A 56,462-nucleotide genomic window follows, 5' to 3' on the forward strand; every position below is an offset into this window, starting at 1 on the left:
CACGGCGTCGGCAATGTCCTTGGCGGCGTCGCTGGCGATGGCGTTGTTGTCATCGACCAGTCCCTGCAGTGCCTTGCGACCGTCGAGCCAGACGTCGTGCGCCTGGCCGCGCAGCGCGGCTTCGGCGGTGGCGGTGTCCCGCCATTTGGTCGGATCGAGATACAACTGCGCCGATTGGTCATATCGGGCCTGAAGTTCCTTGAACGCCGTGAAACGGGCGCGATCGTCCGCGCGGACGATGGACGCTTCATACAACTGTTCCATGCGCTGGAAGCGCTGGGTGGCATCCTGGTGCTGGGCCAGCAGGCGGCCGCGCTGGCCGGCGTCCTCGGTGGTGACGATCTGCCAGGCCAGGACGTAGAACTCGCCCCAGATGCCACGCATGCCGGCGCTGTAGTTCAGGCCGGGCAGGGCATCGTTGCGCATGACATCGCTTTCATGCTCGATGGCGGACAGGCGGTTGTAGGCGACCACGCCCATCAGCGCCATGACAAGGAGAATGAGGCTGAAACTCGCCAGGATGCGCGAGCGTAGGGTCCAGTTGTTCACGGTCGGGTCCGCGTTGGTCTTCTTGAATTGGCCGCTGGCAGGTTTCACGGCGGGGCGCTATCGGCCGGAAGGCGGATGGCGCCCCGGGTGCGGCAGGCGTTTGCGGCGTAGGGTACTGTATGCGCCCGGCGCTGACAACGTCGGCCGGCGCCGGACGGCCGCCCGCCAGCCCGCGCCGTTGCGCGGTTGCGCCGCATTTCTGTACCGCTTGATTTTTCCATGGTTTTCGTCACACTTGCCAAATAGCTTGAGCGGGAACTATGTTCATCACAACTGATAGGGCAGGGATGGTGGCCAGGTCGGAGGTACAGGCGACTGGCGCCTTGCCGCCGGCGGATCTCGATCCGCTGACCGGCGTGGTCGCTCGCCAGGCATACTTGACGCGACTGGAGGCGCGCCTGCGCAGCGAGGCGCCGCCACGCTTTGCTTTGCTGCTGGTGGGTATCGACGACTTCCGCGCCTTCAACGACATGCACGGGCATGCCGAGGGCGATGCCATTCTCCAGGGCGTGGCCCGGCGGCTGGCCGACGCCTCCCCGCGCGACGCCATCATCGGGCGCGTGGGCAGCGACGAGTTCGGCGTGCTCCTGACATCCATCTCGGACCCGACGCTGGTGCGCCATGTGAGCGCCGCCATCCTGTCGATGCTGTCCGCCCCCTATGAAATGAACGGCCGCCGGCACCATGTGCTGGCCAGTATCGGCGCCTGCGTGATGCCGGCTGGGGGCGAGAATTCGTCCGATGTGCTGGCGGCGGCCAGCCTGGCGCTGGCCCGGGCCAAGCACGACGGCGGCCGGACCATCCGCTTCTTCAAGCCGCAGATGCGCACGGACGTGACCACGCGGCTCTCGCTGGTGCAGGCGCTGCGCGAGGCCTATGCCCAGCGCCAGTTCGAGTTGCTCTATCAACCTCAGGTGGACCTGCGCGATGGCCGCGTGGTGGGCGCCGAGGCGCTGATGCGCTGGCGCCATCCTACCCTGGGCCTGCTGACGCCAGCCGCCTTCATCGACGCCCTGGCGGCCAGCAGCGTGGCCGGGGACGTGGGCATGTGGCTGCTGCATACGGCCTGCGCCCAGGCGCGGGCGTGGTCGCTGACCTTCGCCGAGCCGCCGCGCGTGGCCATCAACCTGTTCGCCGCCCAGCTGTCGGAAAGCCGGTTGCTGACCGAGGTGCGCCATGTGCTGCGCGCGCTGGAGCTGCCGGCGAAGCTGCTGGAGATCGAAATCACCGAGACCATCGCCCTGCAGCAGGGCGACGACGTCTCCGACCAGCTCCAGGCCCTGCGGCGCGACGGCGTGACGCTGACCTGCGACGATTTCGGCACCGGCTACGCCTCCCTGAGCTTCCTCAAGACGTTTCCCGTGGACCGGCTCAAGATCGACCAGTCCTTTATCCGCAATGTCACCCAGGACGACGTGGACGCCGCCATCGTCCGCTCGGTCATCAATGTGGGCGAAAGCCTGCGCATTGGCGTGGTGGCGGAGGGGGTGGAGACCGCCGAGCAGCGCGACTTCCTCCTCGCCAACCGCTGCATCGAGGCGCAGGGGTATTTCTATGGCCGCCCGATGCCGCCTGACCGGCTGACCGACTTCCTGCGCAGCCAGCCGCGCTGACCGCCGATGCTGCATTGCAGCAAATCGGTTGCGCTATCCGGCGCCCTGTCAGCATCTGCAAGACTTGTTTCCGCGCATATCCGCCCGACCCCCGGACGGCGCCAGGGAAATATGTGCTTACAAAGTCAGGTCCGCAAGTCGCGTTCCATGCCGTTATCCGATATACGGTGACAGTACGGCGACGCCCCCCAAGCGCGGTGGGCGTCCGGAACAGAGATGACTCGCACGATGCAATACTTTGATCGCCCGGTTTCGGCTTCGGTTTCTGCATGGCCGCGCCGGCTGGCGCCGCTTGCCGGGATTGGCCTGGCCGCCGCGCTGGTGGCATATGGCTTGATGGCGCAGGCCCAGGATTACGCGCCGCCCGGCTACGCGCAGGGCGCCGCCGACGGCTCCGTCCTCGGCAACCCCGACGCGCTGGCGCCGAACGGGCAATATGCCGATCCGTCTTCCCGCATCGCCACCCTGACCGACGCGGCCGGTGGCATCAGCTTCGCACCGGCCGGCTCGGACGAGTGGGCGGCCATCGGCTTGAACCGGCCGGTGACCACCGGCGACCGGCTCTGGGTCGATCCGGGCGGACGGGCCGAAGTCCATGCCGGCACCACCACGGTGCGGCTGGGCGGCGCCACGGCCGCCAGCATCCTCAACCTCGACGACGACACCACGCAGGTCAAGCTCACCCAGGGCTCGCTGCAATTGCGCGTGCGCGCCTTGCCGCAGGGCCAGCAGGTGGAAGTCGATACGCCCAACCTCGCTTTCGTGCCCAATGAACCGGGCGATTATCGGATCGACGTCTCGCCCGATGGCAACACCACACTGGTCAGCATGCGCCACGGCAGCGCGGTCCTATATGGGGATACGCGTTCGATCGAGCTGTCGCGCGGCCAGCGCATGCGCTTTGCCGGCACCGACCTTGCCGATGCCGGCGCGGGCGCGTACCCGCCGCCCGACGGCTTCGACCAATGGACCGCCGCACGCGATGCCCGCGAGGACCAGTCCGTCTCCGCGCGTTACGTGCCGCGCGAGATGACCGGCTACGCCGCACTGGACGACTATGGCGACTGGCAGCAGGATGCCGGCTACGGCGCGGTGTGGTTCCCGCGCGCAGTGCCGTCCGGCTGGGCGCCGTACAGCACCGGGCACTGGGCCTGGGTGGCGCCGTGGGGCTGGACCTGGATCGATGACGCGCCGTGGGGCTTCGCCCCGTCGCACTATGGCCGTTGGGCCCATTTCGGCAACCGCTGGGGCTGGGTACCCGGCCCGGTCAGCGTGCGCCCGTGCTATGCGCCGGCCGTGGTCGGCTTTATTGGCGGCAGCGCGGCCACCATCCGCATTGGCGGCGGCCCCGGCGTTGCCTGGTACCCGCTCGGGCCGCGCGACGTCTACCGCCCAGGCTATCGAGCCAGCCAGAACTATGTTTCGCGAATCAACTACGCCCCGATCCACCACTATGGGCGGGGTGGCGACGGCCGCGACCGCGACCGGGAACGCTGGATCAATCGCAACGTGCCGGGCGCCATCACGGGCATGCCGTCGCGCAATTTCGTTGAAGGACGGCCCGTGCCGCGTGGGTCCCACCAGGATGCATGGCGGACCCTGCCGGTGGGCGAGGGCCGGGGCGCCCCGCCGATGGCACCGGTCAAGCGTAGTTATATAGGCGAGGCGCCGACGCGTGCGCTGCCGCCGATGGCGCGGCAGGGTTTCGAGCGGCAGGCCATCGCCACGCATCTGCCGGGTCGGCCGGCGTTTGACGACCGGCGCCCGGGGCGTCCGCCGTCGCCACAGGCGGGGCAGGCGGGGCAGGGCGACCGGGGTGGTCAGGGTCGGCCTGACGTGCGCCTGACCGAGGCCGCGCTGGCTGCCCGCCACCGTGGCGGCGATCCGAGCCGTGACGGCGCGCCGCGCGGCTTCGTGAACCCGGTGCAGGGGGGCGCCCAGCGTCCAGACGACAATCCGCGCGATAACGGCAGGAACTGGACTACCCGTCCGGACCAGATGCGCGGCGTGCCGCCCGAGGCGCAACGCCAGCAGCAGGCCGTGCAGCGCCAGCAGTTCGAGCAACAGCGGCAGTTGAACGAGCAGCAGCGGCAATCGGCCGATTTCCAGCAGCGTCAGCAGCAGGCGCTCCAGAACCAGCGGCAGGAGCAGCAGCGGCAGTTGCAGGAGCAGCAGCGCCAGGGCCAGGATCTTCAGCGGCGCCAGCAGTATGACCAGCAACGCATGGCGCAGGAGCAGCAGCGCCAGCTTCAGGACCAGCAGCGCGAGGCGAACCAGCGCCGCCAGTTCGACCAGCAGCGGGCGCAGCAGGAGCAGCAGCGCCAGCAGCAGGACCAGCAGCGCGAGGCGATGCAGCGCCACCAGTTCGACCAGCAACGGGCGCAGCAGGAGCAACAGCGCCAGCAGCAGGAGCAGCAGCGGCAGCAGCGGCAGCAGTTCGAGCAGCAGCGGGCGCAGCAGGAGCAGCAACGCCAGCAGATGGAACACCAGCGGGCCGCGCAGGAGCAACAGCGCCAGCAGATGGAGCACCAGCGCCAGGCCGCGCAACAGCAGCGGCAGGCGCAGGAGCAGCAGCGCGCCATGCAGGACCAGCAACGCCAGCAGATGGAGCAGCAGCGTCAGGCCCAGCAGCAGCGGCAGGCCCAGGAGCAGCAGCAACGGGCGCAGCAGCAACAGCAACAGCAGCAGGAACGGCAGCGGCAGTTCCAGCAGCAGCAACAGCAGCAACAGCAGCGCGGCCAGAATGAGCCGGGCGACCGGGGCGGCCACGGCAACCGCGGGGCGATGCAGGCGCGCAACGACGACCGACGCTGATCGACTGCGGCGCGCAGCAAAGACAAAGGGCGTCCGGAGCCACCGGACGCCCTTCGCTTTCTCTCCACATTTCACGCCGGCTGTGCCGCCGGCTGGTACCGCCGTGCTACCCCTTCTCCCTCCGTAGAAGCCTGTTGCTGCGCCGCCTGGCTTACTTCGCCAGTTCCGACAGCCGCACCGGTGCGATCTTGCCGTTCTGGACCCAGCCGACCACGGTGTCCGCCACCGAGCCGCCCTTGGCGTCGATGCCCTCCACCTCGTTCGGGTTCACGTCCTTCGGCAGGGCCTTGACGGCCTCCGGAATCTTGGCGCGGATGGCCGCCGAGTCGGTGGTGGTGCCGGCCAGCTTCATCGCATTGGCCAGCGCCCACGTCATCGTGTAGTTCAGGGACATCTCCGTGGTGGCATCGCGGCCGTCATGGAGCTTCTTGTACTTGGCGTTGTAGGCCTGCGCGGCCGGGCGGTTGTCGTTGACCAGCGGCATCACGCCGATCGAGCCTTCAAGCATGGCGAGCCCGTTGGTGACCTTGGCCATCTCGTCCATCTTGGCCTGGTCCATGACGATGAAACCGCCCTTGAAGCCCAGTTCGCGGGCCTGCTTGACCACCAGCGCGGTCGGCTCCGAGGGGCCGCCCACGAACATCACGTCCGGCTTCTCGGCGATGGCGCGCGACACGCCGGTGTAGAAATCGGTCGCCTTGGTGTACGACATCGGGTTGTTGCCCACGATCTTGCCGCCGGCGCCTTCCCAGGCCGGCACGAAGGCCTGCACCCACGCCTTGGCGTAATCATGGTCCGCCGGCACCAGCGCCACGTTCTTGCCGTAGCGCTTCATCTGCGCCTTGATGAACGGTTCGATATAGCCGGTGTAGGCCGGCGGGATGCGGATGGTCAGCTTGTTGCCGGCGTCGGTGATGCGCGGCACGCTCGAATAGGCCATGACCAGGAACTTCTCCTGCTCGTTGAAGGCCTGCAGCGCGAAGATGCCGCCCGAGTGCGGCACGAAGACGGCCGGGGTCTTGTGCTGCTGCACCAGGCGGCGGGCGTTGATGGCGGCCTCGGCCGGCGCGTACTTGTCGTCCAGCGCCACCACTTCCAGCTTGACCTTCTTGCCGTTGACGGCCAGGCCCTGCGCGTTGATCTCGTCCACGGCCATCTGGATGCCGGACAGCACGTTCTTGCCGTACAGCGCCGCACCGCCGGAGAGCGGGCCGGTGTAGCCGATCTTGACTACTTCCTGCGCGAGCGCGGGCGTGGCGGCGAAGAGCGCGGCCACGGCGCATGCGGCCAGCGGGAAGAAACGACCCATCGTCTTGTGCTGCATTGCTGTCTCCTTTTTGGATTTGGTACTGCGCTTGTCTGGTGTGGGGCGGACTATCCGCCGATATACGCCTTGCGAATGCCTTCGTCCTTGAGCAGCGACTCCCGATCGCCTTCCATCACGATCCGGCCGCTCTCGATCACGTACGCCCGGTGTGCGATGCCGAGGGCGGCGTAGGCGTTCTGCTCCGCCAGCAGCACCGTGGTGCCGGCGCGGTTGATGCGCTGGATCACCTCGAACATCTGCTTGACCACCAGCGGCGCCAGCCCCAGCGACGGCTCGTCCAGCAGCAGCGCGCGCGGGCGGCCCATCAGCGCGCGGCCCAGCGCCACCATCTGCTGCTGCCCGCCGGACAGCGAGCCGGCGGGGTCGTCCTTCTTCTGGCGCAGGATCGGGAACATCTCGAAGACTTCCTCCAGCGTCTCCCGGATGCCCGCGCTGTCGCGGCGGTGCACGTAGGCGCCCAGCGTCAGGTTCTTCTGCACGCTCATCGCCGGAAACAGCTTGCGGCCCTCGGGGCAGTGCACCAGCCCGGCCTGCACGATCTGCGATGGTTTCATGCCGGCCAGCTCGCGGCCATCGAAACGCATGCAGCCGCCGCTGGTGCGATGGATGCCGCTCATCGCCAGGAAGATCGAGCTCTTGCCTGCCCCGTTGGCGCCGAGCAGCACCACCAGTTCGCCGGCCTTGGCGTGCAGCGAGACGTTGTCCAGCGCACGGAAGCTGCCGTAGGACAGCGAAACGCGTTCAAGCTGCAACATGGTCGGCTCCCAGATAGGCTTCGATGACGCGCGGGTCCTGCTGGACCTGCGCCGGCGTGCCTTCGGCAATCTTCTCGCCGTAGTTGAGCACCATGATCTTGTCGGCCAGCCGCATGATCATGTCCATCTTGTGTTCGATCAGGCAGACGGTCTTGCCATGCCGCACCATCTTGCGGATCAGTTCGGCCAGCCCCACCGTTTCCTCGGGGTTCACGCCGCCGGCGGGTTCGTCGAGCAGCAGCAGTTCGGGGTCCGTGGCCAGCGCCAGCGCGAAGGCCACGCGCTTGCGGGCCTCCTGGGTGATGTCTGCCGCCACCTCATGGGCCAGATGGGTCAGGCCGACGAAGTCGAGCGCTGCCTCGGCCTTCTCGCGGCACAGCCGTTCTTCCTCGCGCAGGCGCCGGGAGTTGAACAGCACATCGGCCAGCCCCGACGACGTGCGCAGCCGGTGGCCGACGATCAGGTTGTCGAGCACCGTCGCGCGGTCGAACAGGGCCGTGGCCTGGAAGGTGCGCGCCACCCCGAGCCGGGCGATCTGGTCCGCGCGCAGGCCGGCCACGTCCTGCCCCTTGAACAGGATCTGGCCGGAACTCGGCGCGTGCGTGCCGGCGATCAGGTTGAAGAAGGTGGTCTTGCCGGCGCCATTGGGGCCGATGATCGCGTTGATGTGGCCGGCCTCGAACGACACGGAGACGTCATGCACCGCGGTCAGCCCGCCGAATTTCTTGGTGAGGTTGCGGATCTCAAGCATTTTCGGCTCCGGGGCGGGTGGTCGGGACGGGCGGCTGCACGTTGCCGGGGCGCGTGGCGGCGTGCTGGCCACGGCGTGCGGCGGCGGCGCGGCGGGCCTGCTTCTTCAGGTAGGAGCCGACGATGCCATCCGGGAAGAAGATGATCAGCAGGATCAGCACCGGGCCGAACACGAGCATCCGGTAGTCCTGCAGGAACTGCAGCGTCTGGGTAACCCAGGGCACCAGCACTGCCCCGAGCAGCGGCCCGAGCAGCGTGCCCGTGCCGCCCACCAGCATCGCCATGACCATATCGAAGGTGACGTCGGTACGGGCGATGTCCGGGCCCAGGAAGCGCACCTGCCCCGCGTAGAGCGCCCCGGCGAAGCCGGCATAACCCACCGACAGCACGAACGACAGCACCTTGGTACGCATCAGGTTGATGCCCAGCGCTTCGGCCAGCGCATCGCTGTTGCGCACCGCCAGGAAGCTGCGGCCCAGCAGCGAGCTGACGATCCGATGCATGATGAACATGCCGATCACCAGGAAGGTCAGCACGAGGTAGTACTGTGCCGGCACGCTGTCGAAGGTGATCGGGCCGATGGCCGCCGGCACCGGAATGCCGATCAGGCCGACCGTGCCGTGGGTGAGGCCTTCCCACTTCTCGATCAGCAGGTAGATGATGTAGCCCACGCACATCGTGAAGATCGAGAAGTAATGGCCCTTGAGCCGCAGCGACACCACGCCCACCACGTAGCCAAACGCCATGCAGACCACGCCGGAGAGCGCGAAGGCGAGCCAGAACGGCAACTGGTGATCCACGGTCAGGATGCCCACCGTGTAGGCGCCAATCGCCATGAAACCGCCGTGCGCCAGGTTGAGCTGGCCGGTATAGCCGGTCAGCAGGTTCAGGCCGAGCGTGGCGATGGCGTAGATGAACGCCAGCGTCATCACGGTCAGGAAATAGCTGTTGGGCACGACCAGCGGAAACGCGATGGCGGCCGCCAGCAACAGGGCCCAGCCGGTCTTTCCTTGCATTGCTTTCATGGGTCGCTCCTTATGCGGAATCAGGCCGCCTTGGCCGCGAACAGGCCCTGTGGCCGGATGGACAGGATGATCACCAGCAGCAGGAACGCGATGATGTCCTTGTAGTCGGTGGAGATATAGAAGCCGCCGAAGCTCTCGGCCATGCCGATGATCAGGCCGCCGACGATCGCGCCCGGGATGCTGCCCATGCCGCCGAGGATGATGATTACGAACGCCTTGGTGATGACCAGGTTGCCCATGCTCGGGTAGACGAGGTTGATCGGCGCGTACAGCGTGGCGGCGATGGCTGCGAGTGCGCCCGAGATGGCGAAGACCAGCAGCGTCACGCGCGTGGCGTCGATGCCGACCAGCGCGGCACCCTCGCGGTTCTGGGCCATCGCCATGATCGTGGAGCCCGTGATCGTGCGCGTCAGGAACAGGTGCAGCAGCACCATCAGGCCGAACGCGGCGACGATGATCAGCAGGCGCTGCATCGGCGCCGTGAGGCCGAGGAACTCCACCATCTGGCCGTACGGCGTGGGCATGCGGTGGAAGTCCGCGCCCCACAGCGCCTGTGCGCCGGCTTCCAGGAACAGCAGGATACCGATGGCGGCAATCATGTCGTGGATCTCGGGCGCGTTGCGCAGGGGATGAAACACCAGGCGGTCTGCCAGCATCGACAGCACGGCCACCACGGCCGCGGCGGCCAGCATTGCCAGCCAGTAGTTCAGGCCCAGCGTGGTCATGGCGTAGTACGACACATAGGCGCCGGCCATGTACAGCGCGCCGTGCGCGAAGTTGGGCACGTGCAGGATGCCGTAGACCAGCGTCAGCCCCAGCGCCACCAGGCTGTATACGCCGCCCAGCGTCAGGCCATTGAGAAACTGTTGGAAAAACAATGCCACGGGATTACCTCGTACGGTTCGCGAAACAAGGTGCGCGCCGGCACGGGGCCGGGGCGCGTGGAGGCGCGTTGCCGTTGGGGCGGCAGCGCGGGCCGGATCAGCGTCAAGTCAGCTGGACCGGCGCGGATTCCGGCGGATCAGCGTTGTGGCGGGGTGGCCGTCAAGTTGGCGGGCAAGCGCGGCCAGCTCGGCGCTGGTGCCGCGTGTCGGTTGTCTTGCATGAGTTGTCTCCTTGCGTTGCCGCGCCGGGTGGCGCGCCACTCTCCTGGAACCCGGCAGAGCCGAGGGTCCGGTGACGCCGTGTCCTTGCCGTGAATCCTGTTTCCCGCACCGGGGCGGTGGAGGCGGATCGCGTTCTAGCACGGTCGTTCGTTTTCAGCGAATTTGCATGGCGATTCGGCCAGCGTCAAGCAATCGGACGATGCATTCCGCTGTGCGAAATACGCATCCCGCGCCAGTGCTCGGAGTCTTGGTGTTATCCCTGATTTTTTGGGGCTGCCGGGTGAGTGGAGTGCACTGGCATGGGCATCCGGATTGATGCCTGGCGGGAAACACTGTGCGCGCGGAGTCGGTCTGGCGTGGCGGGGGCGCCGCACCTACCATGGCTTCAGGCATCGACACAGGAGAAAAGTCATGACCCAACGTACGAACTACTTCCAGCAATCCCCCGAGCTGACCAAGAAGCTCATCGAGTTCGGGGCCCTGTTCCAGAAGACCACGATCGAGACGCCCATCCAGGAGCTCGTCGAGATTCGCGCATCGCAGCTCAATGGCTGCGCGTTCTGTGTCGACATGCACATCAAGATGGCGAAGATCCACGGCGAACGGGAACTGCGCCTGCACCACGTGGCGATCTGGCGCGAATCGACGCTCTTCTCGCCGCGCGAACGCGCCGCGCTGGCCTGGACGGAAGCGCTGACCCACCTTCCCGCAGGTGGCGTGCCCGACGACATCTACGAGCGCGTGCGCACCCAGTACAGCGAAAAGGAATTGTCGGACCTGACCTTCCTGGTGGGGGCCATCAATGCCTGGAACCGCCTGAACGTGGCGTTCCAGATGGTGCCCGGTTCATCGGACAAGGCGTTCGGACTCGATAAAGCCAACCTGGAGTGATGCCATGAAGACAGTCGTATCCCTTGCGGCAACCCTGATGCTGTCGTGCCTGATGGTGGCCGGACCGGCAGCCGCCGCGCCCGAGGCGAGCGTCAAGCAGCTGATGACAAAGCCGTTGCCCGAATATCCGGGCAAGGAAGGCGAGATGATCGTCGTGGACTATCCGCCGGGCGCCGTGGATCCCGTGCATCGCCATGATGCGCACGCCTTCGTCTACGTGCTCGAGGGCAGCATCATCATGGGCCTCAAGGGCGGCAAAGAGGTCACGCTCAAGGCGGGTGAAACCTTCTACGAAGGCCCCAACGATATTCACACGGTCGGGCGCAATGCCAGCACTACCCAGCCTGCGAAGTTCGTGGTGTTCCTGATCAAGAGCAAGGGCGCGCCGATTCTGACGCCGGTGAAGTAGCCGGACAGAGGCCGCCGCGCGTCCCCACCAACGTCATCTGACTGGGCAACCTTTGCCTGCCCCGGACCGACCCCCTAGGGGGTCGCGCGTTTGGGGCGGGTGTCGTGCACTGTGGAGGGCGGCGGGTACACATCGTCGCTGGCGGCGATGGGCTCGCGCGGGGGCGGGGGCGTGGACGAGGTATCCCGGGGCGGTGTATCGCAACCGGCCAGGCCAAGCAGGGTAATGAGGAGGCATCCGGCCAACGCGCTGCCCAGGGCGTTGCCAGGACGGGGATCTCGGTGGTAGGCCATGAATGGTCCCGGTGAATGTGCTGTCTTCCAGCATAGACCACCGATGCCGCCTGCGGATGACTTGTCAATGCGAACCGATTCAGCCCGTTCCGGGCTGACATGCCGGTTCAGCGCGCCTTGGCCCAGCGATCGAACACGGCACAGGCGAGCAACAGGGCGCTGGTGACAAAGAACACCGCACGCATGCCCAGATGCACGCTGATCTGCGCGCCGATCAACGGCCCGATCACCTGCCCGGAAAACTGCGCGGATTGCAGGTAGCCGAGCATCTTGCCGGACTGGTGCTCCTTGACGGCCTGGCGCACAAGCTTGCCGATGGCGGGAAGCAGCCCGGCGAGCGCCATCCCCATCACGCCACGCAGCGCGGCCAGCGTCCACCAGTTGGTCACGAACGCCTGCGGAATCAGGACAAGGGCGGTGGCCACGAGGCAACCGATAATGACATTCCAGGCGCCGATGCGGTCGGCCAGCGCACCCAGCCGCGAGGCGGTCAGCACGCTGCCAAACGCCGAACAGGCCATGACGATGCCGGCCACCGTGGCCAATCGGTCGTGCGGTACATCGAGTTGCCGGATATAGACGGTGATGATCGGCTCGATCGACATATTGGCCAGCAGCACCATGGCAGCCGTCACCAGCAGGGCCGGCAGCGCGAAGCGATGCGCGCTGCGGGCGGCGCCGTCGGCGGGCACGGGTTGGCCGGCGGACTTGGGCGGACGGGTGAAATCCTCGCGCACGCCAAAGATCGTCAGCAACGCCGCCACGCCGATCATGGCACCGCCGGCGAAGAATGTGCCGCGAATCCCGATCAGGTTCGGCAGCAGGCCTCCGATGAGCGGGCCGATCAGATTGCCCGTTAGCGCCCCGGTGGAAAGCACGCCGAGTGCCCATCCCGCCCGCTCGGGCGGGGCCTGCGTACCGATCATCACGGTGGCCGCCGACGCATAGCCGCCGATCAGACCCGCGGCGAAACGCAGCGCAACGAGTTCATAGACGTTGTGGGCCAGCCCGATCATCGACATCACGATGGCCATGCCAACCGCCGCACGTACCAGCATCGGCTTGCGTCCGAAGCGGTCGGCCAGCTTGCCCCACAAGGGGGCGGTCACGGCGGTGGCGAAGAACGTGATGCCGAACGCCACGCCAGACCACTGCACCACCTTGTCCTGCGACGTCACGCCGAGTTGCTCCACGTACAACGGCAGGAACGGCAGCAGCATGCTCAGGCTGACCAGCGTGGTGAAAGACCCGAAGACGGCAACCGCGAGATTCCGTTGCCAGTACGGGGCATTGCGGTCGACGTAGCTGTCAGCGGCGTGCCGGATTGCGGGAGCGGGGAGGGAGGGGGCGGATTCATTCATGGCTGTGACCGTCTACGACCGTTTACGACCTTTTAGGGGAGCACGGCCCAATCTAGCTGCCCGGCGCCGAGGAAAGAAGGCACATCACGCATCAACAGTTTTGCGCGTAGGTAAAGAATCCCGCGCTCACGCCCCAGGCGATGTCCGGATATCGAACACCACTTGCGTAGCGCCCGTTGGATTGGCCGCTGCGTCGCGCATAATGAGCCGCCGACTTTGGCGGCAAATCAAAGAAACAGAATTGGAGACAGCAATTGAGTATCAAGACACGCGCCACGCGCGCCGCCCGCATGGCGGCCATCCTCATTGCGGGACTGGCCATCGGCCAGGGGGCGAGCGCAGCAGAATGGCCGACCAAGCCGATCAAGGTCATTGTTCCCTATACGCCGGGCGGGTCGACGGACACCGTCTCTCGCGTAGTGTTCGAGAAGGTCTCGCAAAGCCTTGGCCAGCCCATCATCATCGAGAACAAGCCGGGCGCCAACAGCACGCTCGGCGTGGGCGTTGCGGCGCGCTCCGCGCCTGACGGCTATACCTTCGTGTCCGTGCTGGCCGCCTACAGCGCCAACATGTCGCTCTACTCGAAGCTGAGCTACAAGCCATCGGATCTGGTGCCGGTGGCCCAGATGGCGGAACTGCCGCTGTTCCTGTTTGCCAGCAAGCGGCTGCCGGTGAAGAACGTCGGCGAACTCGTTGCCTATGGGCGCAAGAATCCGGACGCGCTGACCTTCGGCTCGAGCGGCGTTGGCAGCTCGGCGCACCTGACCGGCGAGCGTCTGGCGATGGAGTCGAAGCTCAAGATGACGCACGTTCCGTACAACGGCAGCGCGCCGATCCTGCCGGCGCTGGTGTCCGGCGAGGTGTCCATCGCGTTCGATCCGCTGCTGGTGCCCATGCCGCACGTGAAGTCCGGAAAGATCAATGTGCTGGCTGTGGCCTCGGCCAAGCGCTGGCCCGGCGAGCCGCAGATCCCGACCATGGAGGAGTCCGGCTTCCCCGGGTTTGTCATGAGTTCGTGGACCGGCCTGCTGGCGCCGGCCGGTACGCCGCAGCCGGTGGTGGATCGCATGGCGAAGGCCATCGCCGCCGCCACTACCAGCCCGGAAGTGTCGAAGAAGCTCACCGAACTCGGTTTTGTGCCGGTCAGCGATACGCCGGAGGCGTTTCGCAAGCTGATCGAGCGTGACACGGTGCGGTATGCCGAAATCGTCAAGGCGGGGAAGATCTCGCTGGACTGAGCGGCGTCGCTTTTGTGCACATAGCGGGCAATTGCGCATACGCGGGCGGGCGCGGTAGTAGAATCGCGCCATCCCCACTCAGCGCGCTCGCAGTGTTCCATGTCCGATGAAAAGAAGAGCTTGTCCGAGACCATCCGTACGGCGATCGAGCAAGACATTCTGAGCGGGAAGTTGCCCAGCGGCACGCAGCTGGAGGAACAGCAGTTGCTCGCGCGCTTCAAGGTGTCGCGCACTCCGGTGCGCGAGGCGCTGATCCAGCTGGAATCCGCCGGGCTGGTCGATCTGGTGCCACGCCAGGGCGCCATCGTCGCGTCGATCACGCTGCGCGAATACGTGGCGATGAGCGAGATCCTGGTGCAGCTGGAGTCGCTGGCCGCGCGGCTGGCGGCGCGCCGCATTTCGGCGCCGCAGCGCAAGGCGATCCAGACGGCACTGGAGGCGTGCCGGGCGGCGGCCGAGAAGGCCGATGGCGTGGCGTACCGCAAGGCCAACGACGCCTTCCATCACGTGATCTACGAAGCCAGCTGCAACGACATCCTGTCGCGCCAGATCCTCACCATGCGGGCACGGATGCGCGGCATGCGCGATCTGCGCTTCGAAAAGCCCGCGCGCATTCGTGCATCACTGGCGGAGCACGAGGAGGTGCTGGAAGCGATCCTGCGCGGCAGCGAGGACGCCGCCGCCGCGGCCATGGTGCGCCATATCGCCACGGGCGGCGATGTCTATGCGGACATGATCGCCTCGATGCCCGGCGATGGCGCCGCGCGGGGGCGGGGGCGGCGCTGATCGGCGCCCCCGCGCCGCATCGCCAGATCTTCATCAATCGAGCTTCACGCCGGCCTGCACGATACGTTCCAACGCATTGCGCCCATCGGCCGAGGCCCACGCGCCGAACTCCGCCGGCGATTCCGATAGCGACACTTCGCTGCCATTGGCGGCCAGCTTGGCGCGGATCTGCGGGTCGGCCATGACCTTGCGCGTGGCCGCGAAGATCTTGTCCCGAATCTCCGGGGGCAGGCCTGCCGGACCATAAAGGCCAAACCAGAACGTGAAGTTGAATCCGGGGAGCCCCGTTTCGGCCAGCGACGGCAGGCCGGGCGCCACGTCGGACGGCTTCGGCGTGGTCACGCCGATCATCTTCACCACACCTTGCGTGCCCATCGGCAAGACCGAGGCAGCCGTGCCGAATGACATTTGCACTTCGCCGGCTGCCACGGCCTGCAAGGCCGGCGCGCCGCCCTTGTAGGGCACATGGGTCATGCGCACGCCGGTAGCCTTCTCGAACTGCAGCCCCGCCACGTGCGGCGAACCGCCAATGCCGGACGACGAGTAGTTGAACCCGCCCGCATCGGCCTTCGCCTTGGCCACGAGCGCCTTGACGTCCGCCACACCCAGGTTCCTGTTCACGGCCAGGATCAACGGCGAGACGGTCAGGCGCGTGATGGGGGTGAAATCCTCCCCCTTGTAGCGCGCCTTGTAGAGCCGCTGGTCGATGCCATACAGCGTGGCCGTGGCGAGCGCCAGGGTATAGCCGTCCGGCGGGGCGCCGGCCAATGCGGTGGAAGCCAGCGTACTGCCCGCGCCGGGCTTGTTATCGACCACGATGGTCTGGCCGAGCTGTTTGGACAAGGCTTCGCCGAAGATGCGTGCCACGTAGTCGGCCGCGCCGGCCGGTGTGTAGCCCACCAGCACGCGAATGGGGCGATTCGGGTAGTCGTCGGCCGCGAGCGCGGGTGGCACGAACGATACCGCCAGGGCCGCCATCGTGAGTGCGCGCGCGAGTACGCGCCTGGCGCGCAGGCATCGAGGGATCATCATTTGTCTCCGTCTTTGTTTTGGCTTGTCTGGTGCGGCCCGTCACGCCGCGATATTGGCATCGCGAAATTGGGCGATGCGGGCATCGTCGTAGCCCAGGTCGCGCAGGATGGCGTCGGTATGGGCACCGGGATCTGGCGCCGCGCTGAAGAACCGCTCGGGGTGCGGCGCGGCGGACAGGTTGATCGGAGAGCGCAGCAATGCCAGCGGACCCAGTTCGGGATGGTCGGCGGGACGGGTCATGCGCAGATGCTGGACCTGCGGGTCTTCGAACGCCTGACCGATATCGAAGACCGGCCCGCACGGCACGCCGACCGCGTTGAGCCGTTCCGTCAGTTCCGCTGCGGTGAACGCCGCCGTGCACGCGTTGATCGCGGCGTCGAGGCGCTCGCGTTGCGCATTCCGCCCGGCCGCACTGTGCAGCGAGGTATCGGCCAGCAGCGCATCCGCACCGAGTGCGTGGCAGAAGTGGCTCCACATGCGATCCGTGCTGGCAGCGATATTGACGACGCCGTCCCGGCATTGATACGTGCCCATTGGGGCGAGCGTGGGGTGCGCGTTGCCTTGCTGCGTGGGCACCACGCCTTCCACCGTGTAGCGCGCGCCCTGGAAATCGAGCTTGTTCAGCATCGCCTCGATCAGCGACGTGTGGACCCATTGGCCGCGTCCCGTCCGCTCGCGTTGCAGCAGCGCCAGCAGGATGCCTTGCCCCAGGAACATGCCGGCTGTGGTGTCCGAGATCGCGATGCCCACGCGGAGCGGGCCGTGGCCGGGCATGCCGGTCACGGAACTCAGTCCACACATGCCCTGCACGATCTGGTCGAGTCCCGGGCGCTCGCAGTACGGGCCGTCCTGCCCGAACCCGGAGATGCTGGCAAGGATCACGCGTGGGTTCAGGCCGCTCAGGCGTTCATACGTGAGCCCCAGCCGCTCCTTCACCACGGAACGGAAGTTCTCCACCACCACGTCCGCGCGGCGCACCAGCGTGGCCAGGATTTCGGCGCCTTCGGGCGTCTTCAGGTCCAGGCAGAGGCTGCGCTTGTTGCGATGCAGGTTCTGTTCATCCGAGCCCCGGCGCCGCCCGGTGACCGATCCGCGGTCACGCGGTGGCGGCGGTTCGATGCGGATGACATCGGCCCCCCAGTCCGCCAGCAGCCGGACGGCAACCGGGCCAGCGCGGGCAATGGAAAGATCCAGGACGGTGTAGCCGGACAGCGGTGCGTCGTGAGTCATCGGTCCTCTTCGTGCATTCGTGGGTGCCGGTAAAGTATACGAATATGCATCATAAATATACGTATACGGATTTACCATGATGCGGCGCGTCCGCGCATGCGCTACGCTTCCCCCGGCCCGCTACCACCTGAAAGCGCAGGTTCCGGCGGTACGGCAAGGGGTCATCGCGCCGGCTTGGAGACAACAGACCGTATGCATACGAACGTAGTCCGTATAAGAAAGCATGGCGACGCCGCCGTGCTCGAACTCGATGAAGTGCAGGTTGCGGCCCCTGATGCCACCGAAGTCCAGATCCGGCAATCGGCCATCGGCCTGAACTTCGCCGACATCTACCAGCGCAATGGTGCGCATGGCCCCCACACGCCGACGCCGTTCCCTATCACGCTGGGATCGGTCGGCGCAGGCATCGTCACGGCGGTCGGGCAGGAGGTGTCGGGCATTGCCGTCGGACAGCGCGTGGCCGCCATGTATCCGGGCGCGTATCAGGTCACGCGCAACGTGCCGGCTGATCGCGTCGTGCCGCTGCCGGAGACGATTTCCGAGGAGGTGGCCGGGGCCACCCTGTTGCGAGGACTGACGGCCGAGTATTTGTTGCGGCGGCTATATGTGGTGCAGCCCGGCGATTGGGTGCTGGTGCATGCGGCGGCTGGCGGGATGGGCGTGCTGCTGTCGCAATGGGCGCGCTCGCTTGGCGCAACGGTGATTGGCACGGTGGGCAGCGAAGCCAAGCGCCGCGTAGCGCTGGATCATGGCTGCCACCATGCGATCTGCTATCGCGAGGCGGACTTTGTCGCGGAAGTCATGGCGCTGACGCAAGGCAGGGGCGTTTCGGTGGTCTACGATGCGGTCGGCAAGGACGTCTTCGTGCCGTCGCTGCAATGCCTGAAGCCTTGCGGGATGGCCATCAACTATGGCACCGCGTCTGGCGACGTGGAGGCGTTCGACCTGCAACTGCTGCATGCGAAGTCCCTGATCGTTTCGCGGCCGACGCTGCGCACGTTCATCGCCGATGCGGCGTCATTGCGTCGAGCGGCGCAGGCGCTGTTCTCGGCGGTAGAGGCGGGGCACCTGCGCCTGGAGGTGGGGCAGCGCTTCGCCTTGTCCGACGTCCGGGCGGCTCATCGCAGCCTCGAAGGCCGTGCCACGACGGGCGCCACCGTCCTGATTCCCTGACAGGAGATCGCCCTATGAGACTGTTCCATGGCTGGTTGTCCAGCGCGTCGCGCCGTGTGCGGCTGTGTCTGGCGGAGAAGGGCATCGACTACGACAGCGTGCCTGTCGACCTTGCTGCGCAGGAGCACCACTCGCCAGCATTCCTGGCGATGAATCCGAACGGCGTGGTGCCGGCGCTGGTGCTGGACGATGGCCGCTTTCTCTATGAAAGCGCCACGATCTGCGAGTACATCGACGACGTCCTGCCGAATCCCCCGCTGCGCCCCGCCGATCCGTATGCGCGGGCCACGATGCGCAACTTCGTCCGCTGGACCGACGACACGCTGCTGCCGAACCTGCTGATCCTGAACTGGAGCATCGCGTTGCAGCCTGTGGCGTCGCAATGGAGCGACACAGACCTGGCCGGGAAGCTTGCACGGATCCCGACACCGGAGCGGCGTGAAGCCTGGCTTCGTATCGCCCGCAAGCCGTACTCGGACGACGAAAAGCGCGCGGCGCTGGACACCTTGCTGGCATTGATACCGAAGATGGCATCGATGCTCGGCAGCGGGCCGTGGCTGATGGGCGCGCACTATTCTCTGGCCGATATCGCCGCGATGCCATTTGTCGCGCGGATTGCGGAACTCGCGCCCGAGGCCATGGCGGAAGATCGCATGCCGGCGGTGGCCGATTGGTGGCAGCGCGTGCAGCAGCGTCCGGCCTTCGCGCAGGCGCGCATCGAACGATTCGACGTCGCGTTGCGGCAGCGACAGGCAACTCGCGAGGCGACGGAAGCACCCGCCGCCTGACTTCCCTTTGTTGATCCGGAGATTTGACGCATGGCTTCCGAAGGTTCGCTTCCCACGCTCGACATTGCCGCCCACGTGGCCACGCTGACACTTCAGCGCCCCGATGTGGCCAACCGGCTTGGTCCGGACGACCTGCAGGCGTTGCTGCAGCACATCGAAACCGTGAATGGCAGCGATGTGCGCGTGCTGGTCCTGCGCAGCACGGGCAAGTACTTCTGCAGCGGGTTCGATATCGGCAAGCTCGCCGCCGGCCAGCGTGGCGCGGGCTTCGAGCCGCTGGTCAATGCGATGGAGGATTGTCGCGCAGTGACCATCGCCGAAATTCAGGGTGGCGTCTACGGCGGCGGCACGGACCTGTCGTTGGCGTGCGACTTCCGGCTCGGCACCGACGCCGTGGAGATGTTCATGCCGGCCGCGCGCCTGGGCCTGCATTTCTATGAGCGCGGCATGCGCCGCTACGTGACGAGGCTGGGCCTGAACGCGGCCAAGCGCCTGTTCCTGACCGCCGAACGGATCCAGGCGCCCGAGATGCTGGCGTGCGGATTCCTGACCGAACTGCTGCCCGCCGACCACCTGCGCGAGCGCACGGCGCAACTGGCCGAGAGCATCGCCGGGCTGGCGCCGATTGCGGTGCAGGGCATGAAGCGGCATCTGAATGCGATCGCGCGTGGAGACCTGGACACGGCGGCGCTTGCTGCGGACATCCGGCGCGCGACGCAATCGGAGGACATCCGCGAAGGCGCGCTGGCGTGGAAAGAGAAGCGCAAGCCCGCCTTTACGGGCAAGTAACGTCGCCTCACCAGGCAGACAATCACTAGAACGAAGAAAAGGGAGGGGCGATGGAGCACAAGGGAGTATCGCGTCGACAGTGGCTGAAGTCTGCCGCTGCCCTGACGGCGGGCAGCGCGGTCACGGGAGGCGTACGCGCGATGACGGAGGATCCGGTGTTTTCGGTGGTCGAGACCACCGATGGCAAGGTGCGGGGCCTGCGCTCAGGTGGCGTGCATGTGTTCAAGGGCTTGCGCTACGGCGCCGACACAGGCGGCGCCAACCGCTTCATGCCGCCGCAGCCCGTGGCGAAATGGAGCGGCGTGCGCGATGCCACCGCCTACGGTAACTACGCGCCGCAGATGCCGGCGGACCGTCGCCGTGCCTATGCGGACCTGATCGCCTATGACCTGCAACCCGGCGGCATGGGCGAAGACTGCCTGGTGCTGAACCTGTGGACGCCCTCGCCTGCGAAGGCCGCGAAGCGCCCGGTGCTCGTGCATCTGCATGGGGGCGGCTTCTATGCGGGCTCGGGCAATTCGCCGCAGTTCGACGGCGAGATGATGGCGCGCTTTGGCGACGTGGTGTTTATCACCATCAATCACAGGCTCGGTTCCTTTGGCTATCTGAACCTGGCTGAGGTGGGCGGCGAGCGCTATGCGCAATCGGGCGCGGTGGGCATGCTCGATATCGTTGCGGCGCTGCGCTGGGTGCGCGAGAACGTGGAGTCGTTCGGGGGTGATCCGTCGCGCGTACTGGTGTTTGGCCAGTCGGGCGGCGGCCTGAAGACCAGCACGCTGATGGCCATGCCGTCGGCGCAGGGCCTGTTCCGTCGCGCCGGGGTCATGAGCGGTTCGGGCATCCGGGTCATGACGGCGGCGCAGTCCACGGAGATTGCGGCCAAGTACCTGACGGCGCTGCAAATCGGCAAGGGCTCGCTGGACCGGCTGCATACACTGCCGTTCGAGCAACTGCTGGCGGCGCAATTGCGGTTCGAGGCCGCAGATCGCTTGAAGGGCGAGGCACCGCGCGCATTCTCGCCGGCGATAGACGGCGTGGCGATTCCGCGCCATCCGTTCGATCCGGACGCGCCGCCGATCTCGGCACAGGTGCCGATGATCATCAGCACAACGCTGGACGAGCGCGCCTACCGTCAGATCAATTTCGACCTTGACGATGCGGGCTTGCTCCGTTTCGCGCAGACCCGCGTGGGTGACGATGCGGCGCGTCTTGTGACGATGTATCGGGATGAGGATCCGCGTGCCACGCCGTTCGTGCTGCAGGCGCGGATCGATACGGACATGACCTTCCGTCGTATCGCGCAGCTGCAGGCGGACCGCAAGGCCGCTGCGCACGCCAGCGGCAACGGTGCGCCGGTATGGACCTATTTGTGGAAGACGCCCAGCCCGGCCTATGGCGGCCGCTACGGCGCGCCGCATGGCGTGGATATCGGGCCGAGTCTGCACGACATTCGCATGGGGCTGAACGGCCCGAGCGAGGCCAATCTGCGTCTGGCCGACCAGCTCGCCAGTGCATGGGTCAGCTTCGCCGCGACTGGCGATCCCGCCAACGCACGGACTCCGCAATGGCCGGCGTATTCGGCTACGCGGCGCACCACGCTGGTGTTCGATGGCGAGGCCGCCGGCACGCGCGCGCAGGATGACCCGCGGCGGGCGTTCCGGGAGTACTGGGCCGGGCGGCTATAGGGTATAGGGCATACGCGATAGGCCGCCCGTGCCGACTACGGCGTGAAGAACGAGACTTGCGTCATCAGCCGGTTCTCCTGGCTGATCAGGTAGGCAGCTTCGGCGCTCATCTTCAGGTACTCGCCCCAGGCCGGATCCTTCTGCAGCGCCTGGCGCTTGGCCTCGCGGTCGGCTGCGCTCTCGTAGACCCAGATGTGCATGTAGCTGTTCACATTGCCGGTCTCGGTGTGCATGTAGGCCAGCGGCTTGCCCAGATGGCGGCTCTGGGTCTCGTAGCCATGCTCGGCATACAACGCCAGGTGTTTCTTGATCGTGCCGGGGCGGCAGGTGTAGGTGCGCACGTCGTACAGCATGGGTTTCCTCGATTCGTAGCGGATGATTGGCGTCAATCGACGGTGGCGCCGGACTGCTTGACAAGCACGGCCCAGCGCGCCACCTCCTGATTCACGTATTTCTGAAATGCGGGCTGGTCGTCGCCAACCGGATCGGCGCCGAGCCCTTTGAGTCGATCCTTGACGGCGGGGTCGGCCACGCTCTGGACGATGGACTGCGAGAGCTTGTCGACGGCGGCCTTCGGCGTGCCGGCCGGTGCGAACAGGCCGAACCACGAGCGCGCGGTCATGCCCGGGAACGGCGTTTCGGAGAAGGCCGGCACATCGGGCAGGGCGGCGTGGCGCTTGCTGCCCGTGACCGCCAGCGCCTTGAGCTTCCCACTCTGCACCTGCGCGAGGACTTCGGGCAGGTTGGCGAACATGACCTGCACCTGGCCGCCCATCACGTCATTAAGCGCCTGCGACCCACCCTTGTAGGCCACGTGTGTCATCCTGGTACCGGCCAGCGTGCTGAACTGCTCGCCGGCCAGATGGGAAGCGGTGCCGGTACCGCCCGACGCGTAATTGACGCGGCCGGCGTTGGCCTTGGCGTACGCGGCGAGCTCCGTGGCCGAATTGACCGGCACGGACGGATTCACCACCAGCAGCAGGGGGACGGACGCGAGGTTCGACAGCCCCACGAAATCACGCGTGAGACTGTAGTTGAGCTTCTGGTAGAGCGACGCATTGATGGCATGGCTCGACGTGGCCATCAGCAGCGTGTAGCCGTCGGCGTCCGCCCGCGCGGCCGAGACGGCACCGATGTTGCCGTTGGCGCCGGCCTTGTTCTCCACCACGACCGACTGGCCGAGGCGGGCCGACATGGCTTGCGCCACGGTGCGCGCGATCACGTCAGTGGCGCCGCCGGCCGCGAACGGCACGATGATGCGCAGGGGATGATCGGGGTATTCCGCCATCGCGCTGAAGGGGGTAACGGCCAATACGGCGGCCAGGGCAAGGCCCCGCAGCGGGGCGATGGCTTTGTACATGTCTGTCTCCTGTGCTTCTGGTGTCTTCTGGATGTCTTATGGATGCACCATGAGGAACACTCTACGCAGGCGCGTGCCGGCGGCGTTAGGACGGATCAGACGTTGTGTTGGACTTTTTCGCGCGTCAGTCCAGCGGACGGCAATGCTTCCGGCGGAAGTCGCCCGGCGTGAGGCCGGTCTGCTTCTTGAAAAAGCGCGCGAAGTAGGCCGGATCCTCGATATTGAGCCGGAACGCGATCTCGGCGATGCCGGTTTCGGTGTTGCTGAGCCAGCGCTTGGCTTCCAGCAGCACGCGCTCCTGTACCACCTGGCTGGCCGTGCGCGCCAGGGTCCGCTTGACCGCGTCGTTGAGCTGGCGCTCGCTCACGCAGAGCGCCTCGGCGTACTGGCCGATCGTGCCGAAGCGCAGGTAGTGAGTCTCCACCAGCATCGTGAACCGGCGCGTGAGGGCCTGGTGCGGGCCGACGCCACCGGCGGGCTCGGTCTCGGGGCACAGACGGCGCAGACGCGTGAGCAGGATCAGCAGGCAGGCCCGCACCACGTCCGGGAAGCCGGGTTGGCGATCCCGCGCCTCGCGCTCCATCTCGTCGAGCAGCGGCAGCAGGCCGTCATGCTGGTCCGGCGTGAGATAGAGCGCGCTGTGGGCGCCCGTGGGGTGGTAGAACGGGAATTTCGCCGCATCGTCGGCGCGCGGAAACATCCGTGCGAAGAAATCGGTGCTGAAGTTCAGCACGTAGCCGTGCGGCTTGACGGATGACGTCCAGGCATGCACCTGCCCGGGCGAGAGGAAGAACACCGAGTGGTCGCGCACGTCGAAATGCGCGAAGTCGAGCATGTGCGTGCCGCTCGCCCGGGTCATCCAGAGCAGGTGGTAGTAGTTGTGCCGGTGCAGGAAGCCGCGCGGGATGTCGTCGCGGTCCTGCAGCCGCACGAGGTCGAAGTAGAACGACCCGTCACCCGCGAAATCCGATGTCTCGAAGGTGGGAAACTCGCCGGCGCGGCTGGCGGGGAGGGCTTCGGGCAAGCGCAGGTCTCCTTGTGTTTCTTATGCTGGTTACCGGCGCCATCCTATCGCAAAACCGCGCTCACCATCCCCCAAAACGCGGCCAATGCGCTTCCACCGCCGTGCTGCCCGCAACGACCGTGTACGCGCCGTGCTGCGCCGCCGTGGCGCACGCGTGATTGGGCAGCACGCGTAGCAGCGTGCCGACCGGGAGCATCGGCGTGGCGGACGGGTCCGTGCGGTGACTGACGATGCCGTGCTCCTGGTTGGCGTCGACCATGACCAGCTCCGGTAGCGGCTTGCCGTCGATATCGCACACCAGTCCGTAGCCCTGGTCGACGGGCTGCCTGGCGGTGCCACGGTCGCGCGACATCGCCATCCACCCGGCGTCCGTGATCAGCCAGCCTTTCTCGCGCTGATGCCCGATCACCGTGCACAGCACCGACAGCGCGATGTCATCCGTGCTGCAGACCCCGATGCCGTGCATCACCAGGTCGAAGAACACGAACACGCCGGCCCGGACCTCCGTCACGCCTTCGAGCGAGCGGGCGAAATGCGCGGTGGGCGTGCTGCCGACGCTCACCACCGGCGCGCGATAACCGGCGGCGCGCAGGCGTTCCGCCGCCTGTACCGCGCCGGCGCGCTCCTGCTCGGCCACGGCTTCGATGGCCTCGGCCGAACGGCAATTGTAGGAATCGCCCGCATGGGTGAGCACGCCCGCGAGCCAGGCGCCGGTGCCCTCGTCCTTTCCCCCCTCACCCAGTGCGGCGGCGATGTCGAGCAGCGCCGGGTCTGCCGGCTTGACGCCCGAACGGTGGCCGTCGGTATCGATCTCGATCAGCACCGGCACGTTGAGCGCGCGCTCGCGACACCAGTCGGCGAGCGCGTGGGCGGCCTCGACGTTGTCCAGCAGCAGGGTCAGTGCCGCGCCGCGCCGCACGAGGTCTTCGACATGGGGCAGCTTGGACGGCACGATGCCCACCGCGTACAGGATGTTGCGCCAGCCGTGGTCGAGGAAGTAGCCGGCTTCCTTCAAGGTGGATACGGTGATGGGCGTACCCGGTGCGCCGATGCGCGAGGCGACGTCGGCGGACTTGTTGGTCTTGGCGTGCGGCCGCAGCGTGACGCCGGAAGGCGCAAGGCGGTCGCGCAGCCGCGCGATATTGCGCTCCATCTTGAGGCGGTCCAGGACAAGGACCGGCGTTTCGAGTGCTTGCAAGTTCATGGGAATCCGTTATGCGAGTGCCAGCACGGGCTGGAGGTTCAGGCCCTGCTGCAAGGGTGCGGGAGCGCCTTCGGGCAAGGCCAGCCCGACGCGATTGTGCCAGTAGGTGTCGAGGCCTGTCGCCGAGGTGCCGAACAGGTCGAAACCTGAGCCGGCGACGAACAGCGTATTGCCGGGCTCCGCACCGAGTTCCTGCAGCGCTTGTCGATAGGGGCGCGGATCGGGCTTGTAGAAGCCGGCGCGTTCGGACGTCACCACGACGTCCATCGGCACGTTCAGGCGCTCGACCGCCAGCCGCCCGAGCCGCTCCGAGCAGTTGGTCACAACGCCGAGACCGTGCGATGCGCGCAGGGTGCTCAGGACCGCGGCGGCGCCGTCCCACAGGGTGAGTTCCGTCCAGCGCGCCTCAAGCGCGTCCGCCATGGACGCGGGCAGGCCGGTTTCGATCGCGGCCTCCCGCACCAGCGTCTCGTACGGGCGATACGCGCCGCACGCGTAGGTGCGCTTCAGGTAGGCGGCACGCCAGGCCCGGCCTGACGCCTCGCCGCCCGCCACGCTGTTCCATAGGGACCAGGAGTCGAGCAGGGCGGTGAGCAGATCGAACAGGACGAATTGGTATTGGCGGGGCGGGTGGGAGGGCTGTGTCATGGCGGAGGCCTTCGCTTTTCGAGTCGCCAGTGTAGGGAAGCCAGGCCCTCAGGTGGTTAATGCCATAGAATTTCTTAATTCACCTAAAGGTTAAGAATGAAGCTGGACATCGAGGATCTGCGGTTCATCCTGGCGCTGGACCGCCTGGGTAGCCTGGCCGCCTTGGCCCGGGAAGAGAACGTCACGCCGCCGGCCGTGACCAAGCGGCTGGGGCAGCTGGAGGCCCGCCTCGGCATCCGGCTGGCCCAACGCACCACCCGCCGTCTGCAACTCACGCACGAAGGCCATCTTCTGGCGCAGCACGCCACCGGGGTCCTGGAGCAGATGCAGGTGATCGAGGAGGCGCTTCAGCAGCGTAGTCAGGTGGTGGCGGGCAAGCTGAAAGTCCATGGGCCGTTTGGCTTTGGGCGCCGCTACCTCGGTCCGCTGCTGGCGCAGTTCCACAGCACCCATCCCAATCTCGAGGTGCAGCTGTACCTGTCGGACAACCTGATGCTGCCGCGCCAGCCCGTGCACGGGCGGGACGCGTTTGACGTGCTGGTCAGCATCGGCACGATCCCGGATTCGCGCTGGATTGCGCATCGCATCGCGCCGAACCGCCGCATCCTGTGCGCGGCGCCCGAATATCTCGCCAAGGCGCCCCCGCTGGAGACGCCCGCAGACCTCGAACGGCACGCTTGCCTGGTGCTCCGGGAGAACGACGAGGATGTCACGCTGTGGCGCTTCGCCGAGGGCAGTCATGACAGCGCAGACCGGAACCCCCGCCCGGCCCGATCACGGGAGCTGACCGTGCGGGTGCGGCCGACGATGGAGAGCAATGATGGCGCTGTGGTCCATCACTGGTGCCTGACCGGCAAGGGCATCATGGCGCGGTCGGAATGGGATGTGGCCGATGAACTGGCCACCGGGCGGCTGGTGGCGCTGCTGCCGGCGTACCGGCTGCCTGATGCGGACGTGATGGCGCTGGTGCCCCAGTCGCGCCAGTCGTCCATGCGCACGCAACGGTTCGTTGAGATGCTGCGCAACGCCCTGGGGCCCAGGCCGCCGTGGCGCCCGACCCGCCAGCCGTAGTCGGCGGACGGGTCAGGCCAAGGCAGATTACGACAGCTGACCCATCGCCGGATCGCTCACCGTATCCTTGCCGGTCTCGATACGGCCCGCGATGCGGCGGCGCAGCGACGGTGCCAGATCGCAGCTGATCTCGAAGTCGTACCAGTTGCCGCTGTCACCCAGCGTCCAGCTCAGCTCGCCCACCTTGCCGGCTTCCACCTTCTGGCCCCACGGGCCGTCCGTGCGATAGGCCCTGGCGGTTGCGCTGAACGTGCAGGCCTTGTCGCTGCGGTTGTACAGCTTGACCTGCAGCACCGGCGGATCGCACGGTTCGTAGCAGACCTGGATTTCCGTGCCGCCGCCAGCCGACTGCTCGTTCACGTCGCCCACGTACTCGCGGTGATAGCCGTTCGGGCCCAGCACCCACAGATCGTATTTACCGTTGTCGGCCGCCACGTTCCACAGGCCGTCCAGGCTCTTGCCCGCCTCCACCACGTAGCGGCGCGGAATGGCGTCGAGGTGCAGCTTGTCGTAGACGTGGAAGACCGCGCCCGCCGTGCCGGTGTTCGAGAACATCAGCGTCACGGTCTTGGCGCCTGCATCGGTGCGGGACGTGGTGTGCAGCTCGTACGGCAGCGCACGCGACGGGCGCGTGCCGGTCACCTGTGCCGGCAAGGCAGGCGTGGCCGGCACGGGAATCGCGGCCGACGCCTTCTGCGTCAGTGCCAGGTTGTCGACCGTGACCTTGGTGCTGCGGCCCGCCAGCGTCGGCAGGGCATCCTGGTTCGGGCTGACGAAGTTGAAGGCCGAGGTCAGGTCACCGCACACGGCGCGGCGATAGGCACCGATCTGCGGCTCCTTCACGCCGAAGCGCTTTTCCAGGAAGAGCAGCGTCGAGGTGTGGTCGAAGACCTGCGAATTGACAAAGCCGCCGCGGCTCCACGGCGAGACGATACACATCGGCACGCGCGGGCCCGGGCCGTACGGCTTGCCGTCGATGGCCGACTGATTCGCCGTGGCAGGCGTGTAGTTGTGATACTCGAAGGCCATGTCGGCATCGCTGAGCGTGCTGCCGCCGGCGAGCGTGGCATCGGCATTGCGCGACGGGGCCGACGGCGGCGGCAGGTGGTCGAAGAAGCCGTCATTCTCGTCGTAGTTGATCAGCAGCACGGTCTTGCTGAAGACCTCGGGGTTGGCCGTCAGCGCGTCCAGCACCTGCTGCACATACCAGCCGCCCTGCGCCGGGCTCGACGGGCCCGGGTGCTCGCTGTAGAGCGACGGCGGGATGATCCACGAGATTTCCGGCAGCGTGCCGTTCTGCACATCGTCACGGAAGGATTGCAGCAGGCCGTCAGGCATGGTGTTGCCAAAGCCCTTGGCGAGCGGGCTCAGCGCGTCGTCGATCGATGGATCGTAGGCGGGCGAGGTGCCGGGCAGCGCCACCGGGCGCCGTGCCACGGGCATCGATTCCATCGCCGTGCGCCAGTGCTGGAAGCTCATCATCTCGTTGCAGCCGTAGTTGTCGGCCAGGCTCTGATACACCTTCCAGCTCACCCCGGCATCGACCAGGCGGTCGGCGTAGGTCTTCCACGTCCAGCCCTGGGTGGACGGCCCCACGTCATTGCCGCCGTTGAATTCGTTGACCATGGCCGCCACGTTGGCGCCGCTCGGGCCATTCGTGCCGGTCCAGTAGAACAGGCGGTTCGGGATGGTGCCGGTGTGCATCGAGCAGTGATAGGCGTCGCACAGCGTGAAGGCATCGGCCAGCGCGCGCTGGAACGGTACCTCGGCGGTGTCGTAGTACGACATCGACAGCCGGTTCTTGGCCACGGGCCAGCGATTCATGCGCCCGTGGTCCCACGCGGCCTGGCCATCGGGCCAGGTATGCGGGGTGCTGCCCGCGCGCTGCGCGTTGCCCAGCGTGGCGTCCAGGCGATACGGCGTGATCGTGTTGTTCGTGGCGTCGGTCTGGAAGAACGCGTTCTTGCCGTTCGCCAAGGGGATCGCGAAGCGGTCGCCATAGCCGCGCACGCCCTTGAACGTGCCGAAATAGCTGTCGAAGGAGCGGTTCTCGAGCATCAGCAGCACCACGTGCTTGACGTCCTGGATCGTGCCAGTGGCGTTGTTCGCCTCAATGGCCAGGGCGCGGCGGATGCTGGGCGGGAACGATGCGAGCGTGGCAGCCGCTGCCGCGGTGCCGAGCGTGTTGCGCAGGAACTTGCGCTTGGACGGGTTGAATGTCATGCCGGATTGGTGTCGGTTGGATGGGGGGGCGCGGGCGGCGCGGTGTCAGCGGTGTCAGCGGTCAGCCGGTCAGCCGGTCAGGGAGCCGGCGCGCAGTGCGCCGTGGTGCAGGCGGCGGGCGTGGTGCCGGGTCCGCCGTTGCCACCGTCGCCGCCACCTGTGGCGGGCGGCGGGGCATTGTTGTCGTCGCCGCCGCAGGCGCTCAACAGCAGCGCCAGGCACAGTGCGCCGGCACCGAGCACCGGCCTGTACATGCGCGAATGAACAGGTTTTGTGGTTGTCATGGTTCTAGGTCAGAGAAGTTCAGGTCACGGACCGGGCCGAAATCGCCAGAATTCCGTACGGATTCCCCGCCGCCTTTGTCTGCCAATGTCTTGATGGACAAGGATCACCCTACTCAGGTGGGGTGCCGGTGGGCGAGACGTGGAGTCTGTCTGCTTGATATGTCAATGATGTGACCAATGCCACACGAATCGCGCGTTTGAAAGTAATAAAATTTCAAGTGAATGTCACTTTTCTGGACGCCAGGCCGACTGCGGGGCGGGCATTTCCCCGACACTCGCCAAGAATTTCCACCCCAACGGTGCTACCGTGGGGCGAGGGCCGTAGACAAGGAGACAGACGATGCGTGTCATGGTGTTAGTGAAAGCCACCGAAGACAGCGAAACGGGCATGCTGCCCACGACCGAACTGTTCGAGGCGATGCACAAGTTCAACGAGGCGTTGGCGAAGGCCGGCATCCTGCGCGCCGCGGACGGCCTCAAGCCCTCGTCGGCGGGCAAGCGCGTGGCGTTCGACGGTGCTGGCCGTACGGTCATCGACGGGCCGTTCGCTCAGACCCGTGAGCTGGTGGCTGGCTTCTGGCTTTGGGAAGTCAAGGACATGGACGAAGCAGTCGCCTGGGTGAAGCGCTGCCCGAATCCCATGCCGGGGCCCAGCGAGATCGAAATCCGTCCGCTGTACGAGATGTCGGATTTCGAATGAGAGGCTGAGGAGAGGTTGAAGAGAGATTGAGGGCGCCTTTGACACCACAGGCGTGGGCCATGAGCGCCGTTTGTGGGATACATGTTTTCGCTACATAGCGGGCATGCCGCCGGGCGGAAGCTGTTATGAATCTGCCATGAAGCGCACCACCTCGATTCCGCAACCTGCCGATGCCGGACTCCTGTCCGGCGGCGCGGCCCATCCTGCTGACGGCGAGGACCGCAATTTCGTGACGGCGCTGGCGCGCGGGCTGGAACTGCTGCGCGCGTTCGGTCCGCACGATGATTTTCTCGGCAATGCGGAGCTGTCGCGCCGTACCGGTATTCCGCGTCCCACGGTGTCGCGGCTGACCTACACGCTGGCGAGTCTCGGCTATCTGGTCTATGTAGCGGGGCAGGAGAAGTACCGCATCGGGCAGGGGGCCATGTTGCCTGGGCAGCGCTACCTGTCTGGTGCCGGCATCCGTGACATTGCCCAGCCGCTGATGCAGTCGCTGGCCTTCGCGACCGACTGCACCGTGGCGCTGGCGGCCCCAGACCGCCACGACATGCTGTACCTGGAGGTCTGCCAGCCGCGCGGCGCGCTGGTCATGCGCCTGACGCCGGGATCGCGGCTGCCCATGGTCACGTCCGCCATCGGGCGTGCGTGGCTGGCCGGGCTGGCCCCGGCACGCCGCACGGCGGTGCTGGCGGAACTGGAGCGGCACCATGGCCCGCGCTGGCCGGGCCTGCGCGCCAAGCTGGACCGCGCCTTGCGCGACCACGCGCGGCGCGGCTTCTGCCTGGCGCATGCGGAGTGGGACCGCACGGTCAGCGGCGTGGCGGCGCCGGTGCGCCTGCAGGATGGTGCGGAGGTGCTGTCGATCAATATCGGTGGGGCGTCCACGCGCCTCTCGCCGGAAATTCTTGAGACCAATCTCGGCCCACGCATCCGCGAACTGGCCGATACGCTGGCCGCACGGCTCTGGCAGTCGGCCTGACGACCGAACACGGGAACACGCGAACACCGGAATACCAAGAGGAGACAAGCATGGAGATTCGTAACAAGACCGTCATCGTGACCGGCGGCGGCACGGGCATCGGCCGGGCGCTGGTGCTGGCATTCGCACAGGGCGGGGCGCGCGGTGTGGCCGTGGCAGACATCGACCAGGCCGGCGCCGCCCAGGTGGCCGCAGAGGCCGCGGCGGTGGCGCCCGACTGCCAGATCTTCGCCCAGCGCGTGGACGTGGCCGATGCGGCGGCCGTGCAGGGGCTCGTCGATACCGCCACGGAGCGCTTTGGCCAGGTCGACATCTTCTGCTCGAACGCCGGCATCATCCTGCGCAAGGGGCTGGGCGCCAGTGCCGCCGAATGGCAGCGCATCTGGGAGATCAACGTCATGGCCCATATCCACGCGGCCAAGGCGGTGCTGCCGCAGATGCTCGAGCGCGGCGAGGGCTACTTCATCAACACGGTGTCGGCGGCGGGTTTGCTGTCGCAGATCGGCTCGGCGCCGTACGCGGTGACCAAGCACGCGGCCATCGGGTTCGCGGAATGGCTGTCGATCACCTATGGCGACCGGGGCATCCGCGTCAGCTGCATCTGCCCGCAGGGCGTGCAGACCAAAATGCTGTTTGGCGAGAGCGGCGAGCGCAAGGGCTTCCTGCAGGCCGGGTCGGTCACGCCGGAGCACGTTGCCGAGAAGACGCTCGAAGGCGTTGTGAATGAGAGTTTCCTGATTCTGCCCCACCCGGAGGTGCTCGAGTACTACCGTCGCAAGGGCCAGGATTACGACCGGTGGCTGCGCGGCATGCGCCGCCTGCACGATCAGGTGACTAAGGAATTCGGCAATATCGCCGTATAAGATGACAGGCGGCGGAAGATCGCCGCCCATCGCAAAAAAAGACAAGACAATCAGGAGACAAATTCATGCGAGTACGTGTATACCCGCGCCGCCGCTTCATGGCCGCGATGGCGACGATGGCGGGCGTGGCAGTGACGGCGGCACTTTCCGCGGTGCCGGGGGCGGCCCAGGCCCAGGCCCAGAACTATCCGAACAAGCCGATCCGCATGGTGGTGGGCTTCCCGAGTGGCGGCGCGCCGGACATCCTCGCGCGGATCTTCTCCGAGAAGATCTCCCCGTCGTGGGGCCAGCCCGTGGTGGTGGACAACAAGCCCGGCGCGGGCGGCAATATCGGCGGCGAGGCCGTGGCCCATGCGGCGCCGGACGGCTACACGCTGGCGCTCGGCACCGTGGGCACGCACTCGATCAACGGCGCGCTGTACAGCAAGATGCCGTACGACATGGTCAAGGACTTCACGCCGGTGATCCTGCTGGCGTCCACGCCGAACGTGCTGGTGGTCAATCCGTCGGTGCCGGCCAAGAACGTGCAGGAACTGATTGCGCTGGCCAAGTCCAAGCCCGGCGCGCTGCAGTTCGGCACGCCCGGTGTCGGCACGTCGCTGCACGTGGCCGGGGAGCTGTTCAACACCATGGCGCAGGTCAAGATCACCCACGTGCCGTACAAGGGCCGCGCGATGGCCATCCCGGACCTGCTGGGCGGACACATTCCCATGATGTTTGACAACTTGCCCTCGGCGCTGCCGGTGGTGAAGGAGGGCAAGCTGCGCGCGCTCGGCGTGACCAGCGCCAAGCGCTCGCCGTCCGCGCCGGACATCCCCACCATTGCCGAGCAGGGCCTGCCCGGCTACGAGGCCGAGTCGTGGTTCGCCGTCTTCGCGCCGGCCAACACGCCCAAGGACGTGGTGGCCAAGCTCAACACCGAGCTGAACCGCATCTTCAAGCTGCCCGACGTGCAGGCCAAGCTGAAGACGCTGGGGCTCGACCCCGTGCTCGGCACGCCCGAGGCGCTGGCCACGTACCAGCGTAGCGAAATCACCAAATGGGCCAAGGTGGTGAAGGACTCGGGCGCCAAGGCCGAGTAAGCCCCGGCGCTACATGGCGGGCGGGCGCGCCCCGGCGTAGCCCTGCTGGCGGAAGCGGTAGCCCACCTTGGGCACCGCTGCCACACAGTTGTCCAGGCCGAGCGGATGCAATGCCCGCCGCAACCGCGAGACCAGTTGCGTGAGGCAGTTCTCATCGACCATCGCGTCGGCGCCCCACACCGCCTCGATAATCTGCTGCCGCGACATCACGGTGTCGCGGTGCTCGATCAGCGCGGCCAGCAGCCGCAACTCAAAGCGGGTGACCTTGGCGACCACCCCGCCGTAGGAAATGACGCCCTGTGTCTCATCGACATGGAGGTCGTCCTCGGTGGCCGGCAAGGGCTGGGTGGCGGGCGGCATGCCCAGCCGGGCCAGCACATGCGCCAGGCCGCGCGCATGCTCGAGTTCCGTACGGGCCTGGCCGGCGGTATCGGGCGCCAGCACGGTATTCGGCACCGGGATGAAACGGTAGCCCTCGCGCGGCACGGTGACGATGTGCCCGTCCAGGCCGACGGCGCTCAGTGCCTTGCGCAGCCGGTAGACCAGTTGCACGAGATAAAGCTCGTCCACCAGTTCGGCACGCTTGCCCCAGACGCCATTCAGTAAATAATCCTTCGGCTTAACCGCTGGTTTTTCCTCTACCAATAACCGCAGCAATCGCTTTTGCTGGCCCGTTATCGTTGTCTCCACGCCGCCGCGAATCACGCGGTCATTGTCCCAGTCAAAAAATACCGAATCGCCATTCCGGATCATTTCGCAACCCTCATGTCGTCTGCGATGGACGACAAGCGTACGGGCGCGATTCGCCGGCTCCCATGGAAGATATTTTTGTGTTGATGTGCCCCGAGCGGGTGACGCCGTCGCACGTGGCACGCGCAATATCACACGGGGTTGAAACAATGCGGCAGGGTGCGCAACGGTTGTCGCCATTCTCTTCAGGAATTCACGCTGTCCGCGCGGCGTAACCCAGCGCCGCGCGCGAACTATCTAACATCGTGCTATCCCGCTTGTGGCGGCGATCATAACCCATTCGGGTCCGGTTTCCTTGCGCGTCCGCGTACCCAAAAGCACGATCGCATAACAGGGTGGATTCACGAAAATCCACGTCATCCATTTTTCGCCGCGCAGAAAGACGATTTTTCGGATCGATTTTCCGGAACCTGCGATTAATCCTGACACAGCATATTCCATCTCCATTCCATGTCATTAAGTCCGACCCGGGAGAAAGATGGCATGGCCGCCCGGCGATGATTTTGTCAAGGTCGATGGGAGCCGGGCGGCATTCATCCAATTCTGCAAGGACAGATAGTCATGGCAAAAGTATCGGACAACAGCACCCCGGGCCAGCAAGGGCGGACCGGATTCGCATCCACGGGATATCGGAACGGCGATCCCGACGAGCAGGCCGCGCCGAAAACGCCGAAGTCGCGCTTCAAGGGCCGCCGGCAGGCGCTCAAGGGCGGTCGTCCCGGCAGTGCGCTGGTGCACAACGGCGACCCCGGCGATCCCGCCAAGCCGCAGTCAGTGGGTGCCACGGAGCGCACTTACCAGCAGAACAAGTTCGATCCCGCCACGGAGACCGAGGACTATTCGTACACGGCGACGCGCGTGGTCAAGCGCGTGTACAACACCTATGGGGCGGTGCCGCAAGGCCGGAAGGTGTTTGGGTATTTCACTGACTGGTCGCAGTACGACGGCCGCCTCGAAGGCAATTTCAGCAATGCCCTGACCGGGCGCGGCCTGGACATGATGCTGGTGAACGCCGCCGCCTATGACAAGATCATCATCGGCTTTGCCGGTATCGTCGGCGACAAGGGCGAAAAGCAGTACGTCATCGACAACGCCGCGGTCGACTTCGGCAAGAAGCTGCACGAAGCTACCTTCGTCGACCCCTGGGGCGATGTGGCCTCGTTCCTGAACGTGGGGTTCACCAGCTGGGTCAGCAACGACTACCAGGATCTCTTCATCCAGAGCAAGGCCCAGGGCGTGCTCGGCGGCCTGAGAAAGCTGAAGGACAAGAATCCCAACCTGAAGCTGTCGCTCAGCCTGGGCGGCTGGACGATGAGCGAGGCATTCCACGCGGTGGCGGCGAATGCGAGCCAGCGCAAGACGCTGATCGACAGCCTTGCGTTCATCGTCCAGCGCTTTCCGATGTTCACCGAGATCGACCTGGACTGGGAGTATCCGGGCAACGCCGGCGCCGGCAACCCGCACGGCCCCGAGGACGCCGGCAACTTCCAGACGCTGGTGCGTGAACTCAAGCAGCGCCTGCCCAGCATCCGGGTCAGCATTGCCGCGGGGGCGTCCATGGCGACGTTGCTGACGTCCGATATCAAGGGGATGATCGCGTCGGGCGTGGAAGGCATCAACCTGATGACCTACGACTACTTCGGCACGCCGTGGGCGCCCAAGCTCGCGCATCATTCGAACTTGTTCGATACCGATCCGTCGGACCCGGAAGGCCACAGCATCGACCGCGCCGTGAAGTATCTGCTTGGGCAGGGCGTACCCTCGACCAACATCAACATCGGCTTTGCCGCCTACAGCCGCAGCGGGCGCAACGCCGTGATCGACAGTTGGTCGCCGCTCCAGGGCACCTACGACCCGGGCTCCGGCACCACCACCGGCACGTTCGAGTCGGGCACCACGGAATTCTTCGACCTGCTGTACAACTACCTTGACCTGGAGCACCAGACCGGCATCAACGGCTTCAACGTCTATACCGACGAGGTTGCCGATGCGGACTATCTCTACAACCCGGAAAGCGGCCTGTTCATGTCGATCGACACGCCGCGCTCGGTGTACGCCAAAGGCGAGTATGTGCGCAAGCACAACCTGGGCGGCCTGTTCACGTGGACCATCGACATGGACAGCGGCGTGCTGGTCAATGCCGCGCGCGAGGGGCTGGGTGCGCCCGTGCAGACGAGCGTCGTCAACATGGAGCCGTTCTATTTCCCCGGTATCAACGTGCAGGACGGCGGCAGGGCGCCGGTAGCGGTGATCGATGGCCCCACGGAGGCGTTCGAGGGGGATAGCGTGGAATTCACGGCGCTGCGCTCGGTGGGCACTGACCTGACGTACAGCTGGAGCGCGCCGGGCCTGAGCTTCATCGACGACAAGACCACGTCGACGGTGGGCGGCCTGCTGCCCAGCGTGGCACGTTCGTACACGATCACGCTGACCGTGCGCGACGGGAGCAACCGCACCAGCACGGCGACGCAGACGCTGAAGGTCAAGGCGCGCACCGCGGCGCCGCCCACTTCGCGTATTTCGGTGGTGATCGAGGCCGGTACGCCCTTCGCCCTCACCGGGGAAGCGTCGTTCGATCCCGACAACGACCCGCTGACCTACCTCTGGGACGCGCCGGGCCTGCCATTCTCCGGCAGTACCGAGGAGCTGGTCGAAGGCACGGCGCCGTCGGTGGATGAGCAGACCGACTACTGGATCAAGCTGACCGTGAGCGATGGCACGCAGACGGACCAGAGCGCGATCTTCCTCTCCGTGGTGCCTGGCGAGACGCCGTCCGGCGGGGTGGTGGCCCAGATCACCGGTCGGCTGCAGGTGGAGGCTGGGGCGCCGATTTCACTGTCGGCCGTCGGGTCGACCGGGCCTGCGCCGCTGCTGTATGCCTGGGACGCGCCCGGCCTGTCGTTCGATGGCGCCGACACGATCTCCGTGACCGCGAACGCACCGATTGTCGACCGGGATACCACCATGCAAGTGACGGTGACCGTGACCGGCGCGGGCGGTACTGGCGACCGGGACTCGGATACCGTGGAACTCCTGGTGCTGGGCGGCGGCAGCAGCGGCGACGAGGGCACGTGGCGGCCTGAGGGCTATCCGGGCGACGCCATCGTGACCAACAACTACCAGGGCCAGGGGCTGCATCAGTACAAGGCCAAATGGTGGGCGGGCGCCGATCAGGAGCCGGGCGATCCTGACGTGACGTCAACCAATGCGGAGGGCGACGCCAAGGTCTGGTACGACATGGGACCGGTCTGACAAACCGGGAAGACGGCCGGGTGAAGACCCGGTAGCGGTTCCGGGTGGCGGGTCATCGGCAGGATGACGCCCACCCGGTTTTTTGTTTCGGGCTACCCGATGTGGGGCGAGGCGCGATGGCCAGACTACGGCGGCGGTGGTGGTGGTGGGTGGGGTGGCGGGGATGGAGCCGATGGGCGTGCGCGGCATGCCTCCTGGCGCTCTCCGGCTGCACGATGATCTGCATCCGTGGTGACCACAACCGCGTGCAGGACGCCGGTGGGCACGGCAAGATCATGCTGCCCGACCTTCGGCACGATGACAGCCAGACCCGCCATCAGCATGACGGTCGCGTCCGCCATCGCGAGGGCGGACGGGGGCCCTAGCCCGCGCCTACGCGTCCGGTTCCGGCGGTTCGGGCCGGGCCACCGCGGGCCGTGCGTCGTCCTGGCTGCGCAGGCGGCTCAGGCTGATGGCCGCGCCGATGGCGGCCACCGTCGCGGCCACGTACAGTGCGCCGCGCGCAGCGCCGGTCGGATCGAGGCCGAACAGCAGTGCCACCACGGCCGTACCGGTGGTCTGCCCCAGCAGGCGTGTCGTGGCCTGCGCCCCGCTGGCGCCGCCGCTGCGCTCGGGCGGCGTGGCGGTGATCATCGCGCGATTGTTCGGCGACTGGAAGAACCCGAAGCCGATGCCGCAGAGCGCCGTGCGCCAGGCGATGTCGAGGCTGGAGGCATCCTTGCCGAGCAGGGCCAGCCCGATCAGGCCGCCGGAGAGGCAGATCAGGCCCGCGCCGGCCAGGATGGAGGCCGGATACCGCTCGGAGAGGCGTCCCGATACCAGCGCCATCGCGGCCACCATCAGCGGCCAGGGCGTGATCAGCAGCCCGGTCTCCTGGAGGCTGCGTGCGAGCTGGTATTCCAGATAGAAAGGCAGCGACACGAACGCCAGCATCTGGGTCATGAACGAGCAGAACGACGTGCCCACTGCCAGCGTGAAGGCGCGGCTGGCAAACAGGTCCACCGGCACGAGCGGCGCGAGGCGCCCGCGCTGGCGCCGTACCAGCATCCAGCCGAGCCCGATCGCCGCCACCAGGCCCGCCGCGCCGGCCAGCCGCAGCGGGGCATGCCCGAGCGCGTCCACGCCCAGCACGAACAACCCGAACACGATGGCCGACAGCACGGCGCTGGGATAGTCGAACTCGCGCGGCTGGGCAGGCGTCTCCGGCAGGGCGGTGCGCGAGATGGCCAGCGCGGCGAGCGCCACGGGAATATTCACGGCGAACAGCCACGGCCAGCTGCCCACGGCGAGGATCAGCGCGCCAAGCGACGGGCCGACCGCAATCGTCACCCCCACGACCAGCGCGTTGAGGCCGATGCCGCGCCCGAGCTTGGTCGGCGGGTAGATGAAGCGCACCAGCGCGGTGTTCACGCTCATGATGCCGGCGCCGCCGATGCCCTGCAGCACCCGCGCCGCCACCAGCATCGGCAGGTTGGTGGCCAGCGCGCAGAGTATCGAGCCGACCAGGAAGGTGGCCAGCCCGACCCGGTACACGCGCTTGTAGCCGAGGATGTCGCCCAGCGACGACAGCGGCAGCAGGCAGACGGTGACCGTGAGTTGGTAGGCGTTGACGACCCAGATGGTCCGGGCGGGATCGGCGTCGAGTGCCCGCGAGATGGACGGCAGCGCGATATTGGCGATGGAGCCATCCAGCACGGCCATGATCAGGCCGCAGAAAACCGTGAGGATGGCCCAGGTGCGCTGGGGCTGGGGAAGACCTTGATGGGGCGGCATGGAAGGGGACGGCTTGGGGCGGCTGGGGGCAGCTGGCATATTCTTGCCGCACCCCGGCCCCGGTGGAGGCCGGACCGGCGCGGCCGCGCCATTATCGTCCGGTGCCGCCGTCCCCGCAAATCGCGCTTTTGTGGTAAGCGCAGGTGGCCTCAGGCGTGCGGCGCTGTGTCGCCCTCGGCATAGTGCTGCACCACCGCATGGAGCTGGTCGGCGAGGCCGGCCATCTCGGGCGTCCACGCGGCAGTGGCATCGCACAGGTGTTCGACACCCCGGCACAGGCTGACGATATCGTAGGCCTGGACGATCTGGAACGCGCCCGCCGACCGGTGCGCCCAGTGCCGCAAGGCGGCCGGGTCGTGCGCGGCGATGATCCGGGTGAGGTCGGGCAGATCGGTTTGCAGGTGTTCGCGCAGGAGCGACTGGTAGCGCGCGATGTCTGCGGCCAACAGCACGGGCGGTGCCGGGGGTTCTGCCGGTGCCGAGGGCGGCGGCGTCGCCACTGTCCGCAGCACCTGTTCCAGCTCCCGTAGCGAGGCGGGTTTGCCGATATGGCCGGCGAAGCCCAGCGTTTCCCAATCCACGGCCTGCGCGGTCTGGGTCACGGCGCTGAAGGCGAGCACGGGCAGCGCGGGCCGGGTACGCTGCAGGGCCTCGAGCAGCGCGTAGCCATCCATCACCGGCATGTGGATGTCGGTCAGGACGAGGTCGGGCGTGGCGGGCATCTGGTCCAGCATCGCCAGTGCCTGGCGCCCGTCGCCAACCACCACCGGATGCCAGCCCAGCGTCTGCAGTTGTTCGGCAACCAGCGTCTGGTTCAGCGCGTTGTCCTCTACGACCAGGATGGTGCGGCCCGGCGCGGTGTCGTCATCATCGGCGAGGGCTGCCGATGTTTCGTCTACCGGGCCCCCGGTTTCGCTTTCGCCTTCATCCTCCCCGGAATCGCCGAGCGCCGCCTCGACGGCCGCAAAGATCGCGCCGTGGCTGTAAACCATCCCCTCATGCACGCCCGGTGCGCGGCGCGCGGGACGATCGGGACCGTTCCGCGTGAGCCACGCCACGCCGGCGGGGCGGATCTCGCGCAGGGATGCCAGGTCCGGCAGACCGTAGTCGCCGGTCGCCACCAGCACATGGGGCCGATTGCCGCGCAGGTACGCCTGCGCGCCGCCCAGGCTGTGCACGACATGGGTTTGCCATCCTGCCGATTGCAGCCAGGCGTCGAGGGCCTCGCCGGACTCGGCTTCCTGGCACAGGATCATCGCGCGGCCGCCTGGCGCGGGCGGGGTCTGGGCGGACGAACCGGCCGCCCGTTCGAGCGGAATCGCCACTGTAAATGCCGTGCCAACGCCCTCCACGCTCGCCACGGTGATACGCCCGCCCATCAGTTCACAGAGCCGCGCGCAGATGGACAGCCCGAGGCCCGTCCCGCCATGCCGGCTGGTGGCCCCGGCGTCCCCTTGGACGAACGGCTGGAACACGCGCGCGACCAGTTCGGGCGGCATGCCGACGCCGGAATCCAGCACGCGGCACACCAGCGTTGTCTTGCCGCGCGGATCGGCGCTGACCTCGGCGGCCAGCGTGATCTTGCCGCAGGAGGTGAACTTGAACGCGTTGCTGAGCAGGTTGTTGACGATCTGCGCCAGCCGGGTCCGGTCGCCCACCAGCAGGGTATCGAGCGACGGCATCAGGTTGGCATGGAAGCGGATCGGCCGGTCCGCCGCCAGCGGCGCGAAGGCCAGTGCCACGCTTTCCAGTTCGTCGATGGGCCGGAACGGCGCCGCGGCCAGCGTCATCTCGCCGGCGTCGATCTTGGAAAAATCCAGGATGTCGTTGACGATGCGCCGCAAGCCCTCCGACGCCGCGTTCAGCGCGCGCAGGCGCGGCGCGTGGGCCTCCAGACCCTCGTCGCGCGCCAGCAGTTCCAGGTTGCCGAGCAGCGCATTCAGCGGCGTGCGGATTTCGTGACTCATCGACGCAAAGAAGTTAGAGCGGGCGCGCATCATCGCCTCGGAGGCCCGCTGCGCGGCGCGCAATTCGTGCTCGATCTGCTGCTGCGCCGTCACGTCCTGGATCGCGCAGAACAGCACGTCTTCCTCCTGATAGCGGGCGCGCGCATGCGTGATCTGGAGAAATTGCTGCGCTTCGTCGTGCGGCTGGGGGGCGTCGTCCGGCTCGCGCGCGGGCACGACCACCTGCGCGACCGACACGATATCGCCCGGCGTGTCATGGCGTGCGTCGTGCCGCAGCGCCTGCACGACGTGCGCGGGCAGCCTGCCGCGCTTGCCGAGGCTCAACAGGGAGTCGGCGACCTGGTTCGATGTCAGTACCACGTCGTCCTGAAGCCGGACGATGCACAGCCCGATCGGCGTGGCGCTGACCAGGATATGGTTGATCGTCTCGCTCTCGAGCGCGCGGGCGGCTTCCGCGTGGCTGCGGCGCAGCAGGTGGATATCCCAGTACCGCGCCGTCAGGACAATGGCGGCGATCAGCAGCGCCCCGATCAGGCCGATCAGCGCCAGCGCCTGGGCCACCGCGCTGAACAGGAGGCCGTATGAGAGCAGGTAGACCAGTGCGCCGAAGCCGTGACCCAGTGGCTGGACGAGCACCATGCCGGCACGTGTGAAGGCAAAGGCGTCGGGTGAGCGATGACGGGCGTCTGTTGCGATGCGCCGGACCAGCGCCGGCGGTGCAGGCTGGGATGGCGGCGACACATCGATCTGTGCCTGCGCCTGGTTCACCAGCATCACGGTGGCGGGATCGCTGGGCCGCTGCAACTGGGCAAGGAAGGCATCTACCTGGACACTCGCGGCAACGAAGGCAATGGGCCGCTCGCCGTCGTGGACGGACATGAGGGCAGTCATCGCCGGCAACTGCAGCATCGGATCCACGGCCGGGCCGGTCCAGCGGGGCTCTCCCCTTGTGCCCGGCGCCGTGCCGGCAGGCAGCGCCCGCAGCGCCTGGGCAAAGCTGTCGCGCAAGGTCATCACCAGCCCCGGTTGCAGCGCGAGAGTCGTGGCCGAGGTGCTGCCCGGCGACAGGACGATCGCGTAGGCCGCGTCGGCATCGACGATATAGGCCGGGTGATGAAGATCGAGCGCCTGCTGGGTGGTCAGGGCGGCATTGGCCACCTGCTGAAGCTGCCAGAGACGATCGGGCAGCGCCGCGCCCCAGGCGGCGCGGGTCTCGGGGGGGACCAGCAGGGTGTAGCGGCCATCGGGCGGCGAGGCAATCCCGCTGGCGTTGACCTGCTGGAGCAGCGTCCGGGGCAGGTCGGCATCGGCATGCCCGGGGTTGGGGGCCGGCCGGTAGCGCTGCACGTTCACCACGGTCAGGGCGGTCCGCCGCAGGAAGGTCGCCTCGCCCTGCAACTGCAGCGAAATCGCGCCCACATACTGGGCCACATGCCCGCGACGGTAGTCAATCTCCCGTGCCGCCGCCAGCACGGCAAGCAGCACCGCGGAGACGACGACAATGGCAATCAGCAGTCCGATGGTGGCGTAGTAAAGATGTTGCTGCCGTCGGGCATTGCGCGCGAGCGAGGCGAAGGCCTGGGCGAGGGATTCCTGCGTGCGGTCGAGAATCTGCTGCATGAAGGATCAGATCAACCCGTGCTCGTAGGCATACCGGATGAGGTCGGTGTTGGTCTGGATGCTGAGCTTGCGCATGGCCACGGTCTTCTGGCTCGAGACCGTGCTGACCGATCGGCCGAGCTTGCTGGCAATCTCGTTGAGTTGCAGCCCCTGCGCATAGAGCCGCACGATCTCGAGTTCGCGCACGGTCAGTTCGGTGGACGGCGCGGCGGTGCTCGCGGCCTCCAGCACGGCGCGGATGGAGGGGGAGAAGAACTCGCCGCTGGTGGACGTGACCTGGATGCACGCGCGGATCACCTCATGCGGATCGTCCTCCTTGCTCACGAAGGCGCGCGCGCCGAGCTTCATCGAGCGATGGATGACGCCGGTGTTGGTCTGGGCGCTGATCACCACGACCGGCGTCTTCGGGTGCAGGCGCACCAGCCGGCGCAGGAGGTTGAAGCCATCCAGCGAGCGGTCGCCATGGCCCATGCTGAAATCGGTCACGGCCACGTCCGCCGGGGTGTGGCTCAGGGCACTGGTCAACTCGCTGCCATTCGTGCATTCGCACGCGATGACAAAGCCAGGCGTGCGCTGGAAGCAGTCTCGCAGGGCTGCCACCACGAGTGGGTGATCATCGGCCAGTGCAACTCGAATGATTCTTCCGGACATGCCTCGATTTCCTCTCGCTGACTGGCAGCGCATTCGGTATAAAAACAGTGAAATGACAGCGCGTTGCGTGAAGTGTAGTGCTTTCGCAATGCTTAGGAAAATGCTTGATGGATAGCAATGATGTCTATTTTGAATTTCCGATGAATTAGGACAAGTCCGAGATCGATGACGTATCTGCCAAGTCCGTGACAACTGCAACAGTATTGTTGCAGTGGCCAGGCAAGGAACGCGAAGATCGCCGCGCTATAGTTCGTTGTCGCCGGCGATTTCAGATTCGGAAAGATAAGATATTTTCGCAATAAATTCGATACGATGAGAATCGTAATTTGGCGAAAAATTGATTGCCGTCGCCGTTTTTTCCTGGTGTCGTGCGCTGGGGGATGTGGCGCTGGACAGCGTCACCGGCAGGGACGTGCAAGGGAGGGAGAAGCGCCGGCTGAGGCCCGTCGGGCCCGTCGGGCCAGCCGGGCGTACGTCGGGAATACATCTACCGCCATTGGGGTCATTGGTCCGCCATCACGTGCTGGGCGGATTGGTGGCATGCTGTGGCGGCGCTCGCGCAATCCTGGCGCGACGCTTCTCCACGGTGAGGTGTGCCATGGCAAACCGCCCATTCTCCGAGTTTCCCGCCCATGAACGGCAAGACGTCGAGGCCGTGTTCCGGCAAGTCGGTCTTGCGTCACAAGAGTTCGAGATCTCAGACGTCAATGGCACGTCGGCCCGGCAGGTCACCGTGCGAAGGCAGCGCACCGGGGCCGAAAGCGTCTACGACGCCAGCCCCGGCAACGCATGGGTCGAGGAGTTCGAGAGCGATCTCGAATGCGGCCTGTTTGGCCAGGTCTCGGTCTGACGGCGCGAACTGTGCGTGATCAGGCACTCAGGGGTGCCGGAACGCCAGCGGCCTGACCGACGCTAGGGCGTGTGCCGCCCGCGTTCCGGCGCGCGGCCGACGATGGCTGCGCCCGCGATCAACTCCTTCAGCAGCGCCAGCGAGGACGCGCCGGGCATCCGGCAGGGGTCCAGTTCGCCTTTCGCCGAGTAGCGCAGCAGCGTGGCGGCGTTGATCTTGCTCGCGTTGACGCGGCCCATCGACCACCCCGCGAACGCCCGTTCGGCGATTTCCTCGTAGTGCAGCAGCACCACGTCGTGGTGGCGCTTGTCCCGGCCGATGCTGAGGTACAGGCGCGAGACGGCCTCGCGGTCGCCCTCGAGCGCCTGCAGGAACACCCCATTGCCGTGGCAGAGCACGCCGGTAATGCCGTGGGGCGGGTTCTGCGCGAGGCTGGTTTCGAGAATATCGTCCAGCATGGCCGGTTCCATCGGCGCGCTGGCGCGGCTGGCGTAGATCAGGCGGACTAGCATCGGCAAATCCTCAGCGGCGATTCAGGTTGAGCAGCGTCAGGAATTCACGGCGCAGCTTGTCGTCCTTGAGGAACGAGCCGCGCATGACGCTGTTGGTCATCTTGGCGTCGGTGTCGCGCACGCCGCGCCAGTGCATGCAGAAGTGCTCGGCCTCCATGACGATGGCCAGCCCGTCGGGGTTCATCTTCTCCTGGAGCAGATCGGCGATCTGGGCCACCGCTTCCTCCTGGATCTGCGGACGGCACATGATCCATTCGGCCATGCGCGCGTACTTGGACAGGCCGATCAGGTTGGAATGGCGGTTAGGCATCACGCCAACCCAGAGACTGCCGATGATCGGGCACAGGTGGTGCGAGCACGCGCTGCGCACGCGGATCGGGCCCACGATCATCAGTTCATTGAGCTGCTCGACGTTGGGGAACTCGGTGACCTCCGGCGCCTTGGCATAGCGGCCCGCGAAAATCTCCTTCAGGTACATCTTGGCCACGCGGCGCGCGGTTTCGCGCGTGTTGTGGTCCTGGTCCACGTCGATGACAAGCGTGCGCAGCACCTCTTCCATGCGCGCCTGGACTTCGGCCTGCAACGCGTCCAGCTCGCCGTGCTCGATGAAGCGGGCGATGTTGTCGTTGGCGTGGAACCGCTCGCCGGCGGCTTGCAGGCGGCCGCGGATGCGGTCCGAGACCGGGGTGGCGGCGGGAGCGGGGTGGGATTCCCCGGGATGATCCTTGTGTGGCATGAGTGGTGCTGGCAGTGGTGCGGGCAGTGGTGCACGGTGCCTCACTATATGGCAGATGGCAGGGCGCCACAACCGGCCCCGCCCGCGCCGGCAAACCGGCTAGCGCAGCACGGCCAGTGCCGGCAGCAGCGCCAGCGGCATGACCAGCGCGCCGGTCTTCAGGAACGTGCCGGCGCCCACGGCATGGCCCTCGCGCCGCAGTGCGGTCAGCCACAGTAGCGTGGCCAGCGAGCCGGTGACGGAGAGATTGGGGCCCAGGTCCACGCCGATCAGCACGGCGGCCGTCACGGTGTCCGAGGCGTGGCCGGCCGCCAGCGCCGAGGCCGACAGCAGCCCCGCCGGCAGGTTGTTCACGATATTGCTGACCACGCCCACCACCACCCCGGCCAGCCCGGCGCCGAGCAGGCCGGCCGGGCCGCCCTGCGCGGACATCGCGGAAAGATTGCGCACCCAGTGCGCCAGCGTATCGACCAGCCCGGTGCGTTCGAGGCCCGCCACCAGCACGAACAGCCCCGCCACCAGGGGCAGCACGCCCCAGGAGACTTCCTTCAGCGCCGGCGCCAGCAGGCGGGGCCGCGTGGCGCAGACGGCGGCCAGCGTGGCCAGCCCGCCGATGCAACTCGGCCAGCCCAGGTCCTGGCCGCGCAGCGAGGCCACCAGCAGCGCCACGCCAGTGCCGACGATGCCGAGCGTGGTCAGCCACGCCTGCGGCGTCAGCGGCGGCACGGGCACGTCCGGGTCGATGCGTTCGGCCAGCGCATGGCGCTGCGTCCAGTACAGGACCGCGAAGGTCATGACGATCGCGACCACGGATGGCAGCGTGAAGCGCGCCAGCCAGCCCGCCAGCGGCGGCATCCGTTCGCCGAACAGCACCAGATTGGCCGGATTCGAGATCGGCAGGACGAAGCTCGCCGCGTTGGCGATGAACGCGCAGGCGTAAAGGTGGGGCAGCGGATGCTTGACCCGCGCGGCGCGCGTGGCCGCCAGCACCGCCGGCGTCAGCACCACGGCGGTGGCGTCGTTGGACATGAAGACCGTGACAGCCGTGCCGAAACCGTAGACCAGCACGAACAGCCGGCGCGCCGAGCCCCGCGCACCCCGCACGGCCAGCGCGGCCACATGGTCGAACAGGCCGGTCTTGCGGGCCAGTTCCGAGATCAGCATCATCCCGGCCAGGAACAGGTAGACGTCATTGCCGCGCGCCACGGCGGCCAGCGCCTCGCGCCACGGCAGCAGGCCCGCCACGCAGAGCAGCAGCGCACCCGCCATGGCCCAGAACGCCTCGGGCAGGCGGAACGGGCGCAGCAGCACGCCGGCGGTGGCCGCCGCGGCCACCGTCCAGATCATCGAAGCATGTTCACCGGGCATGGGAGGGAAGGGGGCGGCGGGTCAGAGTGGAGCGGCCGGGCTGGCCGGGCCAGAGGGCGGCGCGTTGGTCGCGTTGGTCGCGTTGGCCGCGTGGGTCGCGGCGGGCGTGGGGCCGGCCGGCCCCGGACTAACGGGCACGCCGGCGTCGGCAGGCAGGTCCGCCACCGCCGGCGGGGGCGGGAAGCCCAGCGCCGCGATGCCGTGCGCACCGTCCGCATTCTCGGCATAGGCCCAGTCGCCGTTGAACTTGGCGAGGTCGGCTGGCGGCGGGAACGCGGCCTCGGGCACGCCGGCCAGCCGGCCTTCCATGTAGGCGGCCCAGATCGGCAGCGCCGTGGTGGCGCCGAATTCGTGCCGGCCCAGGCTGTGGTTGTCGTCGAAGCCCATCCACGTCACCGTGACCACGTCGGCCGCATAGCCGGCGAACCAGCCGTCCACGGCATCGTTGGTCGTGCCGGTCTTGCCGGCGATATCGCCGCGCCGCAGGTAGCGCCGCACGCCGTTGCCGGTGCCGGCATCCACCACGCTTTGCAGCAGGCTGTCCATCACGAAGGCGTTGCGCGCGGAAATCACCTGCGGCGGTTCCGTGCCGCCATCGCCCGTGCCCGCGGTGAACAGCACGTTGCCTTCGCCGTCGGTGATCCTGTCGATCAGATACGGCTCCACGCGGTGGCCATGATTGGCAAACACGCCATAGGCGGCGGCCAGCCGCAGCGGGGAGGTGCTGCCGGTACCCAGTGCCAGCGGCAGGTAGGGCGGCAGGCGCTTGGTGGCGAAGCCGAACTTGCCGGCATGCTCGATGGCGTACGGCACGCCCACAGCCTGCAAGGTGCGGATGGCCGGCAGGTTGCGCGACTCGGCCAGCGCCTGGCGCACCGTAATCGGCCCCACGAAGCGGTTGTCGTCGTTCGACGGCTGCCAGCGCGGGTTGTCCAGCGGCGCGTCGTTGATCAGCGTGCCCGGCGAGATGCCGCGCTCCAGCGCCGCGGAATAGATAAAGGGCTTGAACGTCGAGCCAGGTTGGCGCTGCGCCTGCGTGGCGTGGTTGAAGCGATTGGTGGCGAAGTCCGTGCCGCCGATCATGGCCTCGATGGCGCCGGTGCGGCTGTCCAGCGAGACCAGCGCGGCCTGGGGCAGGGCGGCGTTCGGGGCGTCGGCAGGCTTGGTGCCGTGGCGCTTGCCATAGCGTTCCAGGCCGGCCTGCACGGCGTCGTAGGCCAGCGTCTGGCGCATCGACGACACCGTGGTGTACACATTCAGCCCGCGCGTATAGGCGTCGTCGCCAAAGCGGTCGTGCGCCAGTTGCCGGGCGAGTTCGGCCACGTATTCGGCATGGCCCGCGAAGCGGCCATTGCCGTTGTTGCTGACCACCAGCCGGGCGCCCCGCGCCTCGCGGTACTCGTCCTGGCTGATCATGCCGAGCGCCAGCATGCGGCCCAGCACGTACTCCTGGCGCCGCTTGGCGCGCGGGAAGTTGACCACCGGATTCATCGTGGAGGGCGCCTTGGGCAGCCCGGCCAGCATCGCGGACTCCGCCAGGGACAGCGCCGCGAGCGGCTTGCCGAAGTAGGTCTGCGCCGCGCTGCCGAAGCCGTAGGCGTGCTCGCCCAGGTAGACCTGGTTCATGTACAGCTCGAGGATGCGCGCCTTGGGCAGCGTGCGGTCGATCTGCCACGCCAGCAGGATCTCGTACCACTTGCGGGAGAGCGTTTTCTCGCGCGAGAGGTAGAAATTGCGCGCCACCTGCATCGTGATGGTGGAGGCGCCCTGCGCGTAGCCTTCGCCCAGATTGGCCAGCGCGGCGCGGAACAGGCCCGGCACGTCCACGCCCACGTGGTGGAAGAACTGGTCGTCTTCCGCGGCCAGCAGCGCATTGGACATACGCTGCGGCATGCGCTCGATCGGGATGAACTCGCGGTGCTCGGTGCCGAACTCGCCAATCAGCACGTCGTCGCTGGTGTAGACGCGCAGCGGCACGTCGGGGCGATAGTCGCGCAGTGCATCGACATCGGGGAGCTGGCGCAGGCTGAGTACCGCGGCAAAACCGGCGAGCAACACGCCGCTCGCTGCCAGCGCCGCGGTGACGCCGGCAGCCTTGACTGCAAATCGTTTCATGGCGCGCATTCTACCGTGCCGCAGGTAGCGGCAACGCCACTCCGGTATCTGAATGATCGGTGGGGGGCGTCTTCTCCCCATGGACCGCGATGCGTTCGGGTGGATGATGCGGCACTTGTTGGGCGAATTCGCACAGGGCCTGCCAGGTCTCCGGCCGTTCGACGATGGTGAAGTGGTCCACGCCGGCAATGGTCTGCAGGGCAACCGGGCCCGGCCACGCCGCCATCAGCCGTTCCGAACACTCATGCGGCACCACATCGTCGGTTTCGGCCAGCAGCACCTTGGTGCTCTGCACGACCTTCTTGCAGTGGGAAATCGAGTCGAAATGGTGGCGCATCAGCTGGCGCAGCGGCACCAGCGGGAAGCGCTTGCGCACGATTTCCAGCAGCGAGTCGTAGGGGGTGATCAGCTGCAGGCTCTCGAAATCCTGGAGATCGGCCAGCTGGATGGCCACACCGGTACCCAGCGAGCGCCCCACCACGTGCACGCGCACGCCGGGAAAGGCGCGGCGGATATGGAGCAGGAACTGGCTGGCATCGGCCACGGCGGCGGCCTCGGAGGGCATGCCGTCCGAATGGCCCAGGCCGCGATAGTCGAACGTGGCGAAGCCCATGCCCGGCGCCAGCCACTTCACGTATTGCAGGGTCTCGAGCACGTCCTCGCCCCGGCCCGGCAGGTAGAACAGCAGGTCCCGCACGCCCTCGTGGTCCGCGTGGTAGACGTAGCCCCGGAACAGGCCGCCCGGCACGGTGTGGGAATAGGCGACGATGCCCTCGGGCAGGTCGCGCGGCGGGCGCCGGCGTGCATCGAACAGCAGCTTTTCCTGGTTCACGGCCAGGTAGGTCCAGTAGCAGACAAAGCCACCGGCAGTCAGCAGCGAGGCGGCGAACGAGCGGCGGAGCAGCGTGGTGAAGCGGGGGGCGTCAAGGTCAGGCATGGAGGATGGGGGCGGGGCAGGGCGGCGGGTGGCGATGAACCTACCTGATTTTGATGGATGAGGGGGTTCGACCGCCAGAGGCGCCGCCGAGTTCTTGTACGATACGCCTCACAAACATTGAGGAACCCTTGCATGAACGACGAACAGAAGCGCGCGGAAGAAGCCGAGGCGATGGAGGGCGTGGTCAACGCCACGCGCCAGGTGCAGGTGGCGTTTGCCGCATTGCAGAGCCAGTATCCGCCGCAGGGCAGCGGCAAGCCGTCGAAGATGGCGCTCCAGACCTTCGACGCCGCGCTCCAGGCGCTCGAAGACGCACAGGCCGGCTTCGACGATCTGCTGAACGAACTGCTCGACGGCAACCGCTGACGCCGTTCTGACCCTGGCGCCCGTCATCTACGGTTGCAGCGTGAACCGCTGCTGCCGCACCGAGGCCGAATCCAGGCCGATCTGCACGTTGAAGTCGCCCGGCTCGGCCACGTACTCCAGCTTGCCGTTGTAGAAGCGCAGCTTGTCCTCGCCAATCGGGAAGCTCACCACGCGGGACTCGCCCGGCTTGAGCATCACCTTGCGGAAGTCCTTCAGCTCCTTCACCGGCCGCACCACCGAGGCGGTCACGTCCTGGATATAGAGCTGCACCACGGTTTCCCCCTCCCGCGTGCCGGTGTTCTTCACGGTCACGCTGGCGGTGACCTGGCCGTTGCGCGGCAGCGTCTGGCCCGAGAGCGCTACGTCTGACAGGCTGAACGTGGTGTAGCTCAGGCCATAGCCGAACGGATACAGCGGGCCGGACTCCTCCTCGAAGTACTGGGAGGTGTAGTTCGGCGGCTTGCCCGGCGTGAACGGCCGGCCAATGCGCAGGTGGTTGTAATACGTGGGAATCTGGCCGAGCGAGCGCGGGAACGAGATCGGCAGCTTGCCGGATGGGTTTTCGTCGCCAAACAGCACGTCCGCGATGGCGTGACCACCCTCGGTGCCCGGGTACCAGGCTTCCAGCAGCGCGTCGGCGTTGTCGCGCTCCCAGTTGATGGTCAGCGGACGGCCATTCATCAACACCACCACCAGCGGCTTGCCGGTGGTGCGCAGCGCCCGCAGCAGCGTCTGCTGGCTGCCCGGCAGGGACAGCGTGGTGCGGCTGGAGGCCTCATGCGACATCCCGCGCGACTCGCCCACGGCTACCACGATGGTATCGGCCTGTCGCGCGGTCTCCACGGCCTCGGCAATCATCTCGCCCGGGGAGCGCTTGTCCTGCACCACCTCGGGGTTATCCCAGTTCAGGAAGTTCAGGTAACCGACCACGCGTTCGTCGTCGGTCATGTTGGCGCCGCGCGCGTACCGCACCTGGCCGCGCCCGGCCAGCGCATCGCGCATGCCCTGCAGCAGCGTCACGGACTGGGTGGCCTTGCCCGCCGCCGACCAACTGCCCATGATGTCGATCGGCGCGTCAGCCAGCGGGCCGATCACGGCCACCGTGCCGGCCTTCTTCAGCGGCAGCGTCTGATTGCGGTTCTCCAGCAACACAAGCGACTTGCGTGCCGCGGCGCGGGCCTCGGCGCGGTGCAGGCGGCTCTCGGCGTTCACATCGGCCGGGTCCTGCGCCGCCGTGCCGATGCGGCGATACGGGTCCTGGAACAGGCCCATGTCGTACTTGGCACCCAGCACCTCGCGCACGGCTTCGTCGATCAGCCGCACCGGCACCTCGCCGGACTTCACAAGATCCGGCAACTGCTCCAGGTAGCGCGAATCGGCCATGCTCATGTCCACGCCGGCCTCGATGGCGAGGCGGGCGGCCTGGCGGCCGTTGTCGGCCACGCCGTGGCGCAGCAGTTCGTCGATGGCGCCGTGGTCGCTCACGGTCACGCCCTTGAAGCCCCATTCCTTGCGGAGGAGGTCGCGCAGCAGCCATTTGTTCGACGTGGCCGGCACGCCGTTCACCGAGTTCAGCGCAATCATCACGCCGCCGGCCCCCGCGTCCAGCCCGGCGCGGTAGGGCGGCAGGTAGTCCTGGTACATGCGCTGCGGGCTCATGTCCACGGTGTTGTAGTCGCGCCCGCCTTCCACGGCGCCGTACAGGGCGAAGTGCTTGACGAAGGCCATCACGCTGTCCGGGTTGGCCGGCGAGGCGCCCTGGAAGCCGCGCACGCTGGCGCGTGCGCACTGGGAGACGAGGTGCGGGTCCTCGCCAAAGCCCTCGGAGGTACGTCCCCAGCGCGGATCGCGCGAGATATCGACCATCGGGGCGAAGGTGGCGTCCAGGCCGTCGGCGCTGGCTTCCTTGCCCGAGATGCGCGCGGCCTGCTCGACCACGGCCATGTCCCAGCTCGACGCCAGGCCGAGGCTGATCGGGAACACCGTGCGATGGCCGTGCACCACGTCATAGGCGAAGAAGATGGGAATCTTCAGGCGGCTCTGCTGCGCGGCGGCGTCCTGGAGCGGGCGATTGTCGGCCCGGGTCACCGAGTTGAAGGTGCCGCCCACGCGGCCGGCGGCAATTTCCTTGATCAACTGCGGCTGCGGCATGTCCTGGCCGATGCTGATGAGCCGCAGCTGGCCGATCTTCTCCTCCAGGGTCATCTTGCCGATCAGGTCGGCGATGAATGCGTTCTTGTCGCCGGCGGCGGCCGGAGTGGGGCCGGCCAGCGCCGGCGTACAAACCAGACTGGCCGCGAGGGCCAGCGTCGAAAGCAATCGCATGTGGTGAGTCTTCCCCAATGAGCCAGGCCCGCAATCATGCCCCGAAAGTGCCCTGAAAGTGTGCGTAAGGGTGCAGGAAGTGGCGCCGGCCGGCTGTCGTCCAACGTCTGATCGGCACGTCGGGCGAAATCGGTTATTTTTGTGGACTGCGCCGGCAGTTTACCCAAATAGGGCGGCAACTTTGCCTCCCGGGCGCTGTCAGCCTGTTTTCGATTCGATTTTTCTGGAGGGATTCGTGGTTCTTGCCGTCTTTGCCGCGTCATTACGTAACAAGATGCAACTTGCCTTGCCGGCCATCGCGCTCGCGGGCGTGTTCGCGGCCAGCGCGCCAGCCGCCGCCTTCTCGCTCGACGACGTGACCACCCGCGCCAGATCGATGGCGGACCAACCCTATGCGGCGCCGGTCAGCAACCTGCCGCCGGTCTTCTCGAAGATGCAGTTTGCCGACTACATCAAGATTCAGCCGAAGCTGGATGCCGTGGAGTGGAAGGACCAGCCCACGCCATACCGGCTGGGCTTCTACCACCAGGGCATGCACTTCAGCACACCGGTCAAGATCAACGAGATCGTCGGCAGGAACGTGCAGGAGATCCGCTACTCGCCCAGCCGCTTCGACTTCGGCGACCTCAAGCTCGACAAAGCCGCCACCAACAACCTTGGCTACGCGGGCTTCCGCGTGCTGTACCCGGTGAACCGGCCGGACAAGCTCGACGAAGTGATGAGCATCCTCGGCGCGAGCTACTTCCGCGTGATCGGTAAGGGCCAGGTCTACGGGCTCTCCGCGCGCGGGCTGGCCATCGACACCGGCCTGCCGGTGGCCGAGGAGTTCCCGGCCTTCCGCGAATTCTGGATCGAGCGCCCCACGGCGCCGGGCAAGCCGCTGGTGTTCTTCGCGCTGATGGATTCCCAGCGCGCCACGGGCGCCTACCGCTTCGAGCTGATGCCGGGCACGGATGCGACGCTGAAGGTCCAGGCGCGCGTGTTCATGCGTGGCGCGGTGACCAAGCTCGGCATTGCGCCGCTGACCAGCATGTTCCTGTTCGGCCCGAACCAGCAGCGCGACGCCAACAACTTCCGCCCGGCGCTGCATGACTCGAACGGGCTCTCCATCCACACCGGCGACGGCGAATGGCTGTGGCGCCCGCTGAACAACCCTAAGCATCTGGCAATCAGCACCTTCCAGGTGAACAACCCGCGCGGGTTTGGCCTGATGCAGCGCGGCCGCGAGTTCTCCGCCTACGAGGACCTCAAGGACCGCTACGACCTGCGTCCGAGCGCGTGGATCGAGCCGCAGGGCGACTGGGGGCGCGGCAAGGTCGAGCTGGTGGAAATTCCCACGCCGGACGAGACCAACGACAACATCGTTGCGTTCTGGACGCCCGACCAGCTACCGCCCAAGGGCCAGCCGATCAAGGCCGACTACACCATGCACTGGACCATGGACGAGCGCGCGATGGTCGACAAGGACCTCGCCTGGGTCAAGCAGACGCTGCGCAGCGCGGGCGAGATCATGCAGGCCAACCTGATCCGCCACCTGGACGGCAGCCTGGGCTTCGTGATCGACTTCGAAGGCGGCGCGCTGGCCAAGCTGCCGCCCAACGCGCCGGTGCGCGCGTCGTTCAGCGTCAGCGACAACGCCGAGGTCATCGAGAACATCCTGCAGCCGAACCCGGTGACCAAGGGCTACCGGGTGACGCTGCGGATCAAGGTCAAGGACCCGAAGAAGGTGGTGGAGATGCGCGAGGCGCTGGTCTCCGGCGACAAGGTGCTCAGCGAGACGTGGAGCTACCAGCTGCCGCCGGATTCGATGCCGGGCAACTGATTTAACGAAGCTGAGCTGATCGCCGCACGGGCGATCCACCCGAGCGGGCCGCCTTAGCGCGGCCCGTTTTTCTTGGGAAGGGGGATGCGCCCGGCGCCCTCCCGCAGCGGCTTGAGCAGCTCCGAGAGCCCGTTATGGTCGAGTTCGTGCATCAGCGCCAGCAGGCGGCCGATCTCGCCGGGCGGGAAGCCCTCGCGGGCGAACCAGTTCAGGTAGTTGCCGGGCAGGTCGGCAATCAGCGTGCCCTTGTGCTTGCCAAACGGCATGGTGCGCGTCACGAGCAGGCGCAGGGCTTCGGCGTCGGGAAGCATCGGCGGCGATCGGTTTGGGTCGGGGAAAGCGGGCATTGTAGCGCCGGCGCCGGTCACTCGGCGTCGTGGAAGATGATGCCGAGCGTGTGGCGCGTGCCCGAGCGCAGGCGGCTTACGCCGTGACGCATGTTCACCCTGTAGGGGCCACGCGTGCCCTGCACCGGCCGCTGGCTGACCGCGAAGACCACCGCGTCGCCCTGCGCCAGGGCCACCACTTCCGCGCGCGACTGCATGCGCGGGCGCTGCGCCGTCATCACGAATTCGCCCCCGGTGAAGCCGGCGCCGGGCGCCGACAGCAGGATCGCCACCTGGAGCGGAAACACCTGTGCGCCGTACAGGTCCTGGTGCAGGCAGTTGTAGTCCCCCTCGCCATAGGCCAGCAGCAGCGGCGTGGGCCTGCGCTGGCCGGCGCGGTGGCATTCGTCAAGGAAGGTGGCGTGCTCGGGCGGAAACCGTCGTTCGATGCCCATGGCCGCATGCCAGCGGTTGGCCACGGGCACCAGATGCGGATAGAGCGCCGTGCGCAGCGCCTGGACCGGCACCGGGAGCGGGTAGCGGAAGTACTTGTACTCGCCGCGCCCGAAACCGTGCTGGCCCATGACGACGCGCGACCGGTACAGCGCGTCGTCGCCGTAGCGTGCTGCCAGCGCGTTGCATTCGGTGGGTGTGAGCAGGCCCGGGATCGTCGCGCAGCCCTGCGCGTCGAGATCGTGCGTGATGGCGTCCCAGTCCAGCGCGCCTACGCGCTGCGCCGGATCGTGTTGGTAGGGAGATGTCTGCATCCGCATACCTTAAGCCACTGGCGGGCGCCGCGCTCGCCGGATTCGGACCCCCGTTCCAAACCGTTGTTCCAAATGTCACCGATGGTGCGGCCCCGCACGGAGTGGGATTGTCACGTTGGCTTATCTTTCGTCGGTCAGCAACCTCAAACAGGAATGATTGGCGATGAAAAACGAGCATATGGCGGCCCACGCAGCTGACCAGGCACCTGCATCCATTCGCGAAACCGGGGCCTTCAGCAAGGCCAGTGCCCTCCCGATGAAGCCCTGCGAGATCCAGCCCGGCTGGGTGCGCAGCGGCCAACCCGTGACGCACTACAGCGAGCATTCGACCGCGGCGGATGAACTTGCCTGGACCTCTGTGTGGGACTGCACACAAGGCACCTTCGAGTGGCACTACGCGCTCGACGAGATCGTCTACATCCTCGAAGGCGAGACCCGCGTGACAGATGCCCACGGGCGGACCCACACGCTGCGGGCTGGCTCGATTGGCTACTTTCCGGCACACACCACGTGGTACTGGGAGGTGGACCAGTACGTGCGCAAGGTGGCGATCTGCCGGCGCGAGGTGCCTTTCGGCCTGCGCCTGGCCACGCGCGTGCTGGCGCGGATCAACCTCGACGGGCGGCTGTTGCGCCGGCTGCGCGCCAAGGGTCGGGTCACCGGTGCCATCACACGCAAGCGCGCGGCGGCGCTGATGCTGATGCTGGCGGCGGCTGTCGGGGCCATCGCTGCCAACTAGGACTGCCCGGGTTCGCCCGGCGCCAGCTTGTCCAGCAGGCGCAGCAGCGTCTGCCGTTCCGCCTCGGAGAGCTGTGCGCCGATGCGTGCGTCGTGGTCGCAGACCGCTTCGGTCACGGCGTCCAGCGTCCGGCGCCCGGTGTCCGTCAGCGCCAGCGCATAGGCGCGCCGATCCGTGGGCGAGGGCTCGCGCACAACCAGCTGCATGGCTTCGAGCGCATCGAACAGCATCACCGCCCCGGAGCGGGCGATGCCGAGGATGCGCGCGAGGTCCGTCAGCCGCACGCCGGGATTGCGCGCGATGATCTGCAACGCCGAGAAGCGCGGCGGCGTGATCTGCCACGCGGCGAGCGAGCGGACGAAATCCTCGTAGATGCGGATCTGCGCGCGGCGGATGGCGTAGCCGGTCAGCGTGTCCAGCACGCCGTAGTCCACATCGGGCAGATGCGGGTTGAAGTGCCCCTCGCCGTCCCCGCCCTCGCCAAGGGCCGGGTCCGGCGCCAGCGGCTCGCGTATTTTTCGCGTCTTACCTGTT

At 67.1% G+C, this 56,462-nt stretch carries 48 protein-coding genes and 1 pseudogene (2 of these 49 cut by a window edge); 20 read left to right on the top strand and 29 right to left on the bottom strand.

What is annotated here, in order from left to right; genetic code table 11:
• Positions 1-549, bottom strand: partial view of a methyl-accepting chemotaxis protein gene (locus AB4120_RS09025; RefSeq protein ID WP_149139299.1) — the 5' portion only. It extends 1,071 nt beyond the left edge of the window; only the first 549 of its 1,620 coding nucleotides appear in the window; it begins with the start codon at positions 547-549; the stop codon falls past the left edge of the window.
• A gap of 287 nt (positions 550-836) precedes the next feature.
• Between AB4120_RS09025 and AB4120_RS09030 the strand changes: the two genes are divergently transcribed.
• Both AB4120_RS09030 and AB4120_RS09035 read left to right on the top strand, forming a co-directional pair.
• Positions 837-2,162 (top strand): putative bifunctional diguanylate cyclase/phosphodiesterase, encoded by a 1,326-nt coding sequence (locus tag AB4120_RS09030; protein WP_441642156.1) that lies wholly within the window; start codon positions 837-839, stop codon positions 2,160-2,162.
• Between the two features lie 228 nt (positions 2,163-2,390).
• Positions 2,391-4,976 carry a DUF6600 domain-containing protein gene (locus AB4120_RS09035; protein ID WP_441642157.1) on the top strand — a complete coding sequence of 862 codons (2,586 nt, stop codon included), beginning with the start codon at positions 2,391-2,393 and terminating at the stop codon, positions 4,974-4,976.
• Between the two features lie 151 nt (positions 4,977-5,127).
• Here AB4120_RS09035 and AB4120_RS09040 read toward each other — a convergent pair whose 3' ends face one another.
• The 5 genes from AB4120_RS09040 to AB4120_RS09060 are packed head-to-tail and all read right to left on the bottom strand — an operon-like array spanning position 5,128 to position 9,717.
• Positions 5,128-6,300, bottom strand: coding sequence for an ABC transporter substrate-binding protein (locus AB4120_RS09040; protein WP_149138184.1), 1,173 nt, complete (start codon positions 6,298-6,300; stop codon positions 5,128-5,130).
• Positions 6,301-6,350: 50 nt separating this feature from the next.
• Complete coding sequence (locus AB4120_RS09045; protein WP_149138183.1) at positions 6,351-7,058, bottom strand: ABC transporter ATP-binding protein; 708 nt, start codon at positions 7,056-7,058, stop codon at positions 6,351-6,353.
• The gene (locus AB4120_RS09050) at positions 7,045-7,809 is read right to left on the bottom strand and encodes an ABC transporter ATP-binding protein (RefSeq protein ID WP_144196371.1); all 765 of its coding nucleotides are present in this window, start codon (positions 7,807-7,809) and stop codon (positions 7,045-7,047) included. Before AB4120_RS09050 ends, AB4120_RS09045 begins: the two co-directional genes overlap by 14 nt.
• Positions 7,802-8,833, bottom strand: a complete 1,032-nt coding sequence (locus AB4120_RS09055; protein ID WP_149138182.1) for a branched-chain amino acid ABC transporter permease — start codon at positions 8,831-8,833, stop codon at positions 7,802-7,804. The genes AB4120_RS09050 and AB4120_RS09055 overlap by 8 nt, the downstream gene beginning before the upstream one ends.
• A gap of 20 nt (positions 8,834-8,853) precedes the next feature.
• The gene (locus AB4120_RS09060) at positions 8,854-9,717 is read right to left on the bottom strand and encodes a branched-chain amino acid ABC transporter permease (protein WP_144196373.1); all 864 of its coding nucleotides are present in this window, start codon (positions 9,715-9,717) and stop codon (positions 8,854-8,856) included.
• Between the two features lie 633 nt (positions 9,718-10,350).
• Here AB4120_RS09060 and AB4120_RS09065 point away from each other — a divergent pair.
• Positions 10,351-10,830, top strand: coding sequence for a carboxymuconolactone decarboxylase family protein (locus tag AB4120_RS09065; RefSeq protein ID WP_441642158.1), 480 nt, complete (start codon positions 10,351-10,353; stop codon positions 10,828-10,830).
• 4 nt (positions 10,831-10,834) lie between these two features.
• On the top strand, positions 10,835-11,239 hold the full coding sequence (locus AB4120_RS09070) for a cupin domain-containing protein (protein ID WP_149138181.1): 405 nt from the start codon (positions 10,835-10,837) through the stop codon (positions 11,237-11,239).
• A gap of 400 nt (positions 11,240-11,639) precedes the next feature.
• Here AB4120_RS09070 and AB4120_RS09075 read toward each other — a convergent pair whose 3' ends face one another.
• Complete coding sequence (locus tag AB4120_RS09075) at positions 11,640-12,893, bottom strand: MFS transporter (protein ID WP_149138180.1); 1,254 nt, start codon at positions 12,891-12,893, stop codon at positions 11,640-11,642.
• A 290-nt stretch (positions 12,894-13,183) separates the two neighbouring features.
• Between AB4120_RS09075 and AB4120_RS09080 the strand changes: the two genes are divergently transcribed.
• Together AB4120_RS09080 and AB4120_RS09085 are read left to right on the top strand one after the other, a co-directional pair.
• On the top strand, positions 13,184-14,131 hold the full coding sequence (locus tag AB4120_RS09080) for a Bug family tripartite tricarboxylate transporter substrate binding protein (protein WP_441642204.1): 948 nt from the start codon (positions 13,184-13,186) through the stop codon (positions 14,129-14,131).
• A gap of 99 nt (positions 14,132-14,230) precedes the next feature.
• Positions 14,231-14,917, top strand: a complete 687-nt coding sequence (locus tag AB4120_RS09085; RefSeq protein WP_144196379.1) for a GntR family transcriptional regulator — start codon at positions 14,231-14,233, stop codon at positions 14,915-14,917.
• Positions 14,918-14,950: 33 nt separating this feature from the next.
• Here the strand turns inward: AB4120_RS09085 and AB4120_RS09090 are convergent, their stop codons facing one another.
• Positions 14,951-15,949 (bottom strand): Bug family tripartite tricarboxylate transporter substrate binding protein, encoded by a 999-nt coding sequence (locus AB4120_RS09090; RefSeq protein ID WP_392388544.1) that lies wholly within the window; start codon positions 15,947-15,949, stop codon positions 14,951-14,953.
• A gap of 39 nt (positions 15,950-15,988) precedes the next feature.
• On the bottom strand, positions 15,989-17,179 hold the full coding sequence (locus AB4120_RS09095) for a CaiB/BaiF CoA transferase family protein (RefSeq protein WP_149138178.1): 1,191 nt from the start codon (positions 17,177-17,179) through the stop codon (positions 15,989-15,991).
• Between the two features lie 192 nt (positions 17,180-17,371).
• On the opposite strand from AB4120_RS09095, the gene AB4120_RS09100 reads away from it, so the two are divergent.
• The 4 genes from AB4120_RS09100 to AB4120_RS09115 all read left to right on the top strand — a co-directional run bounded on the left by AB4120_RS09100 (position 17,372) and on the right by AB4120_RS09115 (position 21,614).
• Positions 17,372-18,352 (top strand): quinone oxidoreductase family protein, encoded by a 981-nt coding sequence (locus AB4120_RS09100; RefSeq protein WP_149138177.1) that lies wholly within the window; start codon positions 17,372-17,374, stop codon positions 18,350-18,352.
• A 14-nt stretch (positions 18,353-18,366) separates the two neighbouring features.
• A complete protein-coding gene (locus tag AB4120_RS09105; RefSeq protein WP_149138176.1) occupies positions 18,367-19,140 on the top strand; it encodes a glutathione S-transferase family protein in 774 nt (257 codons plus the stop codon).
• Between the two features lie 30 nt (positions 19,141-19,170).
• Positions 19,171-19,929: an enoyl-CoA hydratase/isomerase family protein gene (locus AB4120_RS09110; protein ID WP_149138175.1), complete on the top strand. Its 759-nt coding sequence runs from the start codon at positions 19,171-19,173 to the stop codon at positions 19,927-19,929.
• 140 nt (positions 19,930-20,069) lie between these two features.
• Positions 20,070-21,614, top strand: a complete 1,545-nt coding sequence (locus tag AB4120_RS09115) for a carboxylesterase/lipase family protein (RefSeq protein ID WP_262389857.1) — start codon at positions 20,070-20,072, stop codon at positions 21,612-21,614.
• A gap of 35 nt (positions 21,615-21,649) precedes the next feature.
• Here AB4120_RS09115 and AB4120_RS09120 read toward each other — a convergent pair whose 3' ends face one another.
• The 5 genes from AB4120_RS09120 to AB4120_RS09140 form a co-directional block, all read right to left on the bottom strand.
• Positions 21,650-21,967 carry an NIPSNAP family protein gene (locus AB4120_RS09120; protein WP_149138173.1) on the bottom strand — a complete coding sequence of 106 codons (318 nt, stop codon included), beginning with the start codon at positions 21,965-21,967 and terminating at the stop codon, positions 21,650-21,652.
• 32 nt (positions 21,968-21,999) lie between these two features.
• Positions 22,000-22,974, bottom strand: a complete 975-nt coding sequence (locus tag AB4120_RS09125; RefSeq protein WP_149138172.1) for a Bug family tripartite tricarboxylate transporter substrate binding protein — start codon at positions 22,972-22,974, stop codon at positions 22,000-22,002.
• 124 nt (positions 22,975-23,098) lie between these two features.
• A complete protein-coding gene (locus tag AB4120_RS09130; protein WP_149138171.1) occupies positions 23,099-23,998 on the bottom strand; it encodes a helix-turn-helix domain-containing protein in 900 nt (299 codons plus the stop codon).
• A gap of 61 nt (positions 23,999-24,059) precedes the next feature.
• The gene (locus tag AB4120_RS09135) at positions 24,060-25,202 is read right to left on the bottom strand and encodes a DSD1 family PLP-dependent enzyme (protein ID WP_149138170.1); all 1,143 of its coding nucleotides are present in this window, start codon (positions 25,200-25,202) and stop codon (positions 24,060-24,062) included.
• Positions 25,203-25,211: 9 nt separating this feature from the next.
• Positions 25,212-25,850: an HAD family hydrolase gene (locus AB4120_RS09140; RefSeq protein ID WP_149138169.1), complete on the bottom strand. Its 639-nt coding sequence runs from the start codon at positions 25,848-25,850 to the stop codon at positions 25,212-25,214.
• Between the two features lie 96 nt (positions 25,851-25,946).
• Here AB4120_RS09140 and AB4120_RS09145 point away from each other — a divergent pair, with 96 nt between their 5' ends.
• Entirely contained in the window at positions 25,947-26,921 is a 975-nt protein-coding gene (locus AB4120_RS09145) for a LysR family transcriptional regulator (protein WP_149138168.1), read from the top strand.
• Between the two features lie 27 nt (positions 26,922-26,948).
• On the opposite strand, the gene AB4120_RS09150 is transcribed toward AB4120_RS09145, so the two are convergent.
• On the bottom strand, positions 26,949-29,144 hold the full coding sequence (locus AB4120_RS09150) for a phosphocholine-specific phospholipase C (RefSeq protein ID WP_149138167.1): 2,196 nt from the start codon (positions 29,142-29,144) through the stop codon (positions 26,949-26,951).
• A gap of 77 nt (positions 29,145-29,221) precedes the next feature.
• Complete coding sequence (locus AB4120_RS09155; RefSeq protein ID WP_144196391.1) at positions 29,222-29,428, bottom strand: hypothetical protein; 207 nt, start codon at positions 29,426-29,428, stop codon at positions 29,222-29,224.
• Between the two features lie 340 nt (positions 29,429-29,768).
• Here AB4120_RS09155 and AB4120_RS09160 point away from each other — a divergent pair.
• From AB4120_RS09160 to AB4120_RS09175, 4 genes and pseudogenes are all read left to right on the top strand, one after another.
• Positions 29,769-30,122 (top strand): annotated as a pseudogene (locus AB4120_RS09160) (YciI family protein); the annotation flags it as partial.
• A gap of 142 nt (positions 30,123-30,264) precedes the next feature.
• A complete protein-coding gene (locus AB4120_RS09165; protein WP_441642159.1) occupies positions 30,265-31,107 on the top strand; it encodes an IclR family transcriptional regulator in 843 nt (280 codons plus the stop codon).
• 50 nt (positions 31,108-31,157) lie between these two features.
• Positions 31,158-31,970 (top strand): SDR family oxidoreductase, encoded by an 813-nt coding sequence (locus AB4120_RS09170; RefSeq protein ID WP_149138166.1) that lies wholly within the window; start codon positions 31,158-31,160, stop codon positions 31,968-31,970.
• A 107-nt stretch (positions 31,971-32,077) separates the two neighbouring features.
• Positions 32,078-33,052: a Bug family tripartite tricarboxylate transporter substrate binding protein gene (locus tag AB4120_RS09175; RefSeq protein ID WP_392388555.1), complete on the top strand. Its 975-nt coding sequence runs from the start codon at positions 32,078-32,080 to the stop codon at positions 33,050-33,052.
• A 9-nt stretch (positions 33,053-33,061) separates the two neighbouring features.
• Here AB4120_RS09175 and AB4120_RS09180 read toward each other — a convergent pair whose 3' ends face one another.
• Positions 33,062-33,982 carry a winged helix-turn-helix domain-containing protein gene (locus AB4120_RS09180; protein WP_149138164.1) on the bottom strand — a complete coding sequence of 307 codons (921 nt, stop codon included), beginning with the start codon at positions 33,980-33,982 and terminating at the stop codon, positions 33,062-33,064.
• Positions 33,983-34,363: 381 nt separating this feature from the next.
• Between AB4120_RS09180 and AB4120_RS09185 the strand changes: the two genes are divergently transcribed.
• On the top strand, positions 34,364-37,054 hold the full coding sequence (locus AB4120_RS09185; protein ID WP_441642160.1) for a glycosyl hydrolase family 18 protein: 2,691 nt from the start codon (positions 34,364-34,366) through the stop codon (positions 37,052-37,054).
• Between the two features lie 372 nt (positions 37,055-37,426).
• Here AB4120_RS09185 and AB4120_RS09190 read toward each other — a convergent pair whose 3' ends face one another.
• The 3 genes from AB4120_RS09190 to AB4120_RS09200 form a co-directional block, all read right to left on the bottom strand.
• Complete coding sequence (locus AB4120_RS09190) at positions 37,427-38,827, bottom strand: MFS transporter (protein ID WP_441642161.1); 1,401 nt, start codon at positions 38,825-38,827, stop codon at positions 37,427-37,429.
• 149 nt (positions 38,828-38,976) lie between these two features.
• Positions 38,977-42,414: an ATP-binding protein gene (locus tag AB4120_RS09195; protein WP_441642162.1), complete on the bottom strand. Its 3,438-nt coding sequence runs from the start codon at positions 42,412-42,414 to the stop codon at positions 38,977-38,979.
• Positions 42,415-42,420: 6 nt separating this feature from the next.
• Complete coding sequence (locus tag AB4120_RS09200) at positions 42,421-43,065, bottom strand: response regulator transcription factor (protein WP_149138161.1); 645 nt, start codon at positions 43,063-43,065, stop codon at positions 42,421-42,423.
• Positions 43,066-43,663: 598 nt separating this feature from the next.
• On the opposite strand from AB4120_RS09200, the gene AB4120_RS09205 reads away from it, so the two are divergent.
• Positions 43,664-43,915, top strand: coding sequence for a hypothetical protein (locus tag AB4120_RS09205; protein ID WP_144196401.1), 252 nt, complete (start codon positions 43,664-43,666; stop codon positions 43,913-43,915).
• Positions 43,916-43,977: 62 nt separating this feature from the next.
• On the opposite strand, the gene AB4120_RS09210 is transcribed toward AB4120_RS09205, so the two are convergent.
• From AB4120_RS09210 to AB4120_RS09230, 5 genes are all read right to left on the bottom strand, one after another.
• A complete protein-coding gene (locus AB4120_RS09210; RefSeq protein WP_149138160.1) occupies positions 43,978-44,427 on the bottom strand; it encodes a BLUF domain-containing protein in 450 nt (149 codons plus the stop codon).
• A gap of 10 nt (positions 44,428-44,437) precedes the next feature.
• Entirely contained in the window at positions 44,438-45,163 is a 726-nt protein-coding gene (gene folE, locus AB4120_RS09215; RefSeq protein ID WP_149138159.1) for a GTP cyclohydrolase I, read from the bottom strand.
• Between the two features lie 99 nt (positions 45,164-45,262).
• Positions 45,263-46,510, bottom strand: a complete 1,248-nt coding sequence (locus tag AB4120_RS09220; protein WP_262389854.1) for an arsenic transporter — start codon at positions 46,508-46,510, stop codon at positions 45,263-45,265.
• Between the two features lie 42 nt (positions 46,511-46,552).
• Positions 46,553-48,646, bottom strand: coding sequence for a penicillin-binding protein 1A (locus AB4120_RS09225; protein WP_149138157.1), 2,094 nt, complete (start codon positions 48,644-48,646; stop codon positions 46,553-46,555).
• A gap of 10 nt (positions 48,647-48,656) precedes the next feature.
• Positions 48,657-49,583 carry an alpha/beta hydrolase gene (locus tag AB4120_RS09230; protein WP_149138156.1) on the bottom strand — a complete coding sequence of 309 codons (927 nt, stop codon included), beginning with the start codon at positions 49,581-49,583 and terminating at the stop codon, positions 48,657-48,659.
• 132 nt (positions 49,584-49,715) lie between these two features.
• Here AB4120_RS09230 and AB4120_RS09235 point away from each other — a divergent pair, with 132 nt between their 5' ends.
• Positions 49,716-49,949: a hypothetical protein gene (locus tag AB4120_RS09235; RefSeq protein WP_149138155.1), complete on the top strand. Its 234-nt coding sequence runs from the start codon at positions 49,716-49,718 to the stop codon at positions 49,947-49,949.
• Between the two features lie 27 nt (positions 49,950-49,976).
• On the opposite strand, the gene bglX is transcribed toward AB4120_RS09235, so the two are convergent.
• Positions 49,977-52,274 (bottom strand): beta-glucosidase BglX, encoded by a 2,298-nt coding sequence (gene bglX / locus AB4120_RS09240; RefSeq protein WP_149138154.1) that lies wholly within the window; start codon positions 52,272-52,274, stop codon positions 49,977-49,979.
• A gap of 274 nt (positions 52,275-52,548) precedes the next feature.
• Here bglX and AB4120_RS09245 point away from each other — a divergent pair, with 274 nt between their 5' ends.
• Entirely contained in the window at positions 52,549-54,096 is a 1,548-nt protein-coding gene (locus AB4120_RS09245; protein ID WP_149138153.1) for a glucan biosynthesis protein G, read from the top strand.
• Between the two features lie 53 nt (positions 54,097-54,149).
• Here the strand turns inward: AB4120_RS09245 and AB4120_RS09250 are convergent, their stop codons facing one another.
• Together AB4120_RS09250 and AB4120_RS09255 are read right to left on the bottom strand one after the other, a co-directional pair.
• Positions 54,150-54,407 (bottom strand): DUF3820 family protein, encoded by a 258-nt coding sequence (locus AB4120_RS09250; protein ID WP_149138152.1) that lies wholly within the window; start codon positions 54,405-54,407, stop codon positions 54,150-54,152.
• 53 nt (positions 54,408-54,460) lie between these two features.
• Positions 54,461-55,189, bottom strand: a complete 729-nt coding sequence (locus AB4120_RS09255; protein ID WP_441642163.1) for a 2OG-Fe(II) oxygenase — start codon at positions 55,187-55,189, stop codon at positions 54,461-54,463.
• A gap of 163 nt (positions 55,190-55,352) precedes the next feature.
• On the opposite strand from AB4120_RS09255, the gene AB4120_RS09260 reads away from it, so the two are divergent.
• Entirely contained in the window at positions 55,353-55,928 is a 576-nt protein-coding gene (locus AB4120_RS09260; RefSeq protein ID WP_262389853.1) for a cupin domain-containing protein, read from the top strand.
• Here the strand turns inward: AB4120_RS09260 and AB4120_RS09265 are convergent.
• Positions 55,925-56,462 carry the 3' portion of a MarR family winged helix-turn-helix transcriptional regulator gene (locus AB4120_RS09265; RefSeq protein WP_149138151.1) on the bottom strand. Its footprint extends 8 nt past the window's final position, so only the last 538 of its 546 coding nucleotides appear in the window; its start codon lies beyond the right edge, outside the window; the stop codon is at positions 55,925-55,927. The two genes, AB4120_RS09260 and AB4120_RS09265, sit on opposite strands and share 4 nt — an antisense overlap.

The sequence above is a fragment of the Cupriavidus sp. 2KB_3 genome, from assembly GCF_052115685.1.
In the GTDB taxonomy this organism is placed as follows: domain Bacteria; phylum Pseudomonadota; class Gammaproteobacteria; order Burkholderiales; family Burkholderiaceae; genus Cupriavidus; species Cupriavidus campinensis.

Excerpts from the sequence above, each read along its gene's own strand:
- AB4120_RS09070 (WP_149138181.1), top strand. The coding sequence starts at position 10,835 with ATGAAGACAGTCGTATCCCTTGCGGCAACCCTGATGCTGTCGTGCCTG.
- AB4120_RS09225 (WP_149138157.1), bottom strand. The coding sequence starts at position 48,646 with ATGAAACGATTTGCAGTCAAGGCTGCCGGCGTCACCGCGGCGCTGGCA.
- AB4120_RS09170 (WP_149138166.1), top strand. The coding sequence starts at position 31,158 with ATGGAGATTCGTAACAAGACCGTCATCGTGACCGGCGGCGGCACGGGC.
- AB4120_RS09030 (WP_441642156.1), top strand. The coding sequence starts at position 837 with ATGGTGGCCAGGTCGGAGGTACAGGCGACTGGCGCCTTGCCGCCGGCG.
- AB4120_RS09155 (WP_144196391.1), bottom strand. The coding sequence starts at position 29,428 with ATGACAACCACAAAACCTGTTCATTCGCGCATGTACAGGCCGGTGCTC.
- AB4120_RS09190 (WP_441642161.1), bottom strand. The coding sequence starts at position 38,827 with ATGCCGCCCCATCAAGGTCTTCCCCAGCCCCAGCGCACCTGGGCCATC.
- AB4120_RS09260 (WP_262389853.1), top strand. The coding sequence starts at position 55,353 with ATGAAAAACGAGCATATGGCGGCCCACGCAGCTGACCAGGCACCTGCA.
- AB4120_RS09145 (WP_149138168.1), top strand. The coding sequence starts at position 25,947 with ATGAAGCTGGACATCGAGGATCTGCGGTTCATCCTGGCGCTGGACCGC.
- AB4120_RS09035 (WP_441642157.1), top strand. The coding sequence starts at position 2,391 with ATGCAATACTTTGATCGCCCGGTTTCGGCTTCGGTTTCTGCATGGCCG.
- AB4120_RS09250 (WP_149138152.1), bottom strand. The coding sequence starts at position 54,407 with ATGCTTCCCGACGCCGAAGCCCTGCGCCTGCTCGTGACGCGCACCATG.
- AB4120_RS09200 (WP_149138161.1), bottom strand. The coding sequence starts at position 43,065 with ATGTCCGGAAGAATCATTCGAGTTGCACTGGCCGATGATCACCCACTC.
- AB4120_RS09235 (WP_149138155.1), top strand. The coding sequence starts at position 49,716 with ATGAACGACGAACAGAAGCGCGCGGAAGAAGCCGAGGCGATGGAGGGC.
- AB4120_RS09140 (WP_149138169.1), bottom strand. The coding sequence starts at position 25,850 with ATGACACAGCCCTCCCACCCGCCCCGCCAATACCAATTCGTCCTGTTC.
- AB4120_RS09120 (WP_149138173.1), bottom strand. The coding sequence starts at position 21,967 with ATGCTGTACGACGTGCGCACCTACACCTGCCGCCCCGGCACGATCAAG.
- AB4120_RS09175 (WP_392388555.1), top strand. The coding sequence starts at position 32,078 with ATGGCGACGATGGCGGGCGTGGCAGTGACGGCGGCACTTTCCGCGGTG.
- AB4120_RS09075 (WP_149138180.1), bottom strand. The coding sequence starts at position 12,893 with ATGAATGAATCCGCCCCCTCCCTCCCCGCTCCCGCAATCCGGCACGCC.
- bglX (WP_149138154.1), bottom strand. The coding sequence starts at position 52,274 with ATGCGATTGCTTTCGACGCTGGCCCTCGCGGCCAGTCTGGTTTGTACG.
- AB4120_RS09230 (WP_149138156.1), bottom strand. The coding sequence starts at position 49,583 with ATGCCTGACCTTGACGCCCCCCGCTTCACCACGCTGCTCCGCCGCTCG.
- AB4120_RS09050 (WP_144196371.1), bottom strand. The coding sequence starts at position 7,809 with ATGCTTGAGATCCGCAACCTCACCAAGAAATTCGGCGGGCTGACCGCG.
- AB4120_RS09180 (WP_149138164.1), bottom strand. The coding sequence starts at position 33,982 with ATGGCGACAACCGTTGCGCACCCTGCCGCATTGTTTCAACCCCGTGTG.
- AB4120_RS09110 (WP_149138175.1), top strand. The coding sequence starts at position 19,171 with ATGGCTTCCGAAGGTTCGCTTCCCACGCTCGACATTGCCGCCCACGTG.
- AB4120_RS09245 (WP_149138153.1), top strand. The coding sequence starts at position 52,549 with ATGCAACTTGCCTTGCCGGCCATCGCGCTCGCGGGCGTGTTCGCGGCC.
- AB4120_RS09085 (WP_144196379.1), top strand. The coding sequence starts at position 14,231 with ATGTCCGATGAAAAGAAGAGCTTGTCCGAGACCATCCGTACGGCGATC.
- AB4120_RS09065 (WP_441642158.1), top strand. The coding sequence starts at position 10,351 with ATGACCCAACGTACGAACTACTTCCAGCAATCCCCCGAGCTGACCAAG.
- AB4120_RS09100 (WP_149138177.1), top strand. The coding sequence starts at position 17,372 with ATGCATACGAACGTAGTCCGTATAAGAAAGCATGGCGACGCCGCCGTG.
- AB4120_RS09165 (WP_441642159.1), top strand. The coding sequence starts at position 30,265 with ATGAAGCGCACCACCTCGATTCCGCAACCTGCCGATGCCGGACTCCTG.
- folE (WP_149138159.1), bottom strand. The coding sequence starts at position 45,163 with ATGCCACACAAGGATCATCCCGGGGAATCCCACCCCGCTCCCGCCGCC.
- AB4120_RS09135 (WP_149138170.1), bottom strand. The coding sequence starts at position 25,202 with ATGAACTTGCAAGCACTCGAAACGCCGGTCCTTGTCCTGGACCGCCTC.
- AB4120_RS09150 (WP_149138167.1), bottom strand. The coding sequence starts at position 29,144 with ATGACATTCAACCCGTCCAAGCGCAAGTTCCTGCGCAACACGCTCGGC.
- AB4120_RS09090 (WP_392388544.1), bottom strand. The coding sequence starts at position 15,949 with ATGATGATCCCTCGATGCCTGCGCGCCAGGCGCGTACTCGCGCGCGCA.
- AB4120_RS09115 (WP_262389857.1), top strand. The coding sequence starts at position 20,070 with ATGACGGAGGATCCGGTGTTTTCGGTGGTCGAGACCACCGATGGCAAG.
- AB4120_RS09055 (WP_149138182.1), bottom strand. The coding sequence starts at position 8,833 with ATGAAAGCAATGCAAGGAAAGACCGGCTGGGCCCTGTTGCTGGCGGCC.
- AB4120_RS09045 (WP_149138183.1), bottom strand. The coding sequence starts at position 7,058 with ATGTTGCAGCTTGAACGCGTTTCGCTGTCCTACGGCAGCTTCCGTGCG.
- AB4120_RS09220 (WP_262389854.1), bottom strand. The coding sequence starts at position 46,510 with ATGATCTGGACGGTGGCCGCGGCGGCCACCGCCGGCGTGCTGCTGCGC.
- AB4120_RS09105 (WP_149138176.1), top strand. The coding sequence starts at position 18,367 with ATGAGACTGTTCCATGGCTGGTTGTCCAGCGCGTCGCGCCGTGTGCGG.
- AB4120_RS09210 (WP_149138160.1), bottom strand. The coding sequence starts at position 44,427 with ATGCTAGTCCGCCTGATCTACGCCAGCCGCGCCAGCGCGCCGATGGAA.
- AB4120_RS09195 (WP_441642162.1), bottom strand. The coding sequence starts at position 42,414 with ATGCAGCAGATTCTCGACCGCACGCAGGAATCCCTCGCCCAGGCCTTC.
- AB4120_RS09095 (WP_149138178.1), bottom strand. The coding sequence starts at position 17,179 with ATGACTCACGACGCACCGCTGTCCGGCTACACCGTCCTGGATCTTTCC.
- AB4120_RS09080 (WP_441642204.1), top strand. The coding sequence starts at position 13,184 with ATGGCGGCCATCCTCATTGCGGGACTGGCCATCGGCCAGGGGGCGAGC.
- AB4120_RS09185 (WP_441642160.1), top strand. The coding sequence starts at position 34,364 with ATGGCAAAAGTATCGGACAACAGCACCCCGGGCCAGCAAGGGCGGACC.
- AB4120_RS09125 (WP_149138172.1), bottom strand. The coding sequence starts at position 22,974 with ATGTACAAAGCCATCGCCCCGCTGCGGGGCCTTGCCCTGGCCGCCGTA.
- AB4120_RS09205 (WP_144196401.1), top strand. The coding sequence starts at position 43,664 with ATGGCAAACCGCCCATTCTCCGAGTTTCCCGCCCATGAACGGCAAGAC.
- AB4120_RS09040 (WP_149138184.1), bottom strand. The coding sequence starts at position 6,300 with ATGCAGCACAAGACGATGGGTCGTTTCTTCCCGCTGGCCGCATGCGCC.
- AB4120_RS09255 (WP_441642163.1), bottom strand. The coding sequence starts at position 55,189 with ATGCAGACATCTCCCTACCAACACGATCCGGCGCAGCGCGTAGGCGCG.